Raw genomic sequence first — 52,809 nt, 5'->3', positions numbered from 1 at the left:
AGTGAGCTGGCTTGTTCTTCTGTCCTTGAGGACAGGTCCTGGTTGCCTGAGGCTATCTGGCTTGAGGCTGTCGCTATCGTGTCCACCCTCATCCTGACCTGGCTCACACTTTGGACCAGTGAGGCATTCATCTCTTTCAGTGCGCTCAGCAACTGGCCGATTTCATCTTCCGAGTTCACCCGTATCTGGTGCCGCAGGTCACCGGAAGCCACGGTACGCGCCGCCTCCACCGCCTGGCTCAAAGGCCGGGTGATGCTGCGCGACAGCAGCCAGGCCAGCAAACCACCGGCCACCAGCGCGATCGCGCCCAGCACAGACACCAGGGTCTCGGCGTTATTCACCACGGCTTCGGACTCCGTGGTGGTACTTGACAGGCGCGTTTTCTGGCGCGAGACCACTGTCTGCACCGCCTGGACATAGGCATCTGTGGCCGGCGTCAATTGTTTGTGGATGATGTCTTCCAGCTCCACACGCGACATGCCGTGGTTGGGATCGGATCGGCGCTTGACGAGATCCCGGCGGACCTTGTTGTAGGTATCGCGTTTGACGGCAACCGCAGCCATCAGGGCCTTGTTCTCCTCGTTGTTGCCGGCCATGCTGTCCAGCTCCGCGTTCAGCTTGCTGTTGATGGCACTTTGTTTGTCGAGTTCGGCCAGGAAATACGCCTCATCGTCGCCCGTGGTGCTTTTGACAAGGGCGATGGTCCGTACCGCATTGCTGGAGATGCCGCCCAACCACTGCTGCGACAAACTCTCGGCATAGGCCATTCTTTGCATCAACTGCACTGCGTGCCCCACATCCTGCAAGCGCGTCAGGCCTACGGCGGAAATCACCGCCATCAAGGCCAGGATCAGGGCAAAGGCCATACCCAGGCGGGTGCCTATCTTTAAGTTATTAATCTTCATCGGTTTTACTCGTAATATTTTGGGTTGCTGGTGGGGCGTGTAAAAACGTTCCTGCCAGGCCGGCGGCACAGCCCGGGGAAACGGCTTTTGCCCATGACAGGTACAGACGCACCTGAGGCAGCAACCAACTTTGCTACAGCGTACGCCTTGGCTTGTTTATCGGTAATTTCCCGATAAATTTGAGAAAAATACGATTAATTTGACTTTCTTATCAAATTTTTCAGTATTAAGGCTGCGTTTACCGTGCGGTGCGGCAACTACATGGGCATCAGGTCAGCGGCAGGCGCCGCCGGCGTCAAACCGAGGGATCAACCGCCCGCCCCAGGGCTGCGACCAGGTCGGACTGGGTGATCATCCCGACCAGCCTTTCGCCCTCCCCGATGATGGGAATATGGTGATGCCCGGTGCTGCCAAACAAGGGCACCAGATCCACCAGGCGGCTTTGCTCGCTGGCCACCCGGACGTGTCGGGTCATGATTTGCCCCACCGCTTCGGGCTTGTCCGAATAGGCGCTGCGGGTGCTGCGGACCAGCTTGCGCAGCTTGCCGTCAAAACCCTCGTACAGGTCAAGGTCGGCAGCGCGCATGAAATCGGCCAGCGTGACGATCCCGGCAATACGGAAGGTACGGTCCACCACCGGCAGCGCCTTGATGTGGCGCTCACGCAGCAGTGCCCAGGCGTCCTGCAAGGGCGTGCCGAACTGCACCGTCACCAGCTCACGGGACATGATGTCGGCACAGCGTACGTCGGCCAGCTTGCGGTCATAGGCACGCAGCCTGGTCTCCGCCAGCAAGGCCTTGAGGTCATCCCGGCTCACGTCCAGTACCTGGTTGTAGCGTGCCAGCACCAGGTCAAGGTCGGCATCCAGTTGCCCGGCCTCGCCCTGCAAGGGCCGCTCATCCGGTGGCATTTGCATGTGCGGGTAGGGCCTGCGTGTTGCATTGTTGTAGGCAATTCCCGCCACCACCAGCAAAGCGGAGTTAAGCATGACCGGGTAAAAGGCAAAGGCCGGATCGGCAATGCCGAGCAGCACAATCATCAGCGCGGTAGCCCCGCCCGGCGGGTGCAGGCAGCGCAGCACCAGCATCAGGGCCACGGCCGTGGCCACAGCCAGCCCCGCAGCAAGCTCGGGCGAACCCAGCAGGTGAACACCATGCACCCCTGCAATGCCGACCAGTGCCGAAAGCGTGTTGCCGCCCACCACCGCCCAGGGTTGCGCCATGGGACTGGCAGGCACTGCAAACACCAGTACAGCACTCGCACCCAAAGGCGCCACCAGCCAGGGCAGGGCCGAAAGGGTCGCATCACTGGCCAGATGGCATAACAGGCCCGTCAGGAAAACGCCGACCAGCACGCCAACCACCAGGCGAAAGCGCTCGCGCGCGTTGATGCGCGTGCGGGCCGGCCTGAAGGCGAGCCACCACTCGCGTGAAAAAAGAGGCGCCACGCGGCTCCTGTTCGCCGTGGCAGGTTCTTGCGGAGTGGAGGTCATAAGACGCGGGGATGAGAGCAGATGGGCCAAAAAGAAAGGCGACCTGCATTGTCCGCCACCCGGAGGTCCGCGCCTGTCAGGCGGCGGATTGGCTGGCCGCAGGGTCAGCCGCGGGCGCGCTGGTACAGGCCCTGGACCTTGGGCACATTGGCCTGCAGTTGCTGGATGCGTTGGGGCCCGGAGGGGTGGGTAGACAAGAAGCTGGGCCCGCCTGCAGCGCCGCCGGCCTGCCCCATTTTTTCCCACAGGCTGACCGAGGCCTGCGGGTTGTAGCCCGCCCGCGCGGCCAGCTCCAGCCCAACAAGGTCGGCATCGGTTTCATCTTCACGGCTAAAACGCAAGGTCAGCAACTGGGTGCCCACGCTGGCCGCCATATCGCCCAATTGGCCCAGGCCCAGCAGTTGTGCCCCCAGCGACAGCAGGGTGCCCGTGCCCTGGCTTTTGGCAATGCGCGCACGTGCATGTTCGCGCAGGGCATGCGCCATTTCGTGGCCCATGATCATGGCAACCTCATCGTCGGTCAGCTTGAGCTGGTCAATGATGCCGGTATAAAAAGCAATCTTGCCGCCGGGCATGCAAAAGGCATTGATCTCCTTGCTGTTGAGCAGGTTGACCTGCCAGTTCCACTGGCGCGCGCGGTCATTCCACTGGGCGGTTTGCGGCACCAGGCGGGCCGCGATATTGCGCAAACGCTGCAGTTGCGGGTTGCCCGCGGACGCCAGCGCGCCCTTGGCTTTTGCATCGGCCAGCAGTTGGGCATATTCCTGCGTGGCGGCGGTTTCAAGCTCCTCTGCGGGCACCAGCTTGCGCAGGTTCGACGACGGCCCGACATCCACCTGCGCCAGGGCAGGAACAACGGCAGCGGCCGAAGCGGCCCCCGCAGCCAGCAAAAAAGCCCGGCGGCCAGCCCAGGCGGAGTGTTTGGCCTCGCATAAAAAGCACATCAGTGAATAATAGTCATAAATCAAAGATCACATGCCAGAAAAAACCCCGTCCTCCGCATCCACCGCATCACCCGGATCCATCGCCAGCCCTGCAGCCGCAGGACCTTCTGCCGCTGAAACGCCACGGAACAGCTGGCGCGGCATCTGGACGGTCTACAGCGAGGCGGCCACCTTGCGCATGCTGCTGCTGGGGTTCTCCGCGGGGCTGCCGCTGCTGCTGGTGTTTGGCACGCTAAGCTTCTGGCTGCGCGAAGCGGGCATTGACCGCACCACCATCGGCTACCTGAGCTGGGTCGGCCTGGCCTATGGCTTCAAATGGGTCTGGGCGCCGCTGGTAGACCGACTGCCCATCCCCGTCCTCACACGCCTGCTGGGGCGCCGCCGCAGCTGGCTGCTGATGTCGCAGGCGGTCATCATCACCGCCCTGGTGGGCATGGCGCTCACCGACCCGCGGCAAACCCTGCTGCCCGTGGTGTGGTGCGCACTGGCCGTGGCCTTTGGCTCGGCCACACAGGACATCGCGCTGGACGCCTACCGCATCGAGTCCGCCGACACCCGGCGCCAGGCCGCACTGGCCGCGGCCTACCAGACCGGCTATCGCATCGCGATGATCTGGGCCGGTGCGGGTGCCCTGTGGATTGCCGCGCGCGCCGAGGTGGCCGGTATCGCCAGCTACCAGCAAGGCGCGTGGCAGGTGGCTTACCTGGTGATGGCCGCATCCATGCTGCTGGGCGTGGCGACGGTGTTGTTTTCGCCCGAACCCCTCGCACGCGCCTTGCGGCCTTCACGCAACGCCGCGGAATGGCTCAAAGGCGCACTGGTCGAGCCCTTTGCCGATTTCCTGCGCCGCTACGGCAAACAGGCCTTGCTGATACTGGCACTGATCGCGATTTACCGCATCAGCGATGTTGTCATGGGCATCATGGCCAACCCGTTTTACGTGGACATGGGTTACACCAAGGACGAAGTGGCGGCCGTGACCAAGATCTACGGGGTTGTCATGACCCTGGTCGGTGCCTTTGTCGGCGGCGGTTTGGCCATGCGTTTTGGCGTGATGAAGGTACTGATGCTGGGCGCCACATTGAGCGCCGGCAGCAACCTGCTGTTTGCCTGGCTGGGCACGCGCGGGCATGATGTCAACGCGCTGATTTTTGTGATTTCAGCCGACAACCTGTCCAGCGGTATTGCTTCGGCGGCCTTTATTGCCTACCTGTCGAGCCTGACCAACGTCAACTACTCGGCCACGCAGTACGCGCTTTTCAGCTCCATGATGCTGCTGCTGCCGAAGTTCCTGGCCGGTTATTCAGGCAAGTATGTGGATACCTTTGGCTACAGTCATTTTTTCACGGCAACCGCCATCCTGGGTTTGCCGGTGCTGTTGCTGGTCTGGCTTGCGTCACGCATAAAACAGCCTGAAGCCGAATCAGGCAAAGCGCAAAACGCTATCGATTAAGTAGCGCCTACAGGCTTGGGCAGCCTGGAGTAAGCTGAGCTTTTCGCATTACGGTTTACCGCAACTTTACGATGGCTTCAAGCGCAATTGTTGCGTTGCGCGCACCATCTATTTCATTGCGACTCACCAGGGACACGCTCATGGCACAACAACTTTTGATGATCGAAGACGATACCCGCCTGGCCAACATGGTTGGAGAGTATCTGCGCCAGTCCGGCTATGGATTTACCCATGCCGCCGACGGCACCAGCGGTCTCGCGGCATTGCAGGCCAGCCCGCCGGACCTGGTCATCCTGGACCTGATGCTGCCCGACATGGACGGCCTCGAAGTCTGCCGCCGCATCAAGGGCCAGGGCGGCACAGGCGGCGAGCAGGCCAGCACGGCCGTTCTCATGCTGACAGCCAAGGGCGACCCGATGGACCGCATCGTCGGCCTGGAAATCGGCGCCGACGACTACCTGCCCAAGCCTTTTGAGCCGCGCGAGTTGCTGGCCCGCATTCGTGCCGTCCTGCGCCGTGGCGGCGAAACCGGCAACGGCGCCGGTGGTGTGGCGGGCAGTGGCCAGAAGGTCATGCGCTTCGGCTCCCTGGAGATCGACCGCGATGCACGCACGGTGACGGTGTCAGGCAACCTGTGCGAACTCACCTCATACCAGTTCGACCTGCTGGTGGCCCTGGCAGAGCGCTCCGGCCGCGTGCTGAGCCGCGACCAGATCATGGAAGCCGTGCGCGGGCGCGAGCTGGAAGCGTTTGACCGCTCCATCGACGTGCATATGGGGCGTATCCGTAGCGCCATCGAGCTTGACCCGAAAGACCCCAAACGGATTCTCACGGTACGCGGCGTGGGCTACGTGTTTGCCAAGCAGCAGGACTGATTGGCAGCCCATGCTCCTCATGTGGTCGCGCTTTACCTCACACCTCTACGTCCGTATCTGGCTCGCCGTGGTGGCGACCGTGGTGGTCCTGACTTTTCTTGTCGCAGCGGCGTGGCGTTTTACCAAGGACCCGCCGCAGTTGCCGATACGCGAAGTGCTGGTGCACAACGTCGCCGGGGAGGTCATAGGCACGGCGCAGACCAGGCCGGACCGCAAACTCGGCGAGGACCTTGAGTTTGATGTCGTCACAAAAGACGGCCAGGCACTCAAGTTGTTGCTGCCGCGGCCAAAACGACCGCCGCCACCGCCGTGGGGCCGCCTGCCGTTTGATTTCGGCTGGATGCTGATTGTTGTTGGCCTGGCCGTGGCGCTGGGCGCCTACCCGGTCATGCGGCGCCTGACCTTGCGGCTGGAATCACTGCAGCGCGGCGTGGAGCGCTGGGGCGAAGGGGACTTGTCCGCGCGCGTCGATACCTCCGGCAGCGACGAGGTGGCGTTTCTTGCCGGGCGCTTCAACCACGCCGCCGAGCGCATCGAAACCCTGATGAACTCGCACAAATCGCTGCTGGCCAATGCCTCGCATGAGCTGCGTTCACCGCTGGCGCGCATACGCATGGGGCTTGAACTCATGGGCGCAGACATTACGTCACCGCAACGCATTGAAATCTCGCGCAGCATCAGCGAACTTGACCAACTGATCGATGAAATCCTGCTGGCCAGCCGCCTCGATGCGCGGCAGGCCGACGCAGAACCCTTTGAGCGGCTGGACTTGACGGGCCTGGCTGCAGAGGAATGCTCACGCCTGAATGTTGAACTGAGTGCCGACCTTGGTGCGACGCCGGACGAGCAGACGAATACCGGCCTGGGCATCGCCACCACCGGCCACAGCCTGACGGTGCAGGGCTCACCGCGCCTGTTGCGCCGGCTGATCCGCAACCTGCTGGAAAATGCTAGGCGTTACAGCAATGGCGACATCAACCTGGAGCTAGCCCAGATCCGCAAAGGCCCGGAAGACATGGCCGTGATCAAGGTGCATGACCGCGGTCCGGGTGTGCCGGCAGCACAGCGCGAACGCATTTTTGAGCCCTTTTACCGCCTGCCTGGCGCCAGCGAGCGTGAAGGCGGCGTGGGCCTGGGGCTGGCACTGGTCAAGTCCATCAGCCAGCGCCACGGTGGCACGGTCCGCTGCGAAGCACGGCCGGGCGGCGGCGCTTCGTTTATTGTGGAACTGCCGATTGCCGGCGCCAGGCGCACAGCCTGAGCCCTATTGGTAAATCTAAAAAACCGCCGTGAGGCGGTTTTTTTTCTGGCCGAATCTGGCCAGGGCGATTCAAACGCCGGCCATCAACTCGCGCGTCAATTGCGCGGCGGAAATCTCGCGGCAACCGCTGCTGTTCTGTCCCGACCACAGGGGTGAAAAATCACCACGGCCCAGGCTTTCGGCCCGCGCGCGCAGGGGCGCTATGGCAGCGGTGGCCAGCGGGAATGCCGGCGGCGCCGCGCTCATGGGGCCAAGCTCCCGCATGATGCGGTTCATGATGCCACGCGCCGGCCTGCCGGTGAACAGATTGGTCAGCGCCGTATGGCTGGCCGCCTCGCTTTTGAGCGCCGCCCGGTGCAAGGCGCTGGTGCTGGCTTCAGGGCACAACATATAGGCCGTGCCCACCTGCATGGCGGCGGCGCCCAGCGCCAGCGCAGCCGCCACGCCTCTGGCATCGGCAATACCACCTGCGGCAATCACCGGAACGCGCACGGCATTGACGATCTGCGGCAGCAGGGCAAAAGTACCCAGCTGGCTGGTCACCTCGTCCATCAAGAACATGCCGCGGTGCCCGCCCGCCTCCAGGCCCTGGGCGATGATGACGTCAGCACCATGCGCCTCCAGCCAGCGCGCCTCCGCCACCGTGGTCGCGGAAGCCAATACAGTTGCGCCCCAGGCCCGCACCCTGGCCAGCAGGTCTGCCGAGGGCAGGCCAAAATGAAAACTCACGACCGCAGGCTTGAAGGCTTGCAAAACATCGGCCGCCTCATGGCTGAAGGGCGAGCGGCCGGCTCCCGGCGGCACCGCCGTCACATCCAGGCCCAATTCGGCGTAATAAGGCGCCAGTGCCTTTCGCCATGTCGCCTCGCGTTCGGCGCTGACCACCGGCTGCTCGTGGCAGAAAAAGTTGACGTTGTACGGCTTGCTGGTCTGCGTGCTGATGACTTCCAGTTCGCCCTGCAAGGCCTGCAAACTCAGCATGGCGCAAGGCAACGAGCCCATGCCGCCGGCATTGCAAACCGCAACCGCCAGCGCACTGCCCTGCACGCCGGCCATGGGCGCCTGGATCAGGGGCAGTTCAATGCCGAGCATGGTTTTGAGCGATGTCTGCTGTGCGGTCATGTCTTTCCCCTTTTGCCTTTTAGTTTGCCTGTTTTCAGGCCCCGGTTTTCACCCTGCCCCAACGGTTTGCTGCAGGCCATCGAGCACGCGCTGGGCGCTGATGTCGTTCAGGCAGCGGGTATGCCCCAGCGGGCACTCGCGTTCAAAGCAGGGGGCGCAGTCCAGCGGCGGTTGGTAGGCAGGATCGTCCTTGAGCCAGAGCACCCTGGCCTTCTCGCTCAACGGCGGCGTGTGCAGCGGGCTGGATGAGCCGAATATCGCCACCTGCGGCACGCCAAACGCGGCAGCCACATGCATCAGGCCGGAATCGTTGCTGACCGTACCCCTGCTCGCTGCAATCAGGCACAGGGCCTGGAGCAGCGAGGTGGTACCGGCAAAGTTTAGGCACTGCCCGGCCCGCGCGGCATTCACGGGTGCGGCGATCTCGCCGCACAGCGCAGCTTCCTTGCCTGAACCGAGCAACACCACGGGCCGGTCCAGCTTTATCGCCAGCTCCGCAAAATGGTGCGCAGGCCAGCGTTTGGCCGGACCGTACTCTGCGCCGGGGGCAAACACGTAATAGGCGCCGCGCTGCAGCTTCAGGCCGGCAAGGGTTTCCTCAATGCCGGCATCACCCATCTGCAATCGCGGACGGTCAGCCTCAAGCCCGCCCTCACCGCTAAGCGCGGAGTAGAACGCCACCATGGGCGGTTTGTTTTTCGGGTTCTTCAGCCGATGCGTCAGCAGGCCGATGCGCGCTTCACCAAAGTAACCGATACGCTCCGGGATACTGGCCAGAAAAGGCAGCAAGGCACTTTTGAGCGAGTTGGGCAGCACGTAGGCCTTGCCAAAGCGGCCTTCAATGCGTTTTGCAATCGCGCGTCGCTCCCGGAACTGCAGGCCGCCGTGGGCAAAGGGGAATTCAATGACTTCGGCCACTTGCGGCATGGCCCGGTAGACCGGCGCCACCCAGGGCAGCGCCCCTACAGTCAGCTGTTCGCCGCGCGCATGCAGCCGGCGCAGCAGTGGCTCGGTCATCACCGCGTCACCTATCCATTGCGGGGCAATAACCAGAGAAGCCCCCCCGAAGCGTCCTTCGGCCGCCTCCCCCCCAGGGGGGCGCCGCTTGCGGCCCGGCGAAGCCGGTTCCGCGGCGGCCGCTTGAAGGGGAAGAGACACGCTAGTGGCCGGCGCCGAAATGTTCGCCGGCCTTCAACGCGTAAACCGTGCCGCAATAAGGGCACTTGGCGCTGCCGGTGCGTGCCACATCCAGGTAAACCTTGGGGTGGCTGTTCCAGATCTTCATGTCTGCTTTTGGGCTGGGGCAATAAACGCCGCCCTGGGGATTGAGGTCGGAGGCCAGCAGTTCAATGGATGCAGTTGTAGTCATGTCATGATTCACAGTCTATTCAGGATGCCGCAGCGCCGGGCCGCCCCAAGCAAGGCACGGCCCCCTCGGGGGCAGCGTAGTACACGAAGTGACGAGCGTGGGGGCTCACACTTTGCTCAGCCAATGGGCGTACTTGGGATTGCGGCCGTTGACGATGTCAAAAAAAGCTGCCTGGATTTTTTCGGTGATAGGCCCGCGAGAGCCGGCCCCGATCTCGATGCGGTCCAGTTCGCGGATGGGCGTGACCTCAGCGGCCGTGCCGGTGAAGAAGGCTTCGTCTGCGATGTACATCTCGTCGCGCGTGATGCGCTTTTGCACCACTTCCAGGCCCAGGTCCTTGCAGATGTGGAACACGGTGTCACGCGTGATGCCCTTCAGTGCACCGGCCGACAGGTCGGGGGTGTAGACCACGCCGTCCTTGACGATGAACACGTTTTCGCCGGAGCCTTCGGACACAAAACCGGAGGTATCGAGCAGCAGGGCTTCGTCGTAACCGTCATCGGTGGCTTCGGTGTTGGCCAGAATGGAGTTGGTGTAGTTGCTGACAGCCTTGGCCTGCGTCATGGTGATGTTGACGTGGTGGCGGGCATAGCTGGAAGTCTTCACGCGGATGCCCCTGGTCATGCCGTCTTCGCCCAGGTAAGCGCCCCAGGCCCAGGCGGCGACCATCACGTGGATGTCATTGCCCTTGGGCGAAACGCCTAGCTTTTTGTCGCCTATCCAGGTCAGCGGGCGCAGGTAGCAGCTTTCCAGCTTGTTCTCGCGCACCACGGCCTTCTGGGCTTCATTGAGGGCTTCCTTGCTGAAAGGCACCTTCATGCGCAGGATTTTGGAGCTGTTGAGCAGGCGCTCGGTGTGGTCTTCAAGCCGGAAAATCGCCGTGCCGTTGACCGTGTTGTAGGCACGCACGCCTTCAAACGCGCCGCAGCCGTAGTGCAGGGTGTGGGTCAGCACGTGGATCTTGGCGTCACGCCAGTCAACCATCTGGCCGTCCATCCAGATTTTGCCGTCGCGGTCTGCCATGGAGGGTGCTACTGGGGACATGATATGTATCCTGTGATGAATGTCGTGGAGTGTTGTTGTCTATCAGGGCTCGCCGGCCGCCATGGCGGCGCAGGGCGCTGAAAACCCGAAACACTGATTTTACGGGGCGGGCGGGGCAGCGTCGCCAGACGGGGGTAAATCCGGCGTTTCGGGCCGGAAAAGCTCGTAGTGCGAGAGCTTGCCACCCACAAAGGTGCAGGTCACCGACGACCTGGAACCGTCCGTCCAGACAAAGACCTCCGGCTGGGCATCCTTGACTGAAGTGAGCTGGCCAAGCGCGCGCGTCATGGCGACCACATGCATCAGCGTCATGCCGGGCTTGAGTTTGGCATTCAGCATGACGGCGCTGTCGACATAACCGATGGGCCGGTTGGCCGCGCGCTTGAGCACCTGCATCATCCGGTTGAAGTTCAGCAGCACCCCGAATATCAGGACACTGAAAACGGCGGCAATGCCGGCCCATCCATAAGAACGGTAAGCCAGCACAGATCCAACGATCACGGCAACGGGAACAAGAATTTTTTGGAAGTTCATGGCGCTATTTTCGCAGCCCTCGTCGCCCGCCCGCGCTGCGGGAAGTGCGTAAGGGCCCAAAACCTCATTTTTGGCGCAATATCTGGATCTTTCAGACCCGAGGCCAAGGAGTTTCAAGCGCGACCAGCTATTGTTTTCATAGCAAGCCCTCTTGCCGCCCGTGCAATGCCCACGAACACTTTTACTCCTTGACCAGTTCCCGCATTTTCTTTCGCAGGTTTTTCTCCTTGCGCTGGTCGGCCTGCCAGTCCTGGTCTATGGCCCGCGTGACCGAAATGGCCATCAGCACCAGCACCACCGAAAACGGCAGGGCAAAGATGATGGTGGCGGTCTGCACCGCCTTCAGCCCGCCGGCAAACAGCAGACTCATGGCAATCGCCGATACCAGCACCCCCCACATGATCTTGATGCGGCTGGACGGGTTGGGGTCACCGCCGCTGCTCATCATGCCCAGCACCAGTGTGGCCGAATCACCCGAGGTCACAAAAAACACCAGCACAAGCAAGGTGGCCACCACCGACATCACGGCGCCCATGGGCAGGGCATTGAACAATACAAACATGGCGGTGGACACATCGGCCCTGACGGCTTCGACCAGGGGTACGCCCTGGAATATCCCCATATAAAGAGCCGCGCCGCCAAAAATGGAAAACCAGGCAAAACCCACCAGCGTCGGCGCCAGTACCGTGCCCATGATGAACTGGCGAATGGTGCGGCCGCGCGAAACACGTGCGATAAACAGGCCGACAAACGGCGACCAGGAAATCCACCAGGCCCAGTAGAAGATGGTCCAGTCACCTATCCAGGAACTGTCGCGGAAGGGGCTCATGCGCAGGCTCATGCGCACAAACTCGCTGAGGTAGGACCCCAGCGTGGTGGTGAAGGTATCCACGATGGCAATCGTCGGCCCGAGGATCAGCACCGTCAGGGCCAGCAGGGCCGCCACCACCAGGTTGCCCGAGGACAACCACTTGATGCCGCGCCCCACCCCGCTCACGGCCGAGACCAGAAACAGCGCTGTCGTCACAGCAATGATGCCGGCCTGCGCGGCCACCCCCACAGGTACACCGAAGACAACATGCATGCCGCTGTTGATCTGCGTCGCGCCCATGCCCAGCGAAGCGGCCATGCCGAAGGCCGTGGCTACGACCGCCAGCACGTTGAAGGCCGGCGACAGGCGCTGCACCACCTTCCAAGGCAGCGCTTCGGTCGCCGAACTCACCAGCGCCGAGGACTTGCGGCGGAACTGGAAAAACGCAATGGCCAGGCCGACAATCCCGTAAATCGACCAGGGATGCAGGCCCCAATGAAAAAAGGCGTAACGCATGGCAGCATTCGCCGCTTCGGGCGTGCCCGGCGCGATGCCAGGCGGCGCGTTGGTGTAGTGGGAAATCGGCTCGGCCACGCCCCAGAACACCAGACCAATGCCCATGCCGGCGGAAAACAGCATGGCAAACCAGGCGCCCAGCGAAAACTCGGGCTCCTCGTCTTCATCACCGAGCTTGAGATCGCCGTAGCGGCTGAAGGCCAGGAAAAACGCCAGCACCACCAGCCCCAGCACCACCCAGAGGTAAAACCAGCCGAAATTGCGCGTGATGCTGGCCAGCAGCAGGCTGAGCACGCGGTCCAGGCTGTCCGGCGACAACAGGCCCCAGAGCACCACCATGGCAATCATGCCGGCAGACATCACACGTTGCATGGACCGCTCCTGGTTTATCTGGATCAGGGATGAGAGAAATTCAACTCAGGCTGCGCACCAACTCCATGGCCTGTTCGATACGCTCCACCGAGTGAATGGTAAGCCCCTCAAAACTTTTGTCATTTTTTTTCGGCGCGTTGGCCTTGGGCACCACCGCCACGCTAAAGCCCAGTTTGGCAGCTTCACGCAGACGCTCCTGGCCACGCGGCGCGGGACGCACCTCGCCGGCCAGCCCGACTTCGCCAAAGGCAATAAAGCCTTTGGGCAGCGACTTGCCGCGCAGACTGGAAGTGATCGCCAACATCACGGCCAGGTCAGCCGCCGGCTCAGTGATACGCACACCACCCACGGCGTTGACAAACACATCCTGGTCCATGCAGGCGACACCGGCGTGGCGGTGCAGCACCGCCAGCAGCATGGCTAGGCGATCCCGGTCTAGGCCGACCGACAGCCGGCGCGGACTCGGGCCGCCGTTGTCGACCAGCGCCTGGATTTCAACCAGCATGGGCCGCGTGCCTTCCAGCGTGACCATCACGCAGCTGCCAGGCACGGGCTCGGAGTGCTGGCTCAAAAAGATGGCACTGGGGTTGCTCACGCCTTTCAGGCCTTTTTCCGTCATGGCAAAAACGCCGATCTCATTGACCGCGCCGAAGCGGTTCTTGATGGCGCGAACAAGACGAAAGCTTGAATGGGTGTCGCCTTCGAAATACAGCACGGTATCGACCATGTGCTCCAGCACACGCGGACCGGCCAGAGCGCCCTCCTTGGTGACATGCCCCACCAGGATGATGCAGACGCCACTGGCCTTGGCCGCGCGCGTCAGGTGGGCTGCGCATTCACGCACCTGCGCCACCGAACCGGGCGCCGAGGTCAACTGGTCCGAATACACGGTCTGGATGGAGTCGATCACCGCGACCGCCGGTTGCCTGGCCTCCAGCGTGGCAAGAATCTTTTCGAGCTGGATTTCGGCCATCACCTTGACCTGCGAGCCGTCCAGCCCGAGCCGGCGCGAACGCAGCGCCACCTGGGCGCCGCTTTCCTCGCCGGTCACATAAAGCGTATCCAGGCCGGCGCGCTGCAGGGAATCGAGCGCTTGCAGCAGCAGCGTGGACTTGCCGATACCGGGGTCACCGCCTATCAACACCACCCCGCCCTCCACAATGCCGCCGCCCAGCACACGGTCAAGCTCTTCATGCCCGGTAGGGGTGCGCGCCATATCGGTGGCATCAATGTCCGAGAGCATCGTGACTTCGGAGGTCTTGGCCAGTCCCTGGCGCTGGTTGCTGTAGCGGTTTTTGACAGGCGAGCTGCTCTCGGCAACAGATTCGATCAGCGTGTTCCAGGCTTCGCAATGCGGGCATTTGCCCAGCCATTTGGGGCTGCTGCCGCCGCATTCTGTGCAGGTGTAAATCGTTTTTTCTTTTGCCATACCGAATATTACTGTACAAACAACCAGTAGTCATTGATTCGGAGTTACCGTATGCCCACGACCAATATAAAAGCAGGCGCCATGCCCGCGCTACCCGTTACCGCACTGCGATTACACAATCAGCAAATTACGCAATCCGGATTTAAAACACCGGCGCAAGTGCGGGGTTGGCTGGGCGGCATACAGGGGCAGGATTACAGCGGTGCCAAGTGGTCGCTGGGTTTGCGTTTGCCGGGCGCCACCGATCACGACATCGAAAAAGCGATTGAGAAGGGCAGCATAGTGCGCACCTGGCCCATGCGCGGCACGCTGCATTTTGTCGCAGCATCTGACGTGCACTGGCTGCTGGCACTGACAGCGCCACGAAACATTGCCGCCAACGCCCGTCTCCGTCGCGAACTTGAACTGGACCAGCAAACCTTTGGACGCAGTGCGGAAATCCTCATCAAAGCGCTGCAAGGCGGCCAGCAGCGCACACGCGACGAGCTGTATGCCTTGTTTGCGCGGGCGGCCCAACGCTACGCCAGGTTCCTCGGCAAGGCCGCGGAAATCTTCTGAGCATCCATGTCCTGTTTGCCCGGCAAGGGTAAATACCGATCACTCCACATCGGTCGGCGCTTGTTGCTGTCGGTCAATTCATTTAATATATTAAATAAATTGACCCTGGAAACAAACGCCTGCCATGACCATTCCTTTTGTCCACCGCAACCTGCCCCGCCTGCTGCTGCAGGCACGTGAATCCGTGATGACACACACCCGGCCGGGCCTGCGCGAGCACGGCCTGAGCGACCAGCAGTGGCGCGTGCTGCGGGTGCTGGGTGAACTCGGCGTGGTGGAGACCGGGCGCGTGGCGCGTGAAGCCTTCATCCTCGGCCCCAGCCTGACCGGCGTACTCAGCCGCATGGAGCGCGACGGGCTGATTAGCCGCGCACGCGACGCCGAAGACCAGCGCCGCACCGTCGTGGAACTCACGAGGCAGGGCCGCGAGACAGTCAAAAGGCTATCGCACCTGATTGAAGCGCACTACGCCCATATGGAAAAATCGCTGGGCAAGCAAAAACTGGCGCAGCTGTATGCGCTGCTCGACGAAGTGATCGCACTGGAGCAGCCATGAAATACCTGCCCTCGGGCACCGTCTACGGCGTGCTGCTGAACTTCCGGGGCGAAATGCAGGCGCTGGCGCCGCAAATGGACCAGCCCCCCTACAAGGCCGCGCCCAGGGCACCGGTGTTGTATGTCAAGACAGCCAACACATGGAGCACGCACGGCGCCCGGATCATCGTGCCAGCCGGTGTGCCCGAAGTCGAGGTGGGCGCCACCATTGCAATGGTCATTTCGGCGGACGTCACCGCAGACAAGGCGCAATCGGCTATCAAATCAATCGCATCCTTTGTTCTGATGAATGATCTATCGGTGCCGCACAAAAGCTTCTTCCGGCCGCCGATCAAGTTCAAATGCCTGGATGGATTCCTCGGCATAGGCGCCCAGCCACTGCCGGCTGACCGGGCGGGCGACCCTGCGCAGTTCGCGCTTGAAGTACGCATCAACGGCGAACTGCGCCAATCGGTGAAGTTTGCCGACCTGGTGCGCAATGCATCGCAATTGCTGGCAGACGTCGGCGAATTCATGACACTGCATCCGGGCGATGTTTTGATGCTGGGCTGCGATGTGGGCAGGCCCCTGGCGAAAGCAGGCGATCGCATCGACCTCAATGCGCCGGGCTTTGACACGCTGAGCAACACACTCGTCGCAGAAGAGGTGAACGCATGAAACACGCACGGGTCATTTACGAAGGTGCGGTGCATGAAGCCACGGAGCGCGATGGCCGGCTGCAGCTCAAGGACGGCCGCCTCGTCGCCGAAGATGCGGTTCACTGGCTGCCGCCACTGGCACCCGCGCCGCGCCCGCGCACCATACTCGCGCTGGGCCTGAATTACGCAGACCACGCCAAGGAACTTGAATTCAAGGCGCCTGTAGAACCGCTGGTTTTCATCAAGGGCGAGGGCACGCTGACCGGGCACCGGCAACTCACACACCGCCCGGCCGACGTGCAGTTTATGCACTATGAATGCGAACTTGCTGTAGTCATCGGCAAAACGGCGAAGAAGGTCAAGCGGGATGACGCCCATGACTTTGTCGCCGGCTACACCGTGGCCAACGACTATGCGATCCGCGACTACCTGGAGAACTGGTACCGCCCCAACCTGCGCGTGAAAAACCGCGACACCTGCACGCCGCTCGGGCCATGGCTGGTGGACGCGGCCGACATCGCCAACCCGATGGCTTTGGCACTGCAAACCAGCGTCAACGGCAAGATCACACAAGCCGGCAATACCCGCGACATGATTTTTGACGTGCCTTTCCTGATTGAATATTTCAGCAGCTTCATGACCCTGCAGCCCGGCGACCTGATCCTGACCGGCACACCGGATGGCGTAGTGGATTGCCGCCCGGGCGACGTCATCGTGACCGAGATAGAAAAAGTGGGCGCGCTGCGGAACACCATCCTCGCTGCCTGATGCAGCGCACAGCCAGACTTACAACAACCGGAGACAAAACCATGACTTTTTTCCGAAAACTGACGACCGCCGCAGGCGTGCTCTTCGCCCTCCTGCTGGCTGGAGTTGGAGTACATGCGCAGACCTACCCGGCAAAGCCAGTGCGCTGGGTCGTTGGCTATCCGGCCGGCGGCGGCACCGATTTCCTGGCACGCACGGTCGGTGCCCAGTTGTCCCAGCAGCTTGGCCAGCCCGTTGTGGTTGACAACCGCCCTGGCGCAGGTGCCATCATTGCCTCTGAAAACGTGGCGCGCTCTCCCGGTGACGGCTACACGGTATTTTCGGCCGACAACGGCGTGCTGATTTACAACCCCGTCCTCTACAAAAAACTGCCTTATGACGCAGGGAAGGATTTTGTTCTGCTCGGCATGATGGGCCGGTCACCGCTTGTCATCACTGCGGCGCCAGGCACGAATATCAGCGACGCCAAAGGCCTGATCGCCGCCCTCAAGGCAGCCCCAGGCAAGTACAGCATTGCGACACCAGGCACCGGCAGTCCACACCACCTTGCGCTGGAGTTGTTCCAGCGCGAAGCGGGGGTTTCCTTGCTGCATGTTCCCTACAAGGGCGGCGCGCCGGCTTTGCAGGACCTCATGGGTGGCCAGGTGCCGCTGATGATGCTGGACCTGCCAAGCGGCATCAGCGCCGTCAAGGCTGGCAAGGTCATCCCGTTGCTGGCCCTGTCGGGAGAACGCATCCCGCAACTTCCCAGCGTCCCGACCGCGAAGGAGCTGGGTTTTCCCCGTGTGGAAGCTTACACATGGCAAGGGCTGGTTGCGCCGGCCAGCACGCCCAAAGACATTCAGGCCCGGCTTGGCTCCGAATTGCAAAAGGCCGTGAAGGAGCCGAACGTACGGCAAAAGCTATTTGAGACTGGCTGGGAAGCACGTCCCATGAATGCGGCCGACATGACGCAATACGCCGATGTCGAGCGTATCAAATGGCACACGCTGATCAAGGCGCGTGACATCAAACTGGATTGAAACCGGAAAGCCCACGCACATGCAGATCAATCATCTCATCAATGGCAAGGCCATCCCCGGCCGCGACTACTTTGAAACCGTCAACCCGGCCACGCAGGAGGTGCTGGCCGAGGTCGCCTCGGGCGGCGAAGCTGAAGTCAATGCCGCCGTGGCGGCGGCCAAAGAGGCTTTCCCGAAATGGGCAGGCATGCCGGCGCCACAACGCGCCAGGCTGGTGCGCAAACTCGGTGACCTGATTGCTGCGCATGTGCCTGAAATTGCACAAATGGAAACCCGGGACTGCGGCCAGGTGATTGCCCAAACCGGCAAACAACTGATCCCGCGCGCCGCCGACAATTTTTATTACTTCGCCGAAATGTGCACCCGGGTTGATGGCCACACTTACCCGACCGAAACGCACCTGAACTACACGCTGTATCACCCCACCGGTGTCTGCGCCTTGATCAGCCCGTGGAATGTGCCCTTCATGACCGCGACATGGAAGGTGGCGCCCTGCCTGGCTTTTGGCAACACCGCCGTACTCAAGATGAGCGAGTTGTCACCCATGACCGCCGCGCGCCTGGGAGAACTCGCGCTGGAAGCCGGCATTCCGCCCGGTGTGCTGAACCTGGTGCACGGCTATGGCAAGGAGGCCGGCGAGCCGCTGTGCCGCCACCCCGATGTGCGTGCGATTTCCTTCACAGGCTCCACCGCGACCGGCAACCGAATCGTGCAGGCGGCCGGCCTGAAAAAATTCAGCATGGAACTGGGCGGCAAATCACCGTTTGTGATTTTTGAGGACGCGAACCTGGAGCGTGCGCTCGACGCTGCGCTGTTCATGATTTTCAGCAACAACGGCGAACGTTGCACCGCCGGCAGTCGCATCCTGGTGCAGCAATCGATTTACGCCGACTTCGTTGCGAAGTTTGTGGAACGCGCCAAACGTATCAAGGTCGGCGACCCGATGGACGACAGCGTCACGGTCGGCCCGATGATTTCGCAGGCCCACCTGGCCAAGGTGCGCAGCTACATCGACCTCGGCCCCAAGGAAGGCGCAACACTGTTGTGCGGCGGCCTGGGTACACCCGACTTGCCGGACCATGTAAAAAGAGGCAACTACGTCTTGCCTACCGTGTTTGCCGATGTCGATAACCGGATGCGGATTGCCCAGGAAGAAATCTTCGGCCCGGTGGCCTGCATCATCCCGTTCAAGGATGAAGCCGAGGCGATCCGCCTGGCCAACGACACGCAATACGGCCTGTCGAGTTATGTCTGGACCGAAAACATAGGCCGCGCGCACCGCGTCGCTGCAGCGGTCGAAGCCGGCATGTGTTTTGTCAACAGCCAGAACGTGCGCGACCTGCGCCAGCCTTTCGGCGGCACCAAGGGTTCGGGCACGGGGCGCGAAGGCGGCACCTGGAGTTACGAGGTTTTTTGCGAGCCGAAAAACATCGCGGTGTCGCTGGGCTCACACCACATCCCGCACTGGGGGGTTTAACCGTGGCCGTCAATCACGTGCATCGTCGAGCCTTCCTGCGAACCTCGGGCGCAGTTGCCCTCGCCGCGCTGCCGGCCTTTAGCCATGCCCAGGCCTGGCCGGGCAAACCGGTCAAAATTGTTGTGCCGTTCACCCCCGGCGGCACCACCGACTTCGTCGCACGGCTGGTTGGCGTGGAGCTGGGCAAATTGCTCGGCCAGCCAGTGATTGTTGAGAACAAACCCGGCGGCGGCACGGTGATCGGTGTCGATGCCGTTGCCAAATCGCCAGCTGACGGCTACACGCTGGTGTGTGTGGCCAACAGTTTCACGGCCAACCAGACGCTGCTGAAAAACCTGCCTTACGACACGCTCAGGGATCTCAAACCGGTGGCCTTGATGGGCATGTCGGAACATGTGCTGGCCACCCACCCGGGCAGCGGCATCAAAAACATCAACGACTTGCGCAACGTTGCCAAAGCCAGGCCCGGCACCTTGAGTTTTGCCTCCTTCGGCAATGGCACCTCGGCCCATCTCTCGGGCGAAATGCTCAAATCACAAATGGGCCTGGACATCGTGCATGTGCCTTACAAGGGCCAGGGGCCGGCGTTGACCGATTTGCTGGGCGGCCAAGTCACGGTGATGTTCGGCAACTGGCCTGAATTTCGCAGCCACATCGAAAGCGGCAAGCTGGTCGCCGTGGGCATGGCCACCGCCCAACGCTCGGTCTATGCACCGGCCATCGCGACGCTGGCCGAGCAGGGTGTGCCCATCGAGTCGAATTCCTGGAATGGCTTGCTTGCCCCCGCCGGCACACCGGATACCGTGGTGCGGCGCGTGAACGCCGAGGTCAACCGGGCGCTGGCCACCCCGGCTGTGACCGAAGCGTTCAGCAAGGGCGGGATTGCTTCGCTGTCTGGCTCGCCGGAGCAATTCGCAACCTTCATCCAGAGTGAGATCACCAAATACGCGCAAGTGATACGCCGCGCCAACATCACGACCTGAGGCGCAAGCCCGTTCAACCGTCAACGCTGGAGCCAACCATGGGCACCCTCGCACTCGCCGCCAAAATCACACATGTTCCGTCGATGTACCTGTCGGAATTCCCCGGGCCGAACTTCGGTTGCCGCGACGCCGCCATCAACGGCCACAAGGAAATCGACAGGCGCTGCCGCGCGCTGGGTGTGGACACCATTGTGGTGTTCGACGTGCACTGGCAGGTCAACAGCGAATACCACATCAATTGCGGGCCGAGATTTGAAGGCACCTACACCAGCAACGAGCTGCCGCATTTCATCAAGAACCTGCCCTACGCCTACCCGGGCAATCCGGAACTGGGCCACCTGATCGGCGACATGGCCAACGCCATGGGCGTGAAGAGCCGCGCGCATTCGGACACCACGCTGGAGCTGGAGTACGGCACGCTGGTGCCCATGCGCTACATGAACAGCGACCAGCACTATAAGGTGGTGTGCGTCAGCGGCTGGTGCGACTGGCACGACCTTGAGGAGTCGGGCCGCTTCGGCCTGGCGGTGCGCAAGGCCATCGAGGAAAAGTACGACGGCACGGTGGCGGTGTTTGCAAGCGGCTCGCTGTCGCACCACTTTGCCGACAATGGCCGTGCGCCCGAGTTCATGCACAAGGTCTACGATCCCTTTCTTGAGCAGGTGGACCGGCGCGTGGTCGAGCTGTGGGAGGCGGGTGACTGGAAAACGTTTACCGGCATGCTCCCGATGTACGCCGAAAAGTGCTGGGGCGAAGGCGACATGCATGACACCGCGATGCTGCTTGGCCTGCTGGGCTGGGACAGCTACACTGCGCCAGTGGAAATCATCACGCCCTACTTCGGCAGCTCCGGCACCGGCCAGATCAACGCCATTTTCCCCGTCACCCCGCTGAAGGCCTGAGATGCCGCACCTGGTCGTCCTTTACACCGGCAACCTTGAGGCCGAGGCCCATATGACAGCGCTTTGCCGTACGCTGGCCGACACCATGCTGACGGTGCGCGACGAAGCCGGCAAACAGGTTTTCCCCACAGGCGGCACGCGGGTGCTGGCCTACCCGGCCGCGCATTTCGCGGTCGCGGACGGCAAGGCCGACTACGCTTTTGTCTACCTCAACCTGCGCATGGGCCGGGGCCGCAACGCGGCCACGCACAAACAGGCCGGCGACCGGCTGATCGCCGCCACCCGTGAACACTTTGCCCCCATCTTCGACAAGCGCCCCATAGGCATCACACTGCAAATTGACGAAGGCCCCGAGGTCTTCGACGCGAAGCACAGCAACCTGCATCCCCTTTTCAACAAACCCTGACCATGTTCTCCCCAAACCTGATTGCCCAGCTCGCAGCCGAGTTGCACGAAAGCGAAAAGAAACGCGTGCAGGTCGAGCATTTCTCAAAGCGCTTTCCCGGCATGACGATTGAGGACGGCTACGCGGTTTCCCGCGCCTGGGTCCAGATGAAACGGGACGAGGGCCGTGTCGTGCGTGGTCACAAGATAGGCCTGACCTCGCGCGCCATGCAGCAGGCCAGCCAGATCAACGAACCTGACTACGGCACACTGCTTGATGACATGTTTTTTCCGGAAGGCAGCGATATTCCGTTCGAACGTTTCATTGCGCCGCGCGTCGAAGTCGAGCTCGCTTTTATCCTTGGCAAGCGGCTGCAAGGGCCCAATGTCAGCATCTTTGATGTGCTGGAGGCTACCGACTATGTCGTGCCTGCCATCGAGATCATCGACGCACGCATCGAACAGTTCGATCGCCACACCAAGGCCATGCGCAAGGTGTACGACACGATTTCCGACAACGCGGCCAATGCCGGGATCATTACCGGCGGCAGGCCCGTCAAACCCAATGCCGTAGACCTGCGCTGGGTCAGCGCCCTGCTCTACAAGAACGGTGTGATCGAAGAGTCCGGCGTGGCGGCAGCTGTGCTGAACCACCCGGCCAATGGCGTTGCATGGCTGGCCAACAAGCTGGGCGCCTGGGGCGAATGCCTTGAAAAAGGCGAGGTGGTGCTGGGCGGCTCCTTCACAAGGCCGGCCAATGCCGTCGCTGGCGACACCTTCCATGCCGACTATGGACCACTGGGCTCCATCGCCTTTCGCTTCGTTTAAGAAATGATTTCACCTGCTGGCCCATGTGCTACGCTGCCTCCCGAAAAGGCCGCGCCAAGCTGGAGCGGCATAGCAACGTAACTTGAGAACCCTTATGCAAACCCCCGTCAATACCTTCAAACAAGCCCTGACCAACAAGCAGGCACAAATCGGCCTGTGGCTGGGCCTGGCCGACCACTACACCACGGAAATCTGCGCGGGCGCCGGCTTCGACTGGCTGCTGATCGACGGTGAGCACTCACCCAACGACCTGCGCAGCATCCTGCAACAGCTGCAGGCCATTGCACCCTATGCGTCACACCCGATCGCACGCGTGCCCATGGGTCACGGCCATGTTGGCGAGGCGCTGGTCAAGCAGTACCTCGACCTTGGCCTGCAAACCCTGCTGATCCCCATGGTGGACACGCCCGAGCAGGCAGCCACGCTGGTGCGCGCCATGCGTTACCCGCAAAATGACGGCAAGGGCGGCATCCGCGGCATGGGCGGCGCGCGTGCCTCTGGCTGGGGCCGCAATCCGGCGTATGTGCACGAGGCCAATGCACAGGTCTGCCTGCTGGTGCAGGTAGAAACCCGGCTCGCGCTCGAGAACCTGGACGCAATCGCCGCCACGGATGGTGTAGACGGCGTCTTCATAGGCCCGGCCGACCTGTCCGCATCGATGGGGCATGTGGGCAACCCCGGCCATCCCGAAGTGCAGGCCGCGATCGGGGATGCCATCCAGCGCATCGTCAAGGCAGGCAAGGCCGCCGGCATATTGACGCCCGACGAAGCCCTGGCGCGCCACTACCTGGAACTCGGCGCCACTTTTGTCGCTGTCGGCCTGGACACCAACCTGCTGGTCAAGGCCACCAGCGCGCTTGCAGCCAGGTTCAAGGCCTCCGCTGCGCCAGCCCCTGCCAGCAAGACCTACTGAGTGCCATGGGCAAAACCGGGCCCGTCTGCCTGATTACCGGCTCGGCCACGGGCATAGGGGCGGCCTGTGCGCGCGAATTTTCACGCCACGGCTGGCATGTGGGCATCAGCTATCAGGGCGAAGGCCAGTTGCAGGAAGCGCAGGCCGTGGCGGCGGACTGTAGCAACGCGGGCGCCACCTGCCTGCTGCAAGCGCTCGATGTGCGCCACGATGCAGAGTGCGTGCGCTTTGCACAGGCAGCCTTGCAGCGTTTCGGTCGCATAGACGCCCTGATCAATTGCGCCGGCACGACACGCTTCATCGCACATGACGACCTGGCTGCGCTCGATGCCGATGAATTTCACCGCACCTACGACGTCAATGTGGTGGGCATGCACCAGATAACCCGGGCCTGCGCCCAGGCACTGAAGGCCAGCGGCGCAGGATCCGTCGTCAATATTTCATCCATTGGCGGGCTGCTCGGGCGCGGCTCGTCTGTCGCCTATGCAGCCTCCAAAGGCGCAGTCAACACCATGACCCTGGCACTGGCCCGTGCGCTGGCCCCGGTCCGCGTCAATGCGATCGCGCCCGGTTTTGTGGCTGGTGGCCTGCCCAGCCGGGTGCTCGATGCGAAGGCGCATGCCCAGGCTACTGCCGCGCAAACGGGCAACTCGGTGCTGCAGCGGATTTCCCAACCCGAAGAGGTCGCAGCCCTCGCCTGGTTTCTCACGGCCCACGCACCCGGCATCACCGGAGATATCGTGATGCTTGACAACGGCCTGCACCTGAACGCCGGATAGAAAAAATGAGCAATACAGAAGACCCAAAAAAGAAATTCCGTTCAGCCACGATCTACGAGGGCACGATACGCGCCACCACGCGCAGCTTTCTGCACGCACTGGGGCAGGACGACGAGGACATTGCCCGCCCGCACGTTGGCGTGTTCCACACCGGCGGCGAAATGAGTCCCTGCAACATGAACCTGCGCGAGCAGGCGCAGCACGCCAAGACAGGTATTTACGCGGGCGGCGGCACACCGCACGAATGCCCGGTGGTATCCGTGAGCGACGGCCTGACCATGGCGCATTCGGGCATGCGCTTTTCACTGATCTCGCGCGAACTGATTGCCGACAGCGTCGAGGCGTCGGTGCGCGGCCACCAGTGGGACGGCATCTTCGGCATAGGCGCCTGCGACAAAAATTTGCCGGGCCTGATGATGGGCATGGTGCGCTGCAACGTGCCCAGCGTCTTTGTGCACGGCGGCTCCGCACTGCCCGGCCAGACGCCGGGCGTGGATGGCCGCGACCTGAACGTCGTCGACACCTACGAGACCATAGGCAAGGTGCTGGCCGGCAATGCCACCACCGATGAACTCGAAGCCATGAGCCGCGCCTGCCTGCCCACGGCCGGCGCCTGCGCGGGCCAGTTCACCGCCAACACCATGGGCATGGTTTCCGAGGCGCTGGGACTGGCGCCCATAGGCTCCAGCATGGTGCCCGCCGTTTTCAGCGAACGTGCGCCACTGATGCGCCGCGCGGCCAAAACCCTGATGAAAGCCGTGATGGGCGACAGCCCCCTGCCGCGCGACATCGTGACACGCAAGGCACTGGAAAACGCCTGCGCAGTGGTCTCCGCCACCGGCGGCTCGACCAATGCGGCCCTGCACATACCGGCAATTGCGCATGAGGCGGGCATCAAATTCCATCTTGACGATGTGGCCGAGGTGTTTGCCCGCACCCCGCTGATCGCCGACCTGCGCCCAGGTGGCCAGTACCTGGCGCGCGACGTTTTTTACATAGGCGGCGCCGGCGTGATCCTGCGCACATTGCTTGAGCAGGGCTTTCTTCATGGCGATGCGCTGACCTTCACCGGCCGTACCCTGGCCGAAGAAGTCGCAGATGCAGCCATGCCCGACGGCCGTGTGGTGCGCAAGGCCGGCGATCCCATCACGCGTGACGGCGGGCTCGCGGTACTCAAGGGCAACCTGTGCCCCGACGGGGCGCTGCTCAAGGTCGCAGGCCTGAAAACACTGGTGCATCGCGGCCCCGCACGTGTTTTCGACTCGGAAGAAGAGGCACAGACGGCCGTGCAGAATCGCCTTTACCAAAGTGGCGACGTGATCGTGATCCGCAATGAAGGCCCCAAAGGAAGTCCCGGCATGCGCGAAATGCTGGGCATCACTGCCCTGCTCTACGGCCAGGGCATGGGTGACAAAGTGGCATTGCTGACCGATGGCCGGTTCTCGGGCGCCACGCGCGGCCTGTGCATAGGTTATGCAGGGCCGGAAGCGGCCGACGGCGGCCCGATCGCCGCCTTGCGCGACGGCGACATGGTCAGCATAGATGCCCGCCCCGCCAGCCTCAGTATTTCGGTGGAGCTGGGAGCAGAGGAAATCGCCCTGCGCCTGTCCGCCAGGACGGCCAAACCAGCTACCCATCTGGGCGGTTTGCTGGAAAAATACGCATTGACGGTTCGCCCCAGCCACCAGGGCGCGGTCACCCATTCGGGTAACGTAGTCTGGTTGCGGGACCTGTCCTGAGTTTTCGTTCGTTTATTCCAATTAATCAAAAGGAGACAAATCCATGAGCATTTCACGTCGTCAAGTCATTCAGTCCGCGGGCGCTTCGGCGTTGCTGGCCAGCATAGGCCAGGCCGCCTGGGCCCAGGCGCTGGACAACCTCAAGATCATCACCGGCTTCGCGGCCGGTGGTACGTCCGACACTTTGTGCCGCCGCGTCGGCACCAAAATGGCCCCCGACTATGCCAAGACCGCCGTGGTCGAGAACAAGACCGGCGCCGGCGGACAGATCGCCGTGCAGTTCGTCAAGGGCGCACCACCGGACGGCATGACTCTGCTGCAAACGCCAACGTCCATCCTCACGATCTACCCACACATCTACAAAAAACTGCCGTATGAGCCGCTGGTTGATTTGGCGCCCGTGACCCTGGCCTGCGTCTTCGACTTCGGTTTTGCCGTCGGCCCGGCCGTGCCTCTCAGCGTCAAGACCGTGCCCGAGTTCCTGGCCTGGGCCAAGGCCAATCCGCTGGGCGCCAACTTCGGCTCGCCAGCTGCCGGATCCACACCGCATTTCATAGGCGCGTTGCTGGGCAAGAGCGCCGGCATCGATCTGAAACATGCGGCTTACCGCGGCACACAACCGGCCATGCTGGACCTGCTGGGCGGCAACATCTCCGCCGTATCGGGCCCGATCGGCGACATCACGCAGCACCTGCCCACGGGCAAGATCCGTATCCTGGGTGTTTCCGGTGCCAAACGCAGCCGCTTCGCACCTGACGTGCCCACCTTCTCCGAGCAGGGCCTGAAGGACATGACCCACAGCGAATGGTTCGCCTTCCTGCTGCCGGCCAAAACCCCGGCCGATGTGGTGAACCGCATGAACGCGGCCCTGAAAGTCGCGCTGGCGCAAAAAGACGTGGTCGATGGCCTTGCCGGTTTTGGCCTGGAAGCCATGTCGTCCACACCGGCCGAGCTGACCGACCTGCTCAAGAAGGACACAGCCAAGTGGGCACCCATCGTCAAGTCCGTCGGCTTCACCGCCGAGGCATAAAGTGGCCCCCACGTTCGCTCACTTCGTGTAGCTCGCTGCCCCCCGAGGGGGCCGCTGCGCCTGCGGGCCGGCAGAGCCGGACCCGCGGCCCCGGCTTGAACATGCGGAAATACATGCGCCCCTCGCTTGATTGACTGATCTCAGGAATAAATCACCATGAATGCCGTATTGAAACCACCTCCAGCAGCCATGCACCCCGACGAGTGGAAGGAGCGACTGCAACTGGCCGCCTGCTACCGCGTCTTTGCGATGCTGGGCTGGACGGAAATGATCTACAACCACATCACGGTGCGGCTTCCTGACAGCGTCACGGGTGGTGCCAAGCAATTCCTGATCAACCCGTTTGGACTGCACTACTCGGAAGTCACGGCGAGCAACCTGCTCAAGATCGACCTGCAGGGCCGCAAGCTTGACGACAACCCCTGGCCGGTGAACCCGGCCGGGTTCACGGTGCATGCAGCCATCCATGACGGCTTGCCCGATGCCCATTGCGTGATGCACACCCACACGACATCCGGCGTGGCGGTGGCCTGTACGCAGGGCGGGCTGGCACAGAACAATTTTTATTCGGCGCAGTTGCACGGCCTTGTGGCCTACCACGACTTCGAAGGCATCACCATCCATGCCGACGAGGCGCCGCGCCTGCTGAAAAACATAGGCGACAAACCGGTGGTGATCCTGCGCAACCACGGCCTGCTGGCCTGGGCCCCAACCCTGCCGCTGGCTTTTGTGCGGCTGTGGACATTGCAGCGCGCCTGCGACATACAGATGGCGCAGGCCTCGATGGGTCCGGCGATTGCCGTACCCGAAGCCGTGGCACGCAAGACCACCCACGACTCCTTCCAGTTCGACGCCCAGTTCGGCGCCGGACAGGACGTGTTTGATGCGCTGGTGCGGCAGGTTGACCGGATCGATGACAGCTATAAAAACTAGAGCACGTTGCGCAAGATCAGCAATGGCTGGAGCCCATTTTGACCATTAAAAAAGTCTGTATTTACGGCGCCGGCGCGATCGGCGGCTGGATGGGCGTGAAGCTCGCGCGAGCCGGCTGCGATCTCAGCGTGGTGGCGCGCGGCGCCACGCTGGCAGCCTTGCAGGAACACGGCCTGCGGCTGCAGCGCGGCGCCCCTTCGACAGGCTCGGGACAACCGGAAGTCATGTCGGTCCCGGTGCGCGCCAGCGCCGACCCAGCCGCGCTGGGCGTGCAGGACCTGGTCATCGTTGCCGTCAAGGCACCAGCCATGGCCGATGTGGCCAAAGCCATCGCGCCGCTGATCGGCCCCGAGACCATGGTGCTCACCGCCATGAACGGCGTGCCCTGGTGGTTTTTTGAAGGTTTCGGCGCGCAGTACGCCGGCACACGGCTCAAGGCCGTGGATCCGGACGGTGCGATTGCGCGCGCCATTCCGGCTCAACACATCATTGGTTGTGTGGTGCACGCGAGCTGTTCGCTGAACAGCCCGGGCTTTGTAAACAACCACTTCGGCAACAAACTCATCATCGGCGAGCCCTCCGGCAAGAAGACCGCACGCGTGCTGGCACTGACCGCATTGCTGGAAAAAGCCGGCCACGAAGTCGTGCTTTCGGAGCAGATCCAGAAGGACGCCTGGTACAAGCTCTGGGGCAACATGACGGTCAATCCCGTGAGCGCCCTCACAGGTGCGACCACAGACCTGATCATGAGCGACGAACTCGTGCGCGGCTTTATCTCGGCCGTGATGCTCGAAGCCCGGGAAATAGGCGCGCGCATCGGCATTCCCATAGACCAGCAGCCGGAAGACCGGCACGCGGTAACACTCAAGCTCGGTGCTTTTAAAACATCCATGCTGCAGGACGTGGAAGCCGGTAAGGCCGTTGAACTCGACGCCTTGGTGACAGTAGTGAAAGAACTGGGCGAACTGACCCGGGTTCCCACACCCTTCACGGATGCGCTGCTCGGGCTGGCACGCCTGCACGCCCGCGTCCGCGGCCTTTACTGACAGGCCATCGCGCAGCGACGGCTGGGACCACCCCAGCCGGTTTTGATAGCTGCGCCATGAATTTCGGGGGGCGCGTCCCACGCCCTCAATCCGGCCACACACTCCCGCATGCCCATGCCACCCAGCCGTTGGCAGGCGCAGCTGTTGCCGATTGAAGCGGTTTACATGCTGCAACCAAGGTGACAGCAATTGAGCAAAGCCTCTCTTGTCAAAACCATTTACTTGTCCTAGACTAAGTTCAATTAAGAAAGTTATATGCCTTTTGGTGTGACTTTTCTGTTTGGAGACAAGGCTTGGACAAAATCAACAATCCCCTGCTCGGCACCTGGCAACTGGTGCGATGGGAAATCACTTATGGCGATGGCCGCGCACCCACCCTGCCCTTCGGAGCGCAGGCAACGGGCCTGATCCAGTACACGGGCGACGGCTGGATGAGCGCCTGCATTGCCCGCGGGGTCCGTGGCCGCCTGTCCAGCGACAGTGTGCGCAGCGCACCTGAGGCCGAGCGACTGGCTGCCTTTGAAAGCTACTTTCAATACGCGGGTCCTTATGAAGTCAAGGGCGCTGCGGGACAGCAGCAGGTGGTGCACAAAGTCAGCCACTCCCTGAACCCCAACTTCGTCGGCACAGAGCAGGTACGCAATATGACTTTCGCAGCCGATGGCGGCCTTACCCTGTCGGCCTCCGACACCGTGCCCGGCACGGATGTCGCCCGCCACCACCGTCTGATCTGGTCGCGCGCAAGCAGCTTTTCGGGGGCCGCATGAACCTGTTTGACAAGCACCGCGCAACTTTCGAGCGTGCCCGGCTCGCCTGCAGGGAGCGGCATTGCTGGAGCCCATTCCCAGAGCTTCCGCAAAAATACCCCAACGCGACCGAGGCACAGGCGACAGGACTGGCTGCATACCAGGCGCATCTGGGTACACGTTTTACGCTGGACCAACCGGGCACGATTGGTGAAACCGGTGAGGAAATCTCGCCCTACACACAGCAGGCCCTGGGCATACGCTACCCGCACGCAGATGTAGACACCTTGTTCGATGCCGCCGAGGCAGCCATCCCGCGCTGGGCCGATGCATCGGCTGAGACGCGCATCGGCGTGCTGATGGAGGTGCTGGACACGATCTACCGGGAACACCTTTTCGAGATCGCACAAGCCGTCATGCACACTGCCGGCCAGAGCTACAACATGGCTTATGCAGGCTCGGGTGTGAACGCGCTGGACCGCGGCATCGAGGCACTGGTCTATGCGCACCAGGCCATGCAGGCCGTCACGTCAACCAGCCGCTGGGAGCGCCAGTTCGGCTCAGCACACATCGCTCTTGACAAAACCTACCGCCTGGTGCCGCGCGGCGTTGCCGTCTGTTTTTCATGCGCCAGCTTTCCCACCTGGAACGCCTGGCCGTCGATGATGGCCAGCCTGGCCACCGGCAACGCAGTGATCGTCAAACCCCACCCTGCGACGGTGCTGCCCATGGCTATCTCGGTGCGGGTATTTCGCGAAGTACTTGCGCGCGCAGGCTTCGATGCCAACCTGGTCACCATGGCGCTGGACACGACAGCCGAGCCCATCGGAAAGGTATTGGTCAAACACCCCAAGACAGCCATCGTCGATTTCACCGGCAGCGTGCGTTTTGGCCAATGGGTTGAGCAGAACGCGCATCCGGCCCTGAGCTTCACCGAGACCGCCGGGTGCAATACCGTGGTGCTGGAGTCTGCCGAAGACCTGGATGCCGCCTTGCGCAGCCTCGCCACCACGCTGTGCATGTTCAGTGCGCAAATGTGTACCAGCCCGCAGAACATCTATATACCGGCGGAAGGCGTCAAAACGCCGCAGGGCACAGTCGCGCTGGGCGAAGTGGCACGCCGCCTTGCAGCGGCTGTGGCCGGGCTGACCGGCGATGCGAAAAAGGCATCGATGATCCTGGCGACCATCCAGTCAGCCCAAACACTCGCGCTGCTGGATCAAATGAAGCAGGAAGGCGCAAAACGCGGCGAGGTACTGCTTGAACCACAGTCCTATATCCACCCTGACTTCAGCAATGCCCGCACCACGACACCGCTGATGCTCAAAGTTGGCAAAAGTGAACGTGACCTGTATGGCGAAGAGCGTTTCGGCCCGATCAGCTTCGTGATTGCCTGTGACGACGCAGAGGACGCATTGCACCAGGCAACAAACGACGCAAAACAGTTCGGCGGGCTGACGGCCTTCCTGTATTCCACAGACGAAAGCTACATCGCGCAGGCAGAACGCACTTATGCCCGTGCGGGTGCCCAGCTCACCATCAACCTCACCGGTCCCATGCCGCTGAATTTTGCGGCCGCCTACAGCGATTACCACGTGACCGGCCTGAACCCGGCCGGCAACGCCTCGCTGACCAACCTTGCCTTTGTAGCCGGCCGCTTCTGCATCACGCAATCGCGCCGCCCTGCACCCACGGCCCCAACGGCCGCCACTTCCTGAAGGAGAACACCATGGGTTTTAACGAAATTCCGGTACTGAACGGGGGCTTTGAGCCCATCGAGCAGGAGCTCACGCTGGAGCTGACAGACATCGAAGGCGAAGTCCCCAAGGACCTGACCGGCATGTATGTACGCAATGGTCCCAACCGCCGCTTCGAGGCACCGGGCCGCTACCACTGGTTCGACGGTGACGGCATGTTGCACGCCGTGCGTTTTGAAGGCGGCAAGGTCCTGTACCAGAACCGCTGGGTCATGACCGACAGCCTGCAGGAGGAACTCGCGGCCGGCTCGGCCCTGTGGCAAGGCATCAAGGACCCGCCACGCAAGGACAGGCCGGACATGCCCATGAAAAACACGTCGAACACAGACGTCAAGTTTTATGCCGGTAACCTGGTGTCCATGTGGTACCTGGGCGGCGCGGTGTACCAGGTGCGCCCCGGCGACCTGTCCACTGTCGGCAAGCTCGATATGGATGTACGCCTCAAAGGCCTGCCGATATCGGCGCACTCCAAGGTGGATGAGCGCACAGGCGAGTTCCTGTTTTTTGCTTACGGCAAGGAAGCGCCCTACATGCACTACGGCGTGATGGACCGGCATGGCGCGCTCAAGACCTTCATGCCGGTGCAACTGCCCGGGCCGCGCCTGCCGCACGACATGGCCATCACGGCAAACTACACCGTTGTGCACGACCTGCCGCTGTTCTACGACATGGACGCCTTTGCGGCTGGCCGCCACAAGCTCAAGTTCCACCACACACTGCCGTCACGCTTCGGTGTCATCCCGCGTCATGGCACACCGGAGCAGATCCGCTGGTTTGAAGCCAAGCCGACCTATATGTACCACGTGTCCAACGCCTGGGAAGAAGATGACGGCCACGGCGGCATAGAGATCGTAATGACCGGCACGCCGTTCCGCCTGCCGCGCGATGAGCGCGGCAAGCTGGAGGTAGAGCGTTTCCCCAAGATGCTGGCCAACCTTGAACACGACTTCATGTTCTATGAGTGGCGCTTCAACCTGCGCACCGGCCAGACCAGGGAGCGTGTCATCGACGACATCGTGAACCAGGAGTTCCCGGCCATCAACTCGTGGATGCAGGGCTACAAAACACGTTACTCATGGAACGTGCTGATGGGCCGCAGCAACCGGGCCGAAGACCCGCGCTTTTGCGGCGTCGTGCGCTACGACCTGGAGCGGAACAGCTGCACCAGCTACCACGAAGGCGTGAACAAATGGTTCAGCGAAGCACCTTTCGCGCCCAAGGACAACTGGAAAGAAGAGGACGACGGCTACCTCGTGGGCTTCATGTGGGATGACGAGAAAAAAGCGTCCTACGTGACGGTTTTCGACGCCAAGGACATCGCACAGGGGCCGGTCGCACGCATCAAACTGCCGCAACGTGTGCCCAATGGTTTTCATGCCACCTGGGTCAGTGACGAGCGGATAAAGCGCGGTTATTGAACCCCAACACCACAACCAGGCGCTGCGCGGCAACCCATAGAAATTAGAGACAGAGACAGGCACCATGATTCTTATTCCACAAGCAAAAATCAACGACTACACCGGGCGCGGCTGGTGGGGAACACAAACCTTGTGGGATTTATTCGTACACAACCTGCGCGAGCGGCCTGATGCCGAAGCAGTTGTCGATGCACCCAATCGTGCAGACTTCGCGCACGGCACGCCGCGCCGGCTCAGTTGGGCCGGCCTGGCAGACGAGGTTGACCGCTTCTGCCTGCTGTTGCTCAAGCAGAACATTCGACGTGACGATGTGCTGGTCATGCAGATGCCCAACTGCGTGGAGCAGTTTGTGGTCTACCTGGCCTGTGCCCGGCTGGGCGTGATCGTCACCCCCGTGCCCGTGCAATACCGCGAACACGAGCTGGGCCATGTCCTGTCCATGACAAAAGCCGTGGCGGTGGCGACCTTCGCGCGCATCGGGAAACCCGACGGCGGGCATGGCGCCGCCGCCATGTATGCCGAGCTCACGACTTCCCACAAGTCGCTCAAAACGGTTCTCGCATGGGGCGACGATGCCAGCGGCGGCATGCCCGAAGGTGCGATCAACATCGCGGTGCAGACCCAAAGCCCTGTCAGCGAAAACGACCGCCTGCAGCTTGCGCAGGCAGAACGTGCAGCCAATGTTAGCGCCAACGATGTTTTCACCATCTGCTGGACATCGGGCACCGAAGCCACGCCCAAAGGGGTGCCGCGCAGCCACAATGAATGGCTGATCATCGCGCCCTCCATCATCGAGGCAGGCGAAATCCGTCCACAGGCACGCCTGCTCAATCCGTTTCCGCTGGTCAACATGGCGGGTGTCTCCACGGCGTTCGCCACCTGGCTTGTGCTTGGAGGCACGGTAGTGCAACACCAGCCATTTACGCTGCCGGTGTTCCTGCAGCAGTTGCGCGAAGAGCGCATCGACTACACCGTGGCGCCGCCGGCCATCCTCAACATGCTGCTGCAGAACGAAGCACTGCTCGCAGGCATAGACTTCAAGCGGCTGGGCCGCATCGGTTCGGGTTCTGCCCCCCTGTCGGACTGGATGGTGCGCGGCTTCCAGGAAAAGTACGGCGTACAGATCGTCAACTATTTCGGCTCCAACGAAGGCGCAGCACTTTCGGGCAACCACATCGACATCCCCGACCCCGCCCTGCGCGCCGGATTCTTCCCGCGCGCCGGTGTCACAGGCTACGACTGGAGCATCTCGACCACCCGCAAAATCAGGACACGGCTGGTGGACCTGCTATCCGGCCAGGAGATCACCAAAGCAGGCATTGCAGGGGAGCTCCGTTTTGCCGGCCCGACGATTTTCAGCGGCTATTACAACGCAGCGGAGCTCAGCCAGCGCGCCTTTGACGAGCAGGGGTTTTACAAAACCGGCGACCTGTTCGAGATCGCCGGCGACAAACTGCAGTACTACCGCTATGTGGGCCGCTCCAAGGATCTCGTGATTCGCGGCGGTGTCAACATCTCGTCCGAAGAAATCGAGAACCTGCTGCTGGCCTGTCCCGGCGTGCGCGAAGCCGCCGTGGTCGGCGTTCCGGACGAGGTGCTGGGCGAGAAGATGTGCGCCTGCGTGGTTGCCTCCGACGGCGAGAGCGTGAGCCTGGACGCCATCAACGACTTCCTGCGTGAAAACAAACGTGTGGCCGTCTACAAGCTGCCCGAGTACCTGCTGCCACTGCAAGCCCTTCCGCGCAACCCGGTGGGCAAGATCCTCAAGCGTGAACTGCGCGAGCAGGCCAAGGCACTGGCCACGTCACCCCAAAAGGAAACAGCATGAAGCCCGTGCTGCTGCTGATCCCTGGCATGCTCAATACGGCCCAGGTCTGGGACGGCGTGGCCGACCGCCTGCGTGAGGGGGCCGAGGTGCGCGTCGCCAATGTACTGACCCAGCCGTCGATCGCTCAGATGGCCCGGGAGGCCTGGACCCAGGTGGCTGACCTGCCGCCCGGCGTACCACTGGTACTCTGTGGTTTTTCGATGGGCGGTTATGTTGCTATCGAAATGCTAGCTGGTCCCGCGCGGAAGATAAGCGCCCTGGCCCTTTTGGACACTTCAGCGCGGCCGGAATCGCCTGAAGGTGCCGTGATGCGCGAAAAAACCATCACGGCCATCGGCCGTGACTACAGCAAGGTGGTGGATGGTGTGACGCAGTTCGCCACGCACGCTACGAGCCGCGAAGACGCCGCGCTGATGGCGCAGATCCGCGAGGTCATGCTGGGTGTGGACAGCGAAACCGCGATCCGGCAGAACCGCGCCATCCAGGACCGAAGCGACCACCGTGCATTGCTGGCGCGCCTCGACACGCCGACCCTGGTGATATGCGGACGCGAGGACAAGGTCACACCACCAGTGCTCTCGGAAGAACTTGCCGCGCTGATTCCAGGCGCGCGGCTGGCGCTGATCGACAACGCGGGCCATATGGCCCTGATGGAACAACCGGCCAGCGTAGCCGCATTGATCAAAACATTGTTGTAGACACCTCTTACCCGTCAGGAGACAAAACCATGAAACGACGCAATGTATTGCAGGCGCTTGGCGCCCTGCCGCTGGCCGCAACCCTGCCCGCCGCCCGGGCCCAGAGCTATCCCGACAAACCTGTGCGCATTGTCGTCCCGTTCGCCGCGGGCAACACACTGGACACCGCACTGCGCCTGGTGGCTGAGGAGTTCAAGAAAAACACCGGCCAGCCCATGCTGATCGACAACAAGCCTGGCGGCTCCGGCATCATCGCTGCGCAAACGGTGATGGCAGCGCTACCCGATGGCTACACCCTGCTGCTGGCCAACACCAGCATGTTCACCATCAACCCGCATACCTTCGCCAGGCTGCCCTACGACCCGGAGAAGAGCTTCAGGCCCGTGACCAATTTCCTCGGTGCGGCGATGGTCATGGCCGTGAATGCCAGTGTGCCCGCCAACAACCTCCAGGAGTTCATCGCCTGGACCAAGGCGCATCCGGGCAAGGTCTCGTTCGCCTCGTTCACCGCTGGCAACTCCTCGCACTTCTCGGGCGTGATCCTGAACCAGCGTGCCGGCATCGACATGATTCATGTCCCCTTCAATGGCACACCACCTGCGGTGCAAAACCTCGTGGGCGGCCAGGTCAACGCAGCCTTTTTGCCGCTACTGGCCGTCAAACCGCACATGGATGCCGGCAAGGTCAAGGTACTGGCCGTGACCAGCCCGCAACGCTCGCCGCTCATGCCGGGCGTCGCGACCTTCCGCGAGCAGGGCTTTCCGGATCTGGAAATCTACATCTGGGCCGCGATCGTAGCGCCTGCCGGCACGCCCGAGGCAGTGATTGGCAAGCTCAATACAGACCTGGTGCGCATCCTGAAATCCGCCGAAATCAAGGACAAGTGGCGCACCATGGACTTCGAGACCCTGCCGTCCACACCGCAGGAGTTCACAAAATTTGCCCAGGCCGACTCCAAACGCTGGGCGGAGGCAGTCAAGATTTCCGGCTTCAGGGCAACGGAATAAATGACGTAGCCAGCGCTTGCCTCGCCTCAACCCTTCATCGGCAATTTCAAAACCTTTCAATGACCAAATCATCCTTCCAGCTCCGCCTCCCCGTCTTCGCGGCCCCCATGTTCCTGATTTCCGGCCCGGACCTCGTGCTCGCCGCCTGCAAGGCCGGCATCATAGGTGCCTTTCCCACGCCCAACGCGCGCCCCATAGATACACTGGATGCGTGGATGAAACAGATCACCGAAGGCCTGGCCCGAGCACGTGACGAGCAGCCCGCCGCCACCATAGGCCCGTGGTGCGCCAACCTTGTCACGCATTCCTCCAACACCCGGCTTCAGCAAGACCTGGAACTGATCGCCAAGTACAAGCCGCCCATCGTCGTCACGGCGCTGGGCAGCCCCAAGCCTGCCATCGAAGTGGTGCACGCCTACGGCGGACTGGTGTTTGCCGATGTCATCAGCATCACACTTGCAAAAAAAGCGGTGGCCGCGGGCGCCGACGGCCTCGCCTGCGTGTCAGCCGGTGCCGGCGGGCACACCGGATCGCTCTCGCCATTTGCCTTTGTCAGCGCGGTGCGCGAGTTCTTTGACGGCCACGTGATTGTGGGCGGCGGCATCAGCGACGGCTGGGGCGTTGCCGGTGCCATCGCCAGCGGTGCCGACTACGTCTACATGGGTACACGTTTCATCCCGGTGGCCGAAAGCCTGGCGCAGGCCGAATACAAGCAGATGCTGGTGGACAGCACCGTGGATGACCTGATCGTCAGCGCCGGCGTCACCGGCACGGCAGCGAGCTGGCTCAAGCCCTCGCTGCGCAGCAATGGCCTGGACCCGGACAACATGCCTGCAGCGCCAGGCCGCAACTATGACAGCAGCCAGACCTTTGCCGGCAAAAAATGGATGGACGTCTGGGCCGCCGGCCAGGGCGTGGGCGCCATCAAGTCCGTCGAGCCACTGGCCAAGGTGGTGGACCGGCTTGCACATGAATATGCCCAGGCCACACAGCGCATCACGCAATTGTCCTATTCAATTAGCCCTTTGAGGAGAACGCCATGAGCGAGCCAGTTTTCATTCTCGGCGGCCACCAGACCGATTTCGCCAGGGTCTGGTCGCGCCAGGGCCAGGACATCTCGGACATGATGCGCGAAACCACGCTGGGCGCGCTGGCAGCCAGCGAAGTCAACGCGTCGGCGATCCAGAGCATTCATGTCGGCAACGCCTTCGGAGAGTTGCAGCGCCAGCAGGCACATCTGGGCGCCATGGTTGCGCAGGTGGTGCCCGAGTTGTGGGGTGTACCGGCGATGCGCCACGAGGGCGCGTGCGCGTCCTCCTCGCTGGCCGTATTGTCGGCCATGGCCGAGATCGAGGCGGGCCGCTACGACTGCGTGCTGGTGGTAGGCGCAGAAGAGCTCAAGAACCTGCCCGGCGATGCGGCATCACAGAACCAGAACTCGGCCTCCTGGCAGGGGCACGAAGACATCGATTGCAAATTCATGTGGCCCGCCGCGTTTGGCCTGGCGGCCCAGGAATACGAACGGCGCTACGGGCTGGACCGCAAGTACCTCAACCGGATTGCCGAACTCAACTATGGCAACGCCAAACGCAATCCGCTGGCACAAACCCGCAAATGGAATTTCGAGCCCGCCAGCTTTACCGACGATGACGAGGCCAACCCCATGATTGAACCGGGCAGCCGGCGCCAGGATTGCGGGCAGGTCACTGACGGCGCCTGCGCTGTGGTGCTGGCCTCCGGGCGCTTTGCGCGTGAGCACGGCCTGGATACGGCCCGGTTGCCGCGCATTGCCGGTTGGGGCCATCGCAATGCAGGCCTGCGCCTGCTCGACAAGTTCGAACGCAGCCGCGGAGAAAGCTACGTATTCCCGCACCTGCGGCAAACCATCCAAGAAGCCTGGGCACGTGCAGGTGTCGCCGGCATAGATGCCATGGACGGCATAGAAACCCACGACTGCTTCACCACGACCGAATACATCGCCATAGATCACCTGGGGCTCACCCCGCCCGGCCAGAGCTGGCAGGCGGTTGAAGACGGCTCCATCGAACGCGGCGGGCGGTTGCCGGTGAACATGAGCGGCGGCCTGATCGGTTGCGGCCATCCGGTGGGCGCAACAGGCGCGCGCATGCTGCTGGACGCGGCACGGCAGGTCACCGGCCAGGCAGGTGATTGCCAGATCGACGGTGCACGGCGCATACAGACACTCAACATAGGCGGCTCCTTTGCCACCGTGGTGAGTTTTGTCGTGGCACGCGGCAACGACTGAGTTATTGCAGGAGATATGCATGCCCACTGAACTGATTCGTCGCCTTTCAGGCAATATCGAACCCGGCGACCACCCCTACCTCAACGGTGCCTGGACGCCCCTGATGGAAGAGGTCAACGCCACCGACATGCGTGTCCTGGAAGGCCGTATTCCGGACGATATCGACGGCGTGTACCTGCGCAACACCCAGAACCCGGTGTACCAGTCGATCGGCCGTTACCACCCGTTTGACGGCGACGGCATGATTCATATGATCACCTTCAAGGACGGACAGGCCACATACCGCAACCGCTTTGTCCAGACCAAGGGACTGACGGCCGAGCAGGAAGCGGGCAAACGCCTGTGGGCCGGCCTGATGGAAGCCCCCTCGCTGTCGTCAAGGCCCGGCTGGGGGGCGCACGGCTCCATCAAGGATGCGTCCAGCACCGATGTGGTGGTGCACGCAGGCAAGGCCCTGACCTCCTATTACCAGTGCGGCGAAGGCTACCGGCTTGACCCCTTTACGCTGGAACAGCTCGGGATTCCGTCCTGGTCGCCACTGGACGGCATATCGGCCCATATGAAGGTGGATGAAGCCACCGGGGAGATGCTGTTTTTCAACTACTCCAAGCATGCCCCCTACATGCACTACGGCGTGGTGGACAAACATGACAAGCTGGTGCATTACGTACCGGTTCCGCTGCCGGGGCCGCGCCTGCCGCACGACATGTGCTTCTCGGAAAACTACGCCATCCTGAACGACTTCCCGCTGTACTGGGACCCGGAGCTGCTCAAGGAAGGCAAACACGTGGTGAAGTTTCATCCCGAGCAGGCCTCACGCTTTGCCATCATCCCGCGGCGGGGCCAGCCGCAGGACATCCGCTGGTTCGAAGCAGCGCCGACCTTTGTGCTGCACTGGCTGAACGCCTATGAAGAAGGCGACGAGATTATTCTGGACGGGTATTTCGAGGAAGAGCCGGAACCAAAGAATTTCTCGGGTGCCCCCAAGGGCTACGAACGCATGATGTCCTACCTGGACCAGTACAAGATGAAAACCCGCCTGCACCGCTGGCGCTTCAACCTGGCCACCGGCAAAACGACCGAACAAAGACTGGACGATCGCACGCTGGAGTTCGGCATGATCAACCAGCAATACGCCGGACGCAAATACCGCTATGCCTACAGCGCAGTGCAGGTGCCGGGCTGGTTCCTGTTCCATGGTTATGTCAAACACGACCTGCTGACCGGCGAGTCGTGGGAGATTCGCCTGCCGGATGGGCAATACGCCAGCGAAGCACCGTTCGCCCCGCGCATCAACGCCAAGGACGAAGACGATGGCTACCTGGTGACTTTCATCACCAACGAGAACACCCAGCGCTCCGAGGCGCTGCTGATCGACAGCAAACGTTTTTCCGAAGGTCCGGTATGCCGCATCGAGTTGCCGCACAAGCTGTGCAGCGGCACCCATTCATGCTGGGCCAATGGCTCTGCTGTCCGTGACGGATTGTTGAGCGGCCTGTAAAGAGCCGCCGCATGCAACTTACGTTCGACTGGAAAAATTCATGACATTGCAATTGTTGACCCTGGCTGCTGTTTTGTGGTTCGTCTGGATTGCCGGCCTGCTGGTTTTTGGCCGCCGTGCCGAACTGCGCATAGGCGCCCCGCGTGATTTCATCTTCCCCATCGCGGCGTTGCTGCTGGTACTGGCCTGGTTGCTGTCGGCCCCGTCACCTGCACTGCACGACTTTTTGTCGCTCTATCTGCGCGCCGGGCTGATCGTCGCGGCCTGGATGACACTGGTCTGGCTGCTGAGTCTTGCTGTGCGCGACGCCAGCATCATGGACATCGCCTACCCGTTGACGGCCTTCCTGCCGGTGGCGGTATTGCTCGGCCTGCGCGGCACCTGGTCGGCGCATGAGATCGTGACACTGGTATTGCCAGGTTTGTGGAGTGTCCGCCTGGCGGCCCATATCGGAATCCGCAACCTCGGGCACGGCGAAGACAAACGCTACGCGGCATGGCGTACGCGCTTCGGCAAACAATGGTGGTGGTGGAGCTTTTTCCAGGTGTTTGCCACACAAGGCGTACTGGTCTGGTTATGGTCGCTAGGCCTCATCATGGCTGTAGCGGCCGGGCCAGCGGCATTCGGCTGGCAACACGTTCTGGCTCTGCTGCTGTTTGCGACGGGATTTGTTTTTCAGGCTGGCAGCGACATGCAGCTCGAGCGCTTCAAAAGAACCCGCACGGACCGCAGCAAGGTGCTGGACACCGGCCTCTGGGCTCTTTCGCGCCACCCCAACTATTTCGGCGAGGCCATGATCTGGTGGAGCTTCGGGGCACTCGGGCTTGTCCACCCCTGGGGTTGGGTCGCACTGGTGTGCCCGCTTTACGTCACCTGGTTCATGAGCAGCGGCTCGGCCACGCCCATGCAGGAGCGTTACATGGCCAAGACCAAACCGGCGTACGCCACCTACATGGCCAGCGTACCCAGGTTTTTTCCATGGAGCAAACCGTGATGCCTGCATCCAGTGATTTGCAGAGGCGCAGCGCCATCGTGACAGGGGCCGGCAAAGGGCTGGGGCGGGCCTACGCACTTCACCTGGCGAGCAGGGGCGCATCTGTCCTTGTCAATAACCGGCGCCACGCGGGAGAGGCGGATGCGCAAACCTCCGCAATGCAAACCGTCAACGCCATACGCGCAGCAGGCGGTGTGGCAGAAGCCAACTGGAGCGATGTCCGTGACCCGGACAGCGGTGAGGCCATGGTGCAACAAGCCCACGCACACTTTGGCCGGCTCGATATCGTCGTGGCCAATGCCGGAGTAGACAAGGCCAGCAGTTTTCAGAAGCAAAGCATGGCGGATTTTCGCCAGATATTCGATATCGGTTTTTTTGGCAACCTGCACCTGGCACATGCAGCCTGGCCCTATCTGGTCAAGCAATCCTATGGCCGGGTCATACTGACCGCATCAAGCGCTGGCTTGTACGGCAACTACGGGCAGGCAGCCTATTCCGCAGCCAAGGCAGCCGTGATCGGGCTGATGCGGGCACTGGCGGTCGAGGGACAACGCAACGGCATTCGGGTCAACGTCATCGCACCTTACGGTTATTCGCAGATGACAGCCCCTTATATGACGGGTGACATGGCCCGTTTGTTTGACCCGGCATATGTCGCACCCCTTGTTGGCTGGCTGGCCGGTGAATCCTGTGATGTCAGCGGCGAAGTGCTGGTCAGCGGTGCCGGCCTGTTGCGCCGCGCCGGCATCGGGGAAACCGGGGCCAGGTTGCAGGAGCAGGATGGCATCGCGGACGCGGTGCATGCCCTGCAAACCCAGGCGCTGAACAGCTATGCCACGGCCAATGACTCATTCGCCAGGCTGGTACAGGAACATTCAACACTTGTGAAAGACGAAAGCACACCATGACCCACGCATATATCGCGGAGGCGGTACGTACGCCGCGCGGCAAAGGCAATGACAAAGGCAGCCTCAAGGGCATCAAGCCGGCCGTGTTGCTGGCGCAGGCCTTGCAAACCCTGGCCCAACGCAGCTCAGTAGACACGGCACAGGTCAGCGATGCGATTTTTGGCTGCGTGTCACAAACCGGCGACCAGGGCACCAGCGTGGGGACACTGGCCCTGCCGCTTGCGGGCTGGAGCGACAGCGTATCGGCGGTGACGCTTAACCGCTACTGCGCCTCCGGCCTGTCCGCAACCAACTTTGCGGCCCTCCAGGCTCTTCATGGCGACACACTGGCCGTAGGCGGCGGTGTCGAAATGATGTCGCGCGTGCCCATGGGCAGCGACCTGGGACCGCTTACCCATGACAGCGAATTGCAGGCGCTTGCGCATCTGGTGCCCATAGGCATTGCCGCCGATGCCATCGCCACCCAGCGCGGCTATACCCGTGAGATGCTGGACACCTATGCGGCCACATCGCAACAGCGCGCCGCTGCCGCTGCTGCGCGCGGGCCATCACTCTCCATGTTTTCCGTCACGGGAGACAACGGCCAGGTACTGCTGGAACATGATGAAAACATACGTCCGTCCACCACGGCGCAGTCCCTTGCAACGATGCAAGCAGCATTCGCGCAATGGGGCGCCAAGGGCGGCGACGCAGGATGGGACGCGCAGCTGTGCCGGCGCTACCAGTTGCCGGCGATTCATCATGTGCACCACGCAGGCAACTCTCCCGCCATGGCAGATGGCGCAGCTGCCGTACTGGTCGGGTCACAGGCCGCGCTCTCCCGCGCAAAAATCAAACCGCGCGCACGTATTCTCGGATTTGCCGATACCGGTTCGGACCGGACACTGGCGCTCACGGGAACCGTTGATGCCGCCCGGCTGGCACTGGCGCGAGCACAACTGCAGCCGGGGGACATGGACCTGTTCGAAATCAACGAAGGCTTCGCCGCCATGGCGCTGCATTTCATGGATGAAATGCAGGTCGGCCACGATCAGCTCAATGTCAACGGCGGCGCCATCGCCATCGGGCATGCCATGGGTTGCACAGGTGCTGCGCTGATCAGTGTGTTGCTCGACGAACTGGAGCACCGCAAGGGCCGCTACGGTTGTATTTCGATTTGCGGTGCGGCCGGCGTGGCCAGTGCCATGGTCATTGAACGGATGGACTGAAACGCCACCTGCCTGCAGGCAACGCCGGTCCGGAACCCTGCCAGTAATTACCCTATTCGGGCAAGTATCACTTTCTTATCCAGACTAATGATTTAAATTCAGGACCTGTCGAACCACCGCATGCAGCGGAACGGATTCGGGCAACCCGGCTTTCATGCCGGACAAGCTGAAACAAGGAGACAACCGTGAACTTCAACACCACTGCCATGGCCCGCGACAAGCGCTTTTTTGCATGAACCAGGAAATGGTCCAGGTTATTCAACTCGCGATCAATGGCATGGCCATTGGAGCGATTTACGCGCTGGTGGCCCTGGGCCTGGTCCTGACTTACAAGGCCACGGAAGTGCTGAATTTCGCGCACGGCGATGTGCTGATGGCCTCGTCATTCGTCGGCTGGGGTTTGATCGTGGGACTCGGATGGCCGTTCTGGCTGTCAGCACTGTGCACGGTGGCATTGGCGGCCGCGCTGAGCTGGATCATTGATGCGCGTGTGATGCGCCTCATCGTCGGCCAGCCGCAATTTGCAGGCGTCATGCTGACGATCGCCATCGCCTTTATGTTGCGGGGGCTGGTGAGCATGGTCTTCGGCCCCCAGTCACGCACCTACCCGACACCATGGAGCGACCAGAAAACCCAGCTGGGACCCATCATTGTCAGTGACCTCAGCCTGGTGATTGTGGCCGCTGCGCTTGTGATCACGCTGCTGCTGTTCTGGTTCCTGAAAAAGACCACGCTCGGTGTCGCCATCCAGGCTGCATCGCAGAACCAGCTCGCAGCCTACCTCAACGGCATCCGGGTCAAGCGGGTCACGTCGCTGGTATGGGCCATTTCCGGCGCCGTGGCTGCCGTATGCGGCCTCCTGCTCGCACCGACCGCACTCGTGGATATCGGCTTGTGGATCATCGTGCTCAAAGCCCTGGCCGCCGTGGTGCTGGGCGGCTTTGGCAGCATCCCCGGGGCCATCGTCGGCGGCTTGCTGTTGGGACTGATAGAACAGTTCGCCGGGGTGTACCTGCCGGACGGTTTCAAGGACGCCATGGCTTACCTGGTGCTGATCGGCGTTTTGATCCTCTGGCCACGTGGTCTGCTGGGTGAAGCCCACGGCCGGCGCGTCTGAGCAGGCAACACAACCATGCAATTTCCCTATGACACCTCCTACCGCGACAGCCATGCGCTGCTGCGTTATTCACCCGGGCGCATTGCCTACGCCCTGCTTGTGCTGGCGCTGCTGGCCGCACCGTGGCTATTGCCCAAATATTATGTAGGCGAGATTTCCTACCTGTTCATCATGTGTGTCGCGAGCCTGGGCCTCATGGTCCTGGTCGGCTACACCGGCCAGGTATCGCTGGGGCATTCGGCGTTCCTAGCGATAGGGGCTTACGTACACAGCTGGATGCTCTCCCAGGGCGTACCGTTTGCGCTGGCTATCGTGCTGGCGGCCGGTATCACCGGCCTGATCGGCCTGGTCATAGGCCTGCCCGCCATCCGTGTGTCCGGCCTCTACCTGGCCATGGTGACGCTGGCGTTTGCAATCCTGTCGGAACATGTGATCGGGCACTGGAGCAGTGTCACGGGCGGCTTCAACGGCTTGACCGTTCAAAAGCCGGTGTTTCTGGGTCTGGATCTGTCCAGCCTGCACGCTTTTTATTACCTGTGCCTGGCCGTACTGGCAGCGGTGCTGCTGGGCCTGGTCAACCTGCTTAGAGCCAAAACCGGGCGCGCGTTCATGGGAGTGCGCGACTCCGAGGCCGCTGCCTACAGCCTGGGCATCTGGGTGTCGGGCTACAAGGTGCTGGCCTTCGTCATTTCCGCTGCGGTGACCGGCCTGGCCGGCGCCCTGCTGGCACACCACGTGCGGTTTCTGACACCCGAAGGGTTCGGGTTGATCCTTTCGCTGGAACTGGTGCTGATGGTCACCATAGGCGGACTCGGCTCCCTGCGCGGCGCCATCCTGGGCGCGGTCCTGATCAGCATGCTGCCGACCTTTATTTCCCGCATCAAGCCGATGCTGCCTGAGCAGATTTCAAAACAATTCGGCCTGGAAATATTCGTGTTCGGGCTGGTGCTCGCCCTGTTTGTGCTGTTCGAGCCCAAAGGCCTCAATGGCCGCTGGATCAAGTTCAAGGCTTTTTTGCAGACCTTCCCGCTGTACCGCAAGGACATGTTCAAACGCGGCAAAACCTATATGAAGTCGGAGCGCTACAAATGAGCCTCTTCGCAGTCAGGGATGTGTCGCTGCGTTTTGGCGGCGTGCAGGCCATAGGCAACGTCAGCTTCGATGTGGAGCAGGGCGAAGTGTTTGCGATCATCGGCCCCAACGGCGCAGGCAAGACTTCCCTGCTCAACGTCATCACGCGCGTCTTCGACCCAACTTCGGGCAGCGTGGCATTCGAAGACCAGGAAATCAGCAGCCTGCCGCGTCACATGGTCGTGCGCAGCGGCATTGCCCGCACCTTCCAGAACATTGAGCTGTTCGAGGGCGGAACCGTGCTCGATAACCTGCTGCTGGGCCGGCATCGTTTCGGGCATGGCAGTTTTGTTTCACAGTGCCTTTGGACACCCGGCGTGCGCGCTGCAGAAGAGCAGTCGCGTGCGCATGTGGAAGACGTCATCGAACTGCTGGACCTGATGCCGCACCGCAACAGCCCTGTTGCCGGCTTGCCTTACGGTGTGCGCAAGGTGGTGGAACTGGCGCGGGCGCTGGCTACCCAGCCCCGCCTGCTCCTGCTTGACGAGCCGGCGTCGGGACTGAACCCTGAAGAGACCCGCGAGCTCGCCTTCTGGATTGACGACATCCAGAAAGACCTCGGCATCACTGTCATCATGGTCGAACATGACATGTCCCTGGTTTCCGAAGCGGCTGACCGCGTACTCTGCATGAACATGGGCCAGGTGCTGGCCCTGGGCACACCCGAAGAGGTGCAGGCTGACCCGGCCGTCATCACAGCCTACCTGGGGGCCTGAGGAATGCCGGACATGAAGCACAACAACGACAAGCACAACGCAACGATGGCCATGACCCAGCCCATCCTCGCCGTCAGGAACCTGGAGACCTGGTACGGCCCCGTCAATGCCATCAAGGGTATCAATCTGGAAATACAGGCCGGACACATCGTGGCTGTACTCGGCGCCAACGGCGCCGGAAAAACCACCTTGCTCAACACCATCGCCGGTGTCATTGACCCGTTCAAGGGCAGCGTTGAGTTCGAAGGACGCGCCATCCACGGACAGGACCCCGACCAGGTCGCCCGCGGCGGTGTGGTGCTGGTGCCGGAAGGGCGCCAGGTTTTTCCTTTTCTGTCTGTGCGCGAAAACCTGATGATGGGAAGCTTCGCACGCAGTAGCCGGGAGGGCATGGCGGCTGATCTGGCGCGCATTTTTGAGTGGTTTCCGCGCCTGCTGGAACGCCAGGACCAGCACGCAGGCTTGTTGTCCGGCGGCGAGCAGCAGATGCTGGCCATCGGCCGCGCCCTGATGGCGCGGCCCGCCGTGCTGCTGCTTGACGAACCCTCACTGGGCCTGTCGCCGCTGCTGACGCGCGAAATATTTTCAATCGTGAAACGCATCAACACCGAGCTGCGCACCGCCATCCTGGTCGTTGAGCAAAATGCCGCGATTGCGCTGGCTACGGCAAATGACGGCTACATCATGGAGCTGGGCCGCATCGTGGCTGCCGGCACCTGCGCAGAACTCATGGAAAAAGAAGACGTCAAGGAGTTTTACCTCGGCGGTGCAGCTGCGAACGCGGACCGTGAAGACGGGCAAAAACAGCGCTGGAAAAGACGCAAGACGTGGAGGTAAACCCTAACATGACCACCACTACATCTTCCCCGCCAGGCGCCTGCGGCCACGACACAGCACAAAAGCTGTTCCGCGCCCGTTGCCGCGAATGGGCCGGCCAGCCCGCCTTGCGGCACAAGAAAAAAGGCATCTGGTCGTCAACCACCTGGAGCAGCTACTACGACCATGCACGCGCCATCGGACTGGCATTGGCTGGCTGCGGCGTGCAGCGCGGCCAGGCCATCGCCGTGCTGTCCGAAAATCGCCCGGAATGGCTGTACGCCGACATGGGTGCCCAGTGCATGGGTATCCTCACTACCGGCGTCTATCCCACCGCTTCGCCGGAACAGGTGCAATTCATCCTCGTCGATGCCGAAGTGCGGGTTCTGTTTGTCGAGAACCAGGAGCAGTACGACAAGGTAGTTGCCGTACGCAACGCCTGCCCGCTGCTGCGCCGCATTGTCATCATGGACCTCAAGGGCCTGCGCGGCCTTGATGATCCCATGGTCACCGATTTCGCGCAGTTTGTGGCACATGGGCAGGAGCTGGCCAGGCAAAACCCGGACAGCTTCGAGCAATCGATTGATGCCGGCCAGCCCGACGACATCGCTTTTCTTGTCTATACCTCGGGAACAACGGGCGCCCCCAAGGGGGCCATGATCGCCAACCGCAACCTGGTGTTCCAGATCTCCAGCGTGCACCAGTACCTGGACCTGAAACCGCTGGACCGCACGCTGTCATTCCTGCCGCTGTGCCACATCGCCGAACGCATGAGCACCTGCTACAACCCGCTTGCGCAAGGCCAGATCGTTCATTTCCCGGAAAACTCCGGAACGGTGTTCAACGATGTGCGCGAGGTCGCGCCCCACATGCTGTTCGGTCCCCCGCGCTTCTGGGAGAAGCTGTACTCCCAGGTCACGCTGTACATGCAGGACGCCATACCGTTTGCACGGCACGTCTACCAGTATGTGTTTGCCGAAGGCGCGACGCTGGCCAACGCGCGCCTGGAAGGCCAACCGGTCAACGGCTGGCGGGCCAGGCGCTACCGTTTCATGCAGGCGCTGGTACTGTCCAACCTGCGCAGCTTCCTGGGCCTGCAGAACATCAAGACGGCGATGACGGGCGCGGCGCCCGTACCGCCCGACCTGCTTCGTTGGTACATGGCGATAGGCGTTGATTTGCTTGAAGCTTTTGGCATGACCGAGACATGCGGCTTTTGCACCTCCATGCCGCCCGACCGGATCAGGATAGGCTCCGCAGGCGTATGCGCAAAGAACACGGAAATCCGCCTGGGCGAGCAGGACGAGATTCTGGTGCGCGGCCCCAACATCTTTGCAGGCTACTGGAAGTTGCCGCAAAAAACCAGCGAAGCCATAGACGCCGAAGGCTGGCTGCGTACCGGCGACTGCGGCGACATTGACGCTGACGGCTACCTGCGGATCAAGGACAGGCTCAAGGACATCATCATCACGTCCGGCGGCAAGAACATCACACCGAGCAATATCGAAAACCACATCAAGTTCAGTCCCTACATCTCGGATGCTGTGGTCATTGGCGAAGGCAGGAACTACCTGACCTGCCTGGTCATGCTGGACCAGGACAACGTGGCCAAGTTTGCGCAGGACAAACAGGTGCCTTACACCGACTTCGCCAGCATGACCCGCGCACCGGAAGTGGTCGCCCTGATCCAGGCCGAACTCGAACAGGTCAACACCAGGCTGGCCCGCGTCGAGCAGATCAAGGACTTCCGGATCATCTCCCAATTGCTGACTGCCGAAGACGATGAGCTCACACCAACCATGAAGCTCAAACGCCAGGTGGTGGCCCGCAAATATGCAGAGGTGATTGCCACCATGTACCGCTCTTGAAATTGTTACCTGTCGGGCCCACGCCCATATTCTGAAAAGGAGACTGCAATGTTGAAAAAAGTCAACCATACGGTTCTTGCCGTATTGATGGTGATGGGTGCCGCCGGCGCAAGCCGGGCTGCTGGTGTCAGCGACAAGGAAATCGTCCTTGGCACACACCTGGACCTATCCGGTCCCGTCGCAGCCGGCATGCCCATGATCCGCAATGGCATGCAAATGCGCCTGGATGAAGCCAACGAAGGCACGGGCGTGAACGGCCGCAAGTTCCGGCTGGTGGTCGAAGACAACGGCAGCCAGCCTCAGATGGCGGTACGAGCCATCGACAAGCTGATCCGCAAGGACGAAGTGTTTGCGGTCGTCAACTCTTTCGGCTCCGGACCCAATGCAGCCGTTGTCAAACGCGCCGTCGACGAGGGTGTACTTTATTTCGCACCTTGGGGCGCTTCCGCCATCATCCGCAAGAGCGCTGGCGACAGTCCGCTGCTGTTCACGCTGACGCCGAACTATGACACCACCATGAATACCGGCGTCAAATGGATGCTGGACACCCATAACCCCAAGAAGGTCGGATACATCTACCAGGAAGGCCCGCTGGGGACACTGGTCGGAGAAGGCGTGAAAAAAGCGCTGGCTGCCAAAAACATGACTTATGCCGCAGAAGCAGGGTACAAGGCCGGAGACATCGATTTTTCATCCCAGGTCGCACGCATGAAGGCGGCCAATGTTGACCTTATTGTGGCGGCCACACTGACACGCGAAACCATAGCGGTCATGGGCGAAGTGAAAAAGCTGGGCTGGAACAACGTCAAGGTACTGACGGCCACCCCCGGACGCACCGGCATCGTGCTGACCCTGGGCAAGGAAACCGTTGACGGCCTGTATGGCGTCGGTACCTGGAAACTGTACAGCGCCGAGAACGCTCCGGCACAAATCAAAACATGGTTTGCCGCATACAAGAAGCGCTTTAACGCCGATCCGGATGAAAACGCCTTGCTGGCCTATTCGTACACCGATGTGTTTGTGAAGGCCGTGCAGGCCGTAGGCCGCGACGTGACCGCCGACAAGGTGAGCAAGTACCTCCAGTCCAACAGCTTCGACGGACCGCTTTTTTATGCAACCCAGAGTTTCAAGGGCAATCACCTCGAGCCGGAATACGTCGAAATCGACCAGGTCAAGGCCGGTGCATGGACGTCGCTCACCAAACCTCTCAAATAAGCCGCATCGCAGCGGGTGGCGATTACGATAGAGGCTTAGAACATTTCCAATGGCCTCCACTTTCCATCGCCACCCCGACGTTGACCTTGACCTGACCCGCGACGCGCTGGCCACCAGCACCCTGAGCCACGGCCTGCACGTACTCGGCGACCGCTGGACCGTCGCGGTGATCCTGGGCGCTTTTCTTGGCGTTCGCCGCTTTGACGAGTGGCAGGCGACGCTCAACATTCCACGGCACACATTGACCGAGCGGCTCAAGGCCCTGACCGAACTGGGCCTGCTGGAGCAGCGGCCCTACCAGGAACGCCCGCTGCGCCATGCCTACCACCTGACGGACAAGGGCCTGGCACTCTACAACCACGTGCTCATGATGTGGCTGTGGGAGCGGCGCTGGGGATCACGCCAGCTGGCCTTGCCACAGCGGCTGGTGCACCACACATGCGGCCATGCCTTCATGCCTGAGCTGGTTTGCACGGCTTGCGGCGACAAGGTGGGCGTAAACGACCTCAGCCTGACCCTCAAGGTCAACAAGGCCTTGCTGGCCGAACCGGTACCGCGTCAGCGCGGTGCGCGCCTCTCGCCGGAAGAAAGCACCCAGATGGGTCTGGGGCTGAGGGTGGACCGCTGGGCCTTGCTGATTATTTCTGCGGTCTTGCTGGGCTGCCACTACTTCGACCAGATCAGTCATGTGCTGGGCATAGGCAGCAGCGTGCTGGCACGCCGCCTTTCGGGCATGGTCGACTCGGGCTTGCTGCTGTGCCAGACCGACCTGAACGACGCGCGCCGCAAGATCTACCGGCTGACACCTGCCAGCCGCGACCTGTTCGGGTACATCATCTGTTTTTCAAGCTGGGCCAGCCGTTACCACTTTCACCAGGCCAGCTCCATCGTGCCCACACACAAAGCCTGCGGACAGCCGCTGCTGCCCCAGGTCGCGTGCAGCCACTGCCATGAGCCGCTCAACCCCAAAGACGTGAGCTACACCCAAAAAGGCCAGGGCGGCTAAGGCCGGCTCATTCCACCACCACAGGCACACGCTGCGCCAGCGCGCACATCAGTTCATACCCCACTGTGCCTGCAGCCTGCGCAATTTCATCAATTGGGAGCACAGATTCTTTTGGTGACTGACCCCACAGCGTCACCTCACTGCCCATGCCCGCATCCGGCACCGGCGTCAGGTCCACGGTCAGCATGTCCATGCTGACACGACCCACCATGCGCGTGCGCACACCGTTCACAAGCACAGGCGTCCCGGTTGTGCAGTGGCGCGGGTAGCCGTCTGCATAACCGCAGGCCACCACCCCGATGCGCAACGGCCCTTGGGCCGTAAAGCTGGAACCATACCCCACAGTGTCACCGGCCACCAGGTTTTGCACGCCTATGATCCTGGACGCCAGGGTCATGGTCGGCTGCAAACCCCATTCGGCGGCGCTGTGTTCAGGAAAATCGGGGGCGCTACCGTACACCGCTATGCCGGGCCGTATCCAGTCGGAGCGCTCGGCAAGCAGGTCGCCATGGCGCAACGCACCCGCACTGTTGCTGAGCGTACGCTCGCCCGGCAGGTCATGCGTGACGCTGTCGAAGGCCTTGAGTTGCGCGGCAATGCCCTTGGGTCCATCGGCGTCGGAGAAATGCGTCATCAGTGAAATCTCTTCAACCTGCGGCAGGGCATTCAGCCGGGTCCAGGCGGCGCGATAGCGTTCGGGCGTAAAGCCCAGGCGGTTCATGCCGGAGTTCATCTTGAGAAACACGCGGTGCGGCAGCTGTGTCTTGTGCGCGGCCAGCATGTCTATCTGTTCATTGCAGTGCACGGCATGCCACAAACCCAGGCGCGAGCACAGTTCCAGGTCGCGCGCATCAAAACAGCCCTCAAGCAGAAGAGTCGGGCCGCGCCAGTCCAGCGCGCGCAGGCGCTGCGCCTCCGCCAGGTCCAGCAGCGCAAAACCATCGGCACTGCGCAGCCCATCGAAAACACGCTCGATGCCGTGGCCGTAGGCATTGGCCTTGACGATGGCCCAGACCCGGGCGTCAGGCGCCGCGGCACGGACACGTGTGAGGTTATGGACAAGCGCAGCGGTATGGATGGTGGCAAGTATGGGGCGGGGCATGGCAGGTAAACGCAGGGTCGCGCGTTGGGTATTTTGGCGTGAACGTCAGGGGTCGTTGACGGAAACGGGGATCAGGGTAAGCCCGGCAGCAGGTTTACAAACCGGCTCCTACAAGCTTTACAAAACTGCTCTATGCATTCTGACACCAGCCCCCATGCTATAAACCAGCATCGTCAGGAGACATTCACCGTTATTTTGTGGCATCAGTTCCGCTGATGCCCTCTCATGAAGTGATCGATACAGTTTAATGAAGCGCGGTTTTTACACCATCATGGCAGCCCAGTTTTTCAGCTCGCTGGCTGACAACGCGCTGTTTGTAGCCGCCGTGGAGTTGCTCAAAATCAGCGGCGCGCCGAAATGGCAGCCCGCTGCATTGGTGCCGATGTTTGCGCTGTTTTATGTGGTGCTGGCTCCGTTTGTGGGCGCATTCGCGGACGCGCAACCCAAGGGCAAGGTCATGTTCATCAGCAACGCCATCAAGGTGGTGGGCTGCCTGATGATGCTGTTCGGCACCCACCCGCTGATGGCCTACGCCATTGTCGGCCTGGGCGCCGCGGCCTATTCGCCCGCCAAATACGGCATCCTGACTGAATTGCTGCCGGCCTCGCAACTGGTCAAGGCCAACGGCTGGATTGAAGGCCTGACGATTTCATCCATCATCCTGGGCGTGCTGCTGGGCGGCCAGTTGGTAGGCCATTCGGTATCGACGCTGCTACTGTCGTTTGACTTCCCCATCATCACCACCGGTATAGACACTGCTCCGGAGGCCGCGATTGCAGTGCTGATCCTGCTGTACGTCGTCGCCGCCTGGTTTAACCTGCGCAT

Annotated in this window: 50 protein-coding genes (1 of these 50 only partly in view); 39 read left to right on the top strand and 11 right to left on the bottom strand. The window is 61.9% G+C overall.

The genetic code is table 11. From position 1 onward, the window contains the following. The 3 genes from ACFQND_RS12150 to ACFQND_RS12140 form a co-directional block, all read right to left on the bottom strand. Window positions 1–905, bottom strand: a 905-nt coding sequence (locus ACFQND_RS12150) for a methyl-accepting chemotaxis protein (protein ID WP_377413548.1), incomplete at its 3' end; no start/stop codon positions are given. 295 nt (window positions 906–1,200) lie between these two features. Next, entirely contained in the window at window positions 1,201–2,397 is a 1,197-nt protein-coding gene (locus tag ACFQND_RS12145; RefSeq protein ID WP_371438417.1) for an HPP family protein, read from the bottom strand. 104 nt (window positions 2,398–2,501) lie between these two features. Beyond that, window positions 2,502–3,341: a M48 family metallopeptidase gene (locus ACFQND_RS12140; RefSeq protein ID WP_371438418.1), complete on the bottom strand. Its 840-nt coding sequence runs from the start codon at window positions 3,339–3,341 to the stop codon at window positions 2,502–2,504. Window positions 3,342–3,372: 31 nt separating this feature from the next. Between ACFQND_RS12140 and ACFQND_RS12135 the strand changes: the two genes are divergently transcribed. From ACFQND_RS12135 to ACFQND_RS12125, 3 genes are all read left to right on the top strand, one after another. Further along, on the top strand, window positions 3,373–4,794 hold the full coding sequence (locus ACFQND_RS12135) for an AmpG family muropeptide MFS transporter (protein ID WP_371438419.1): 1,422 nt from the start codon (window positions 3,373–3,375) through the stop codon (window positions 4,792–4,794). Window positions 4,795–4,934: 140 nt separating this feature from the next. Beyond that, on the top strand, window positions 4,935–5,669 hold the full coding sequence (locus ACFQND_RS12130; protein ID WP_371438420.1) for a response regulator: 735 nt from the start codon (window positions 4,935–4,937) through the stop codon (window positions 5,667–5,669). A 19-nt stretch (window positions 5,670–5,688) separates the two neighbouring features. Beyond that, window positions 5,689–6,930 (top strand): ATP-binding protein, encoded by a 1,242-nt coding sequence (locus tag ACFQND_RS12125; RefSeq protein ID WP_371438617.1) that lies wholly within the window; start codon window positions 5,689–5,691, stop codon window positions 6,928–6,930. A gap of 69 nt (window positions 6,931–6,999) precedes the next feature. On the opposite strand, the gene ACFQND_RS12120 is transcribed toward ACFQND_RS12125, so the two are convergent. The 7 genes from ACFQND_RS12120 to radA all read right to left on the bottom strand — a co-directional run bounded on the left by ACFQND_RS12120 (window position 7,000) and on the right by radA (window position 14,127). After that, window positions 7,000–8,052 (bottom strand): NAD(P)H-dependent flavin oxidoreductase, encoded by a 1,053-nt coding sequence (locus ACFQND_RS12120; RefSeq protein WP_371438421.1) that lies wholly within the window; start codon window positions 8,050–8,052, stop codon window positions 7,000–7,002. A 48-nt stretch (window positions 8,053–8,100) separates the two neighbouring features. Continuing rightward, window positions 8,101–9,069: a lipopolysaccharide heptosyltransferase II gene (gene waaF, locus ACFQND_RS12115; protein ID WP_371438422.1), complete on the bottom strand. Its 969-nt coding sequence runs from the start codon at window positions 9,067–9,069 to the stop codon at window positions 8,101–8,103. A gap of 142 nt (window positions 9,070–9,211) precedes the next feature. Continuing rightward, complete coding sequence (locus ACFQND_RS12110; protein WP_371438423.1) at window positions 9,212–9,421, bottom strand: zinc-finger domain-containing protein; 210 nt, start codon at window positions 9,419–9,421, stop codon at window positions 9,212–9,214. 105 nt (window positions 9,422–9,526) lie between these two features. Next, window positions 9,527–10,465, bottom strand: a complete 939-nt coding sequence (locus tag ACFQND_RS12105; RefSeq protein ID WP_371438424.1) for a branched-chain amino acid transaminase — start codon at window positions 10,463–10,465, stop codon at window positions 9,527–9,529. 99 nt (window positions 10,466–10,564) lie between these two features. Next, window positions 10,565–10,999, bottom strand: a complete 435-nt coding sequence (locus ACFQND_RS12100) for a glycerate kinase (RefSeq protein WP_371438425.1) — start codon at window positions 10,997–10,999, stop codon at window positions 10,565–10,567. 181 nt (window positions 11,000–11,180) lie between these two features. Beyond that, a complete protein-coding gene (locus tag ACFQND_RS12095; RefSeq protein ID WP_371438426.1) occupies window positions 11,181–12,698 on the bottom strand; it encodes a BCCT family transporter in 1,518 nt (505 codons plus the stop codon). A gap of 40 nt (window positions 12,699–12,738) precedes the next feature. After that, complete coding sequence (radA, locus tag ACFQND_RS12090) at window positions 12,739–14,127, bottom strand: DNA repair protein RadA (RefSeq protein WP_371438427.1); 1,389 nt, start codon at window positions 14,125–14,127, stop codon at window positions 12,739–12,741. Window positions 14,128–14,178: 51 nt separating this feature from the next. On the opposite strand from radA, the gene ACFQND_RS12085 reads away from it, so the two are divergent. The 35 genes from ACFQND_RS12085 to ACFQND_RS11915 all read left to right on the top strand — a co-directional run bounded on the left by ACFQND_RS12085 (window position 14,179) and on the right by ACFQND_RS11915 (window position 50,882). Then, window positions 14,179–14,685, top strand: coding sequence for a DNA glycosylase AlkZ-like family protein (locus ACFQND_RS12085; protein WP_371438428.1), 507 nt, complete (start codon window positions 14,179–14,181; stop codon window positions 14,683–14,685). Window positions 14,686–14,809: 124 nt separating this feature from the next. After that, complete coding sequence (gene hpaR / locus ACFQND_RS12080) at window positions 14,810–15,241, top strand: homoprotocatechuate degradation operon regulator HpaR (protein ID WP_371438429.1); 432 nt, start codon at window positions 14,810–14,812, stop codon at window positions 15,239–15,241. Next, window positions 15,238–15,897, top strand: a complete 660-nt coding sequence (locus tag ACFQND_RS12075; protein ID WP_371438430.1) for a fumarylacetoacetate hydrolase family protein — start codon at window positions 15,238–15,240, stop codon at window positions 15,895–15,897. Before hpaR ends, ACFQND_RS12075 begins: the two co-directional genes overlap by 4 nt. Further along, the gene (locus tag ACFQND_RS12070; protein WP_371438431.1) at window positions 15,894–16,646 is read left to right on the top strand and encodes a fumarylacetoacetate hydrolase family protein; all 753 of its coding nucleotides are present in this window, start codon (window positions 15,894–15,896) and stop codon (window positions 16,644–16,646) included. Before ACFQND_RS12075 ends, ACFQND_RS12070 begins: the two co-directional genes overlap by 4 nt. Window positions 16,647–16,687: 41 nt before the next feature. Further along, on the top strand, window positions 16,688–17,668 hold the full coding sequence (locus ACFQND_RS12065) for a Bug family tripartite tricarboxylate transporter substrate binding protein (RefSeq protein ID WP_371438432.1): 981 nt from the start codon (window positions 16,688–16,690) through the stop codon (window positions 17,666–17,668). Between the two features lie 19 nt (window positions 17,669–17,687). Then, window positions 17,688–19,145, top strand: coding sequence for a 5-carboxymethyl-2-hydroxymuconate semialdehyde dehydrogenase (hpaE, locus tag ACFQND_RS12060; protein ID WP_371438433.1), 1,458 nt, complete (start codon window positions 17,688–17,690; stop codon window positions 19,143–19,145). Window positions 19,146–19,162: 17 nt separating this feature from the next. After that, entirely contained in the window at window positions 19,163–20,128 is a 966-nt protein-coding gene (locus ACFQND_RS12055) for a tripartite tricarboxylate transporter substrate binding protein (protein WP_371438618.1), read from the top strand. A gap of 38 nt (window positions 20,129–20,166) precedes the next feature. Then, window positions 20,167–21,030: a 3,4-dihydroxyphenylacetate 2,3-dioxygenase gene (gene hpaD / locus ACFQND_RS12050; RefSeq protein ID WP_371438434.1), complete on the top strand. Its 864-nt coding sequence runs from the start codon at window positions 20,167–20,169 to the stop codon at window positions 21,028–21,030. A 1-nt stretch (window position 21,031) separates the two neighbouring features. Further along, complete coding sequence (locus ACFQND_RS12045; RefSeq protein WP_371438435.1) at window positions 21,032–21,436, top strand: 5-carboxymethyl-2-hydroxymuconate Delta-isomerase; 405 nt, start codon at window positions 21,032–21,034, stop codon at window positions 21,434–21,436. Between the two features lie 2 nt (window positions 21,437–21,438). Next, window positions 21,439–22,242: a 2-oxo-hept-4-ene-1,7-dioate hydratase gene (gene hpaH, locus ACFQND_RS12040; protein WP_371438436.1), complete on the top strand. Its 804-nt coding sequence runs from the start codon at window positions 21,439–21,441 to the stop codon at window positions 22,240–22,242. Between the two features lie 94 nt (window positions 22,243–22,336). After that, entirely contained in the window at window positions 22,337–23,155 is an 819-nt protein-coding gene (gene hpaI / locus ACFQND_RS12035; protein ID WP_371438437.1) for a 4-hydroxy-2-oxoheptanedioate aldolase, read from the top strand. 5 nt (window positions 23,156–23,160) lie between these two features. Then, the gene (locus ACFQND_RS12030) at window positions 23,161–23,934 is read left to right on the top strand and encodes an SDR family NAD(P)-dependent oxidoreductase (RefSeq protein ID WP_371438438.1); all 774 of its coding nucleotides are present in this window, start codon (window positions 23,161–23,163) and stop codon (window positions 23,932–23,934) included. Between the two features lie 5 nt (window positions 23,935–23,939). Next, window positions 23,940–25,673: a dihydroxy-acid dehydratase gene (ilvD, locus tag ACFQND_RS12025; protein ID WP_371438439.1), complete on the top strand. Its 1,734-nt coding sequence runs from the start codon at window positions 23,940–23,942 to the stop codon at window positions 25,671–25,673. A gap of 43 nt (window positions 25,674–25,716) precedes the next feature. Then, entirely contained in the window at window positions 25,717–26,703 is a 987-nt protein-coding gene (locus ACFQND_RS12020) for a Bug family tripartite tricarboxylate transporter substrate binding protein (RefSeq protein ID WP_371438440.1), read from the top strand. Between the two features lie 156 nt (window positions 26,704–26,859). Then, window positions 26,860–27,636 (top strand): class II aldolase/adducin family protein, encoded by a 777-nt coding sequence (locus ACFQND_RS12015; protein ID WP_371438441.1) that lies wholly within the window; start codon window positions 26,860–26,862, stop codon window positions 27,634–27,636. 38 nt (window positions 27,637–27,674) lie between these two features. Next, on the top strand, window positions 27,675–28,682 hold the full coding sequence (locus ACFQND_RS12010; protein ID WP_371438442.1) for a 2-dehydropantoate 2-reductase: 1,008 nt from the start codon (window positions 27,675–27,677) through the stop codon (window positions 28,680–28,682). Window positions 28,683–28,975: 293 nt separating this feature from the next. After that, window positions 28,976–29,449, top strand: a complete 474-nt coding sequence (locus tag ACFQND_RS12005; RefSeq protein ID WP_371438443.1) for a lipocalin-like domain-containing protein — start codon at window positions 28,976–28,978, stop codon at window positions 29,447–29,449. Continuing rightward, window positions 29,446–31,146, top strand: a complete 1,701-nt coding sequence (paaN, locus tag ACFQND_RS12000; protein WP_371438444.1) for a phenylacetic acid degradation protein PaaN — start codon at window positions 29,446–29,448, stop codon at window positions 31,144–31,146. Before ACFQND_RS12005 ends, paaN begins: the two co-directional genes overlap by 4 nt. Window positions 31,147–31,157: 11 nt before the next feature. Continuing rightward, window positions 31,158–32,603, top strand: coding sequence for a carotenoid oxygenase family protein (locus ACFQND_RS11995; protein WP_371438445.1), 1,446 nt, complete (start codon window positions 31,158–31,160; stop codon window positions 32,601–32,603). 64 nt (window positions 32,604–32,667) lie between these two features. Continuing rightward, on the top strand, window positions 32,668–34,431 hold the full coding sequence (locus ACFQND_RS11990) for a class I adenylate-forming enzyme family protein (RefSeq protein WP_371438446.1): 1,764 nt from the start codon (window positions 32,668–32,670) through the stop codon (window positions 34,429–34,431). Then, window positions 34,428–35,129: an alpha/beta fold hydrolase gene (locus tag ACFQND_RS11985; protein WP_371438447.1), complete on the top strand. Its 702-nt coding sequence runs from the start codon at window positions 34,428–34,430 to the stop codon at window positions 35,127–35,129. The genes ACFQND_RS11990 and ACFQND_RS11985 overlap by 4 nt, the downstream gene beginning before the upstream one ends. Window positions 35,130–35,158: 29 nt before the next feature. Further along, entirely contained in the window at window positions 35,159–36,136 is a 978-nt protein-coding gene (locus tag ACFQND_RS11980; protein WP_371438448.1) for a Bug family tripartite tricarboxylate transporter substrate binding protein, read from the top strand. 59 nt (window positions 36,137–36,195) lie between these two features. Then, complete coding sequence (locus ACFQND_RS11975) at window positions 36,196–37,179, top strand: NAD(P)H-dependent flavin oxidoreductase (RefSeq protein ID WP_371438449.1); 984 nt, start codon at window positions 36,196–36,198, stop codon at window positions 37,177–37,179. Then, window positions 37,176–38,402 carry an acetyl-CoA acetyltransferase gene (locus ACFQND_RS11970; protein ID WP_371438450.1) on the top strand — a complete coding sequence of 409 codons (1,227 nt, stop codon included), beginning with the start codon at window positions 37,176–37,178 and terminating at the stop codon, window positions 38,400–38,402. Before ACFQND_RS11975 ends, ACFQND_RS11970 begins: the two co-directional genes overlap by 4 nt. Before the next feature lie 19 nt (window positions 38,403–38,421). Further along, entirely contained in the window at window positions 38,422–39,903 is a 1,482-nt protein-coding gene (locus ACFQND_RS11965; protein ID WP_371438451.1) for a carotenoid oxygenase family protein, read from the top strand. Between the two features lie 40 nt (window positions 39,904–39,943). Next, a complete protein-coding gene (locus tag ACFQND_RS11960; RefSeq protein ID WP_371438452.1) occupies window positions 39,944–40,897 on the top strand; it encodes a DUF1295 domain-containing protein in 954 nt (317 codons plus the stop codon). Further along, window positions 40,897–41,805, top strand: coding sequence for an SDR family NAD(P)-dependent oxidoreductase (locus ACFQND_RS11955; protein WP_371438619.1), 909 nt, complete (start codon window positions 40,897–40,899; stop codon window positions 41,803–41,805). Before ACFQND_RS11960 ends, ACFQND_RS11955 begins: the two co-directional genes overlap by 1 nt. Beyond that, window positions 41,802–43,013 carry an acetyl-CoA C-acyltransferase gene (locus ACFQND_RS11950; protein ID WP_371438453.1) on the top strand — a complete coding sequence of 404 codons (1,212 nt, stop codon included), beginning with the start codon at window positions 41,802–41,804 and terminating at the stop codon, window positions 43,011–43,013. Before ACFQND_RS11955 ends, ACFQND_RS11950 begins: the two co-directional genes overlap by 4 nt. Before the next feature lie 232 nt (window positions 43,014–43,245). After that, on the top strand, window positions 43,246–44,130 hold the full coding sequence (locus tag ACFQND_RS11945; protein ID WP_371438454.1) for a branched-chain amino acid ABC transporter permease: 885 nt from the start codon (window positions 43,246–43,248) through the stop codon (window positions 44,128–44,130). A 15-nt stretch (window positions 44,131–44,145) separates the two neighbouring features. Beyond that, window positions 44,146–45,222 carry a branched-chain amino acid ABC transporter permease gene (locus tag ACFQND_RS11940; RefSeq protein ID WP_371438455.1) on the top strand — a complete coding sequence of 359 codons (1,077 nt, stop codon included), beginning with the start codon at window positions 44,146–44,148 and terminating at the stop codon, window positions 45,220–45,222. Continuing rightward, window positions 45,219–45,977, top strand: a complete 759-nt coding sequence (locus ACFQND_RS11935) for an ABC transporter ATP-binding protein (RefSeq protein ID WP_371438456.1) — start codon at window positions 45,219–45,221, stop codon at window positions 45,975–45,977. The genes ACFQND_RS11940 and ACFQND_RS11935 overlap by 4 nt, the downstream gene beginning before the upstream one ends. Window positions 45,978–45,989: 12 nt before the next feature. After that, window positions 45,990–46,814, top strand: coding sequence for an ABC transporter ATP-binding protein (locus ACFQND_RS11930; RefSeq protein ID WP_371438457.1), 825 nt, complete (start codon window positions 45,990–45,992; stop codon window positions 46,812–46,814). Between the two features lie 8 nt (window positions 46,815–46,822). Further along, on the top strand, window positions 46,823–48,661 hold the full coding sequence (locus ACFQND_RS11925; protein WP_371438458.1) for an AMP-dependent synthetase/ligase: 1,839 nt from the start codon (window positions 46,823–46,825) through the stop codon (window positions 48,659–48,661). A gap of 48 nt (window positions 48,662–48,709) precedes the next feature. Next, on the top strand, window positions 48,710–49,876 hold the full coding sequence (locus ACFQND_RS11920; protein WP_371438459.1) for an ABC transporter substrate-binding protein: 1,167 nt from the start codon (window positions 48,710–48,712) through the stop codon (window positions 49,874–49,876). A gap of 49 nt (window positions 49,877–49,925) precedes the next feature. After that, window positions 49,926–50,882, top strand: coding sequence for a winged helix-turn-helix transcriptional regulator (locus tag ACFQND_RS11915; RefSeq protein ID WP_371438460.1), 957 nt, complete (start codon window positions 49,926–49,928; stop codon window positions 50,880–50,882). A 7-nt stretch (window positions 50,883–50,889) separates the two neighbouring features. On the opposite strand, the gene alr is transcribed toward ACFQND_RS11915, so the two are convergent. After that, window positions 50,890–51,984: an alanine racemase gene (gene alr / locus ACFQND_RS11910; RefSeq protein WP_371438461.1), complete on the bottom strand. Its 1,095-nt coding sequence runs from the start codon at window positions 51,982–51,984 to the stop codon at window positions 50,890–50,892. A 247-nt stretch (window positions 51,985–52,231) separates the two neighbouring features. Between alr and lplT the strand changes: the two genes are divergently transcribed. Continuing rightward, a protein-coding gene (lplT, locus tag ACFQND_RS11905) for a lysophospholipid transporter LplT (protein ID WP_371438462.1) crosses the window boundary here: on the top strand, window positions 52,232–52,809 show its 5' portion. 703 nt of this gene lie beyond the right edge of the window; the window shows 578 of its 1,281 coding nt (coding positions 1–578); its start codon is at window positions 52,232–52,234; the stop codon falls past the right edge of the window.

The sequence above is a fragment of the Polaromonas aquatica genome, assembly GCF_042659145.1.
GTDB classification, from domain to species: Bacteria; Pseudomonadota; Gammaproteobacteria; order Burkholderiales; family Burkholderiaceae_C; genus Polaromonas; species Polaromonas aquatica.
This window is presented reverse-complemented; position numbering and strand designations above follow the sequence as displayed.

Bases quoted from the DNA above. Each gene is read 5' to 3' on its own strand.
- ACFQND_RS12145 (WP_371438417.1), bottom strand. From the start codon at position 2,397: ATGACCTCCACTCCGCAAGAACCTGCCACGGCGAACAGGAGCCGCGTG.
- ACFQND_RS12140 (WP_371438418.1), bottom strand. From the start codon at position 3,341: ATGTGCTTTTTATGCGAGGCCAAACACTCCGCCTGGGCTGGCCGCCGG.
- ACFQND_RS12135 (WP_371438419.1), top strand. From the start codon at position 3,373: ATGCCAGAAAAAACCCCGTCCTCCGCATCCACCGCATCACCCGGATCC.
- ACFQND_RS12130 (WP_371438420.1), top strand. From the start codon at position 4,935: ATGGCACAACAACTTTTGATGATCGAAGACGATACCCGCCTGGCCAAC.
- ACFQND_RS12125 (WP_371438617.1), top strand. From the start codon at position 5,689: ATGTGGTCGCGCTTTACCTCACACCTCTACGTCCGTATCTGGCTCGCC.
- ACFQND_RS12120 (WP_371438421.1), bottom strand. From the start codon at position 8,052: ATGACCGCACAGCAGACATCGCTCAAAACCATGCTCGGCATTGAACTG.
- waaF (WP_371438422.1), bottom strand. From the start codon at position 9,069: ATGACCGAGCCACTGCTGCGCCGGCTGCATGCGCGCGGCGAACAGCTG.
- ACFQND_RS12110 (WP_371438423.1), bottom strand. From the start codon at position 9,421: ATGACTACAACTGCATCCATTGAACTGCTGGCCTCCGACCTCAATCCC.
- ACFQND_RS12105 (WP_371438424.1), bottom strand. From the start codon at position 10,465: ATGTCCCCAGTAGCACCCTCCATGGCAGACCGCGACGGCAAAATCTGG.
- ACFQND_RS12100 (WP_371438425.1), bottom strand. From the start codon at position 10,999: ATGAACTTCCAAAAAATTCTTGTTCCCGTTGCCGTGATCGTTGGATCT.
- ACFQND_RS12095 (WP_371438426.1), bottom strand. From the start codon at position 12,698: ATGCAACGTGTGATGTCTGCCGGCATGATTGCCATGGTGGTGCTCTGG.
- radA (WP_371438427.1), bottom strand. From the start codon at position 14,127: ATGGCAAAAGAAAAAACGATTTACACCTGCACAGAATGCGGCGGCAGC.
- ACFQND_RS12085 (WP_371438428.1), top strand. From the start codon at position 14,179: ATGCCCACGACCAATATAAAAGCAGGCGCCATGCCCGCGCTACCCGTT.
- hpaR (WP_371438429.1), top strand. From the start codon at position 14,810: ATGACCATTCCTTTTGTCCACCGCAACCTGCCCCGCCTGCTGCTGCAG.
- ACFQND_RS12075 (WP_371438430.1), top strand. From the start codon at position 15,238: ATGAAATACCTGCCCTCGGGCACCGTCTACGGCGTGCTGCTGAACTTC.
- ACFQND_RS12070 (WP_371438431.1), top strand. From the start codon at position 15,894: ATGAAACACGCACGGGTCATTTACGAAGGTGCGGTGCATGAAGCCACG.
- ACFQND_RS12065 (WP_371438432.1), top strand. From the start codon at position 16,688: ATGACTTTTTTCCGAAAACTGACGACCGCCGCAGGCGTGCTCTTCGCC.
- hpaE (WP_371438433.1), top strand. From the start codon at position 17,688: ATGCAGATCAATCATCTCATCAATGGCAAGGCCATCCCCGGCCGCGAC.
- hpaD (WP_371438434.1), top strand. From the start codon at position 20,167: ATGGGCACCCTCGCACTCGCCGCCAAAATCACACATGTTCCGTCGATG.
- ACFQND_RS12045 (WP_371438435.1), top strand. From the start codon at position 21,032: ATGCCGCACCTGGTCGTCCTTTACACCGGCAACCTTGAGGCCGAGGCC.
- hpaH (WP_371438436.1), top strand. From the start codon at position 21,439: ATGTTCTCCCCAAACCTGATTGCCCAGCTCGCAGCCGAGTTGCACGAA.
- hpaI (WP_371438437.1), top strand. From the start codon at position 22,337: ATGCAAACCCCCGTCAATACCTTCAAACAAGCCCTGACCAACAAGCAG.
- ACFQND_RS12030 (WP_371438438.1), top strand. From the start codon at position 23,161: ATGGGCAAAACCGGGCCCGTCTGCCTGATTACCGGCTCGGCCACGGGC.
- ilvD (WP_371438439.1), top strand. From the start codon at position 23,940: ATGAGCAATACAGAAGACCCAAAAAAGAAATTCCGTTCAGCCACGATC.
- ACFQND_RS12020 (WP_371438440.1), top strand. From the start codon at position 25,717: ATGAGCATTTCACGTCGTCAAGTCATTCAGTCCGCGGGCGCTTCGGCG.
- ACFQND_RS12015 (WP_371438441.1), top strand. From the start codon at position 26,860: ATGAATGCCGTATTGAAACCACCTCCAGCAGCCATGCACCCCGACGAG.
- paaN (WP_371438444.1), top strand. From the start codon at position 29,446: ATGAACCTGTTTGACAAGCACCGCGCAACTTTCGAGCGTGCCCGGCTC.
- ACFQND_RS11995 (WP_371438445.1), top strand. From the start codon at position 31,158: ATGGGTTTTAACGAAATTCCGGTACTGAACGGGGGCTTTGAGCCCATC.
- ACFQND_RS11990 (WP_371438446.1), top strand. From the start codon at position 32,668: ATGATTCTTATTCCACAAGCAAAAATCAACGACTACACCGGGCGCGGC.
- ACFQND_RS11985 (WP_371438447.1), top strand. From the start codon at position 34,428: ATGAAGCCCGTGCTGCTGCTGATCCCTGGCATGCTCAATACGGCCCAG.
- ACFQND_RS11980 (WP_371438448.1), top strand. From the start codon at position 35,159: ATGAAACGACGCAATGTATTGCAGGCGCTTGGCGCCCTGCCGCTGGCC.
- ACFQND_RS11975 (WP_371438449.1), top strand. From the start codon at position 36,196: ATGACCAAATCATCCTTCCAGCTCCGCCTCCCCGTCTTCGCGGCCCCC.
- ACFQND_RS11970 (WP_371438450.1), top strand. From the start codon at position 37,176: ATGAGCGAGCCAGTTTTCATTCTCGGCGGCCACCAGACCGATTTCGCC.
- ACFQND_RS11965 (WP_371438451.1), top strand. From the start codon at position 38,422: ATGCCCACTGAACTGATTCGTCGCCTTTCAGGCAATATCGAACCCGGC.
- ACFQND_RS11960 (WP_371438452.1), top strand. From the start codon at position 39,944: ATGACATTGCAATTGTTGACCCTGGCTGCTGTTTTGTGGTTCGTCTGG.
- ACFQND_RS11955 (WP_371438619.1), top strand. From the start codon at position 40,897: ATGCCTGCATCCAGTGATTTGCAGAGGCGCAGCGCCATCGTGACAGGG.
- ACFQND_RS11950 (WP_371438453.1), top strand. From the start codon at position 41,802: ATGACCCACGCATATATCGCGGAGGCGGTACGTACGCCGCGCGGCAAA.
- ACFQND_RS11945 (WP_371438454.1), top strand. From the start codon at position 43,246: ATGAACCAGGAAATGGTCCAGGTTATTCAACTCGCGATCAATGGCATG.
- ACFQND_RS11940 (WP_371438455.1), top strand. From the start codon at position 44,146: ATGCAATTTCCCTATGACACCTCCTACCGCGACAGCCATGCGCTGCTG.
- ACFQND_RS11935 (WP_371438456.1), top strand. From the start codon at position 45,219: ATGAGCCTCTTCGCAGTCAGGGATGTGTCGCTGCGTTTTGGCGGCGTG.
- ACFQND_RS11930 (WP_371438457.1), top strand. From the start codon at position 45,990: ATGAAGCACAACAACGACAAGCACAACGCAACGATGGCCATGACCCAG.
- ACFQND_RS11925 (WP_371438458.1), top strand. From the start codon at position 46,823: ATGACCACCACTACATCTTCCCCGCCAGGCGCCTGCGGCCACGACACA.
- ACFQND_RS11920 (WP_371438459.1), top strand. From the start codon at position 48,710: ATGTTGAAAAAAGTCAACCATACGGTTCTTGCCGTATTGATGGTGATG.
- ACFQND_RS11915 (WP_371438460.1), top strand. From the start codon at position 49,926: ATGGCCTCCACTTTCCATCGCCACCCCGACGTTGACCTTGACCTGACC.
- alr (WP_371438461.1), bottom strand. From the start codon at position 51,984: ATGCCCCGCCCCATACTTGCCACCATCCATACCGCTGCGCTTGTCCAT.